The organism is Achromobacter insolitus (genome assembly GCF_002209555.1).
Classification (GTDB): domain Bacteria; phylum Pseudomonadota; class Gammaproteobacteria; order Burkholderiales; family Burkholderiaceae_B; genus Achromobacter; species Achromobacter insolitus.
In genome coordinates, this window is the sequence record NZ_NJIF01000016.1 from 55,539 (window position 1) to 98,215 (window position 42,677).

The window sequence follows — 42,677 nt, forward strand, 5'->3', positions numbered from 1 at the left end:
AAACCATCGATGACATCCGCATTACCTGGTCCACCCCGCATCCGGAATGCGGCGGCCAGTTCCTCAGCGATATCGCGGCGCGCTGGGGCTGCGACAAGACCACCGCGGCGCGGCGCCTGTGTCCGGCGGGGGCCATCTACTTCGCCATGGACGAGGCCGAGGTCCAGCGCATCTTCCAGCATGAATGCTGCATGGTGGGCTCGGACGGCCTGCCCAACGACGCGCATCCGCATCCCCGGCTATGGGGCAGCTTTACGCGGGTATTGGGCCGCTACGTGCGCGAGGCCGAGCTGATGACGCTGGAGACCGCCATTGCCAAGATGACGTCCTTGCCGGCCCGCGTGTTCGGCCTGGCGGGACGCGGCCAGTTGAGCGAGGGCGCCTGGGCCGACATCGTCGTGTTCGACGCGGACACGGTCGAGGATCGCGCCACCTGGGAAGCGCCGACGCTGGCGTCGGCAGGCGTGGAGCACGTGCTGGTCAATGGGCAGCAGGTCTTTCCGGCCGCTGCCGGCATGGCGCGCCCCGGCAAGATCCTGCGCCGCGAGGCGATGGCGCAAACCGTGGCCGGCGCGCGCCGATAAAACCCGACAAAAACACCAACCATCCTTGCAGGAGACATCCCCATGATGCGCAAAACCTGGGTCGCGCTGGCGCTGGCCGCCGTGTTGCCCGCCGCCCACGCGGCGTTCCCCGACCATCCCATCACGCTGATCGTGCCATTCCCGGCAGGGGGGCCGACCGATATCGTCGGCCGCCTCGCGGCGGCCAAGGCCGGCGAGATCCTGGGCCAGCAGATTGTGGTGGAAAACCGCACCGGCGCGTCCGGCACGATAGGCATGACGGCCACCGCGCGCGCCAAGCCGGACGGCTATACCGTTGGCCTGGCCACGGTCAGTACCCATGGCACCGCGCCGCACCTGTTCCCCAAGCTGGCCTACGATCCGGTCCAGGACTTCACGCCGGTCAGCAACCTGGTTACCAGCCCCAACATCCTCAGCGTGAATCCGCAGTTTCCGGCCAAGACGCTGGCCGAATTCGTCGAGCACGTGCGCGCCAATCCGAGCAAGGACGGCTATGCCAATGCCGGCGCGGGTGGCGTGAACGACCTGGGCATGATCTGGTTCCTGCAGATCATAGGCGGCAAGATGAACAGCATTTCCTATCGCGGCTCGGCGCCCGCGCTGACCGATACCGTGGGCGGCGTGGTGCCGGTCATTTTCGACAATTTCCCGTCATCGCTGCCCTACCTGAAGAGCAACCATCTGCGCGCCCTTGCCATCACCGGCACCCAGCGCAATCCGCGCCTGCCGGATGTGCCGACGTTTGCCGAGCAGGGCTACAAGGACTACGACGTAACAGCCTGGTACGGCGTGGTCGGCCCGGCCGGCATGCCGGACGATGTGCGGGACAAGCTGGCCGACGCTTTCGCGCGCGCAGTGCGCGATCCGGCGACCGCGGCCAAGATGGAAGAGACCGGCGCTTTTCCCCTGGGCAACACGCCCGCGGAGTTTGGTCAGCAGATCCGCGCCGAGCGCGACCGCTGGAAGGCCGTGATCGAAAAGGCCGACATCAAGCTGCAATAAGGGGGAGGCGGGCTGCCTGGATTTGCCGCGGCCCGGTATCAATACACGTCGCGGCGGTAATGGCCGTCGCGCTGCATGGCTTGCAGCCGCGCGGCGCCCAGGATGTCTTGCAGGGCGGCATCCACGCCGCCAGCCATGCCTTGCAGGCTGCCGCAGACGTAAATGGCCGCGCCCGCGTCGACCCAGGCGCGCACGCTCTCGGCATGATCGCGCAAATGGTGCTGCACGTAGCGCCGGTCGGCCTGGTCGCGCGAGAAAACCGCGTCCACGCGCTCCAGCGTGCCATCATTGCGCCAGGCTTCGATTTCCTCGCGGCAGAACCAATCATGCGCCGCGTTGCGTTCTCCGAACACCAGCCAGTTGCGCGGGTGGCCGGCCGCGCGGCGCGCCTTGATCAGCGCGCGCAGGCCGGCCAGGCCGGTGCCGTTGCCCACCAAAAGCAGCGGTCGGCCATCGGGCGGCGCGTGGAAATTGCGGTTGACGCGTACGCGCAGGTCTATCGCATCCCCAGGCTGGGCGATCTGGGTGAGCCAGCCGCTACCCAGGCCCAGCGCGCCGTCGGCGCCGCGCATCTGTCGTACCAGCAGCTGAATCGCGCCATCTTCCGGCAGCGAGGCGATCGAGTACTCGCGATGGGCCAGCAAAGGGCCTGCGGCCTCTCGGCGGGGGCCGATTTCAGCGATGTCCCCCGCCTGCCAGCTGCACGCGCCACCGGTGGGCGGCGTCAGCGTCAGCAGATAGCAGGGGCCGCCCTGGCTTTGGGGATTGAGTTGTTCGCGCGCGGCCAGGCGCCAGGATTCGTAGACTGGAACCTGCCAGTCGGGCAGGTCGCTGCGCCCGGCCAGAAGACCAAGATGATGCTGCCAATGCCGCAGGGCCGCCGGATCCCCGTTGTCGACCTCGACCAGATCGAACAGCGGCGTCGCGCCTTGCGCGTACAGCCAGTCGTCCAGGCGATGGCCGAAGCCGCAGAACTGGGCGTATTCGCTGTCGCCGAGCGCCAGCACCGCATAGTGCGCCCCAGCCAGCCCCGCCGCGGTTTCTTGCATCTGTTCGGCGAAGGCGGCGGCGGCGTCGGGCGGATCGCCTTCGCCATAAGTGCTGACCACGAACAGCATGCGGCGATAGGTCGCCAGGCGTTGCGCGTCCAATTGCTCCAGCGCCGCCACCCGTACCGCCAGGCCGCCGGCGCGCAGGGACTCGGCGGTTTGCGCCGCCAGCGATTCGGCATAGCCCGTTTGCGTGGCGTAGGCGACGAGCAAGGTGTCTTCGGGGACAGGCGCCTGCAGGGCTTGCAGGGCCAGCGCCTGCTGCATTTGATGGCGCCGGGCGCGGCGCCAGGCCCACAGGCACAGCAGCAGCCAGGCTCCCACCACGCATGCCGCCGCGATCAATCGGGTTGCTGCCATGGTGTCAGGGTATAGCGGCCAGTGCCTGGAATGCGGGGGTGGCGACGACACGCCAGGCGTCGCGTTCGCGCAGGATGAACAAGGCGGCGAGCTCATGGCGGCGGGCGTAGGCCAGGCCTTCTTCTTCGCCCAGCACCGTCAACGCGGTGGCGAGCGCGTCGGCTTGCATGCAGCCGGGGTGCAGCACGGTGACTGATGCCAGGCCATTGCGCACCGGCAGGCCGGTGCGCGGATCGATGGTGTGCGCGTAGCGCTCGTCCCCCCTACCCGCGTGGCGGCGGTAATCGCCCGAGGTGGCGATGCTGTGGTCGCGCAGGGGCAGAGCAAGGGCGTGATCGTCGCTCGCATCGGGCACTTCGATGGCCACGCGCCAGGGCTGGCCGTCGGGCCGCTTGCCGCGCGCGCGCAGTTCGCCGCCCACTTCGACGAGGTACTGGGTGATGCCCAGCGCATCGAGCGCCATGGCGGCGCGGTCCACGCCGTAACCCTTGGCGATGGAAGAAAGATCCAGGTAGGCGCCGCCGGGTTGCAACGCGGCCTGGCGCTGGGCATCGAGTTGCACCCGGCGCCAGCCGCAACGAGCGCGCGCGGCCTCGATCGCGGAAGGCGACGGCGGTTCGAACGCGCGTTGGTGCGGTCCGAAACCCCAAGCGTTTACCAGCGGTCCGACGGTCGGATCGTAGGCGCCGCCGCTATCCTCGGCCAAAGCCAGCGCATGGCTCAGCACGTGGAAGAACCCGGCCGGCAGCGTTTGCCAGCCGGTGGCCGTCCGGTTGTAGCGCGTGATGTCCGAATCGGGCTCCCAGGTGCTCATCTGGGCGACCACTTCGTCCAGCGCGGCCTGGATGGCGTGGCGCGCCGCGGCCTCCGTGCGCCCGCGCGGCAACGCCAGGCGGGCCGACCAGGTGGTGCCCATGGTGGCGCCGGCCAGCGCCGCGGACGCGGTCGGCATTGCCGGCATGGCGCCATAGGCAAGGCTGACCGCCGTGGCAGGCGCGCCGCGCGGAGCGTAGGAAGGGGAGCTGGCCATGCGCCTGCGGCCGCTCAGGGCTGCAGCACCTCGACCGTGCCCGCGTAGGACAGGCGGCGCTTTTTGGCTTGCGGCACGCTGACCTTGGCATCTTCCATGCCGGCTTCGATCCAGTACAGGCCCGGCTGCGGCCACTTCACGGAGAACTTGCCGTCCTTGTCCGTCTTCAGCTGGATTTCGCCGACCTTGTCGCGATAGCGGCTGCCGCCCGGCACCACATTGACTTCCAGCTCCGCGGCCGGCTTGCCGTCCAGCAGCATCTGGAAGGTGGCAGGCTCATCCGTGAACAGGTCGTTCGGATGCGTCACCGGCGCCAGCTCCAGGCCGCGGCCGACAGGCTTGACGGCCGAGGGTTTGCCGGCGGTCACGAAGGTCTCGACGCGGCCCAGGCTTTGCGAGACTTCCAGTTCCTCGGCCTTGGCGGGCACGGCTTGCGCCAGGCCCTCGGGCTTGCCGAAGTAGCGCTTGTTCTTGCCGTCTTCCTTCCAGCGGGCGAACACGCCGTCATTGACCACGGCGACGCGGTAGGTTCCGGCCTGCTTGAGTTGCAGGTCGAATGTGCTGCGCAGCTTGCCGCGATTCAGGTTCTCGGCTTCGGCGGCGCTGCCGTCCGGCGCGACGACGGCCAGGCCGTCCAGGCGCAGCGGAGCGTGGTTGAAATAGAACTTGTCGTTGCCCACGGCGGCGTCGACGGTGACCCAGCTGTCGGTGCCCGACAACACGGTCGACGACGGCACCATCCAGACGTCATGCGCCTGGGAGGCGAAAGGCAGGCACAGAGCCAGGGCGGCGGCCAGTTTGGCGGCGGATTTCATCGTTGCGCTCCTAGGAGAATCAGGGTTTCAGGTCGAGCGCGATGGCGCCCAGTTCGTGTTCGCCGCGCGCCGTCAACTGCTCGGCCTTTTGCGGCGGCCATTGGAAGGGGATACGCAGCAGCTCGCGGCCGCCGACTTCGCGCGCCGCTTCGACCACCACGGCGTACTGGCCGGGTTTCAGTCCGGACAGTGGCTTGCTAGCCGCGTCAAAACGCAGCGCATGCTTGCCCACCGGCTTGGTGGCGCCGCTGACGCCGTCCACCGGGAATTGCTGATTGCGGCCGCTGCGGCGCCACCACTGGCGCATGTCCTTGAGCCACTCCGTGCCTTCGTTGTTCTTCTTGGCCACGTCGTACCAGACGGCCAGGTCGGTCGCCACGCTCTGGTCGGGATTCTCGATCCAGATCGCGACGTAGGGACGGTGGTACTCCGCGACATCCAGGCGCGGAACCTCAATGGACAGGCCGATGTCGGCCGCTTGGGCCGTTCGGGCGATCAGGCCGGCCAGCAGGGCCGACAACAACAGCTTGCGCATGGAAGTCTCCAGGGGCGGATCGTTGGAATCAATGAATGAAAAGCAGGGCCAGCACGACGGGGATCACAACGCCCAGGCCAACCATGGGCCAGGTCGCGCTACGGTTGCCGGCGTGCATCTTCAGCAGCACCAGCCCGGTCAGCGAAAAGACCAGACAGGCGACGGCGAAGATGTCCAGGAACCAGCTCCATGCCAGGCCCGTGTTGCGACCCTTGTGCAGATCATTGAGGTACGAGATCCAGCCGCGATCGGTGCGCTCATACTCGACGTCGCCGCTGGCCAGGTCGATGGACAGCCAGGCATCGCCGCCAGCGCGTGGCAGGGACAGATAGACCTCGTCGGCGGACCACTCCGCCGGCTTGCCGGCGGCGGCGGTGTCCAGCGTATCGTCCAGCCACTGGGCGACGGGCGCGGGCAGCGGCGCCTTTTTCTGGGCGGGTGGGGGAGAGAGTTGCTGCAGGACCGCTACGGGCAAGCGCGCCTCGCGGCTGGTCACGACAGCCTTGGCCTCGATGTGCGAGGCATTGTTCAGGGTCAGGCCGGTCACCGCGAACAACAGCATGCCCAGCAGGCACAGCGCCGAGCTGATCCAATGCCATTGGTGCAGCGTCTTGAGCCAATAGGCCCGGCGGCGGGGAGTGGTTGGACTGTCCATGGGTTATCGGGTGAAAGCCCGCGGATTCTAACATTTAATGAGAATGACTCTTATAAATGCCGCTGTTTTTGCCGGAAGGGGATTTCAATCGATTTCGGGATTGGCGCCTCGGGGCGGGAAGGCGGGCCGTGGCGCCGGTCCGCCAGCGGGGATAAGATAGGCCACCCGTTACAAACACCGGAGGTCGTCATGCTTGAGCAGCAAGTCGTGGATCAGATCGGTCGTCATTGGGGGTGGGTGGCATTGCGCGGCGTCGTCGCCATCCTGTTCGGGCTCATGGCCTTGCTCATGCCTGCCATCACGCTGTCTGCGCTGGTGCTGGTATGGGGCGCATTCGCGCTGGTCGACGGGGTGCTGGCCCTGGTTGCCGGCGTGCGCATCCGCGATAACGGCAAGCCGCTGTGGGCGCTTATCGTCGTGGGCCTGCTGGGCATCGCGGCGGGCATCGTCACTTTCGTCTATCCCGGCCTGACGGCGCTGGTCCTGCTGTACATCATCGCGATCTGGGCGCTGGTGTCCGGCGTGTTCCAGATCGTCGCCGCGATCCGATTCCGCAAGGACATCCGCAACGAATGGCTGCTCGGCCTGTCTGGGCTGGTGTCCATCCTGTTCGGCGGCATGATGATCATGCAGCCGGGCGCGGGCGCGCTGGCGCTGGTCTGGGTCATCGGGCTCTACGCCGTCTTCTTTGGCATACTCCTGCTGGTTTTTTCCTTCCGCCTCAAACAGCACAAGACGTCCTGAAGACCGATGTCCGCTTATCAAACCCTAATTCCCCTGAATTTCCTTGCCGTGGGCGTGGGCGCCATGTTGGGCGCGTGGGTCCGGTGGCTGGTCGGCATGTGGCTGAACGTGGAGTCCTGGCCATGGGGAACGTTCGCGGTGAACCTGGCCGGCGGTTATCTGGTCGGCCTGGTGCTGGCACTGGTGGCAGGGCATCCCGAATGGCCGGCCTGGATCCGCCTGGGCGCTATCACGGGTTTCATGGGAGGGCTGACCACGTTCTCGACGTTTTCGGCCGAGACCGTGTCGATGCTGGAGCGGGGCGCCTACGCCAGCGCGCTGGGATATGCCGGCTTCAGCCTGGCAGGGTCGCTGTTGCTGACGGCGGCCGGCTTGGCGACCGCCAGTCTCTTGCGCTAGGGCTGGCGAGCACGCGCGGGCCTCAGGCCGCGCCGGGATTCAACACACGGGCGGCCTGCAGGCCGCTCTGCACGGCGCCTTCCAGCACGCCCGGGTAGCCCGTGTCGGTCCAGTCGCCGGCCAGCGCCAGCGTGGGCCAGGGAGTGGAATTCAGCGGGCGGGTCAGCCCCGGCACCGCCGCGAAAGTCGCCCGCTTTTCGATGAATAGTTCCGCCGCCGACACTTCGGGCATGGCTGGCAGGCGCGCGGGGTGGCGCGCGGCTTGCTCGGCCACCTGATCGATCAGCGCTTCGATCACCTGTTGGCGGTTGCGTTCCGCGATGCCGGTGGCTGCGCTGGTCACCACGGCCAGTTCGCCGGCCTTGGTGTCGCCGGCCAGTTGCGCGCGGTCGAACAGCCATTGGCCGTAGTGGTCGCGGGCGGATTCTTCGCGCAGCATCATCATGGGCTCGGGCAGGCGCCAGGGATCCTGCAGCCGCAGGTTCAGGGTGGCGATCGGCATGTACTCGAAAGCCTTGAGCGCGTTCAGCAGCCCGGTGGCTCCGGCCTCCCGCAGCGGGGTCTCCAGCAGGCGCGCGGCGAAGGCCGGCGGCACTGCCAGTACGGCTGCGTCGAATCGTTCCTGGTTGATGTCGATGCCCTCTTTGGAGGGGCGAAGCTGGCGCACGGTGCTGCCATAGCGCATGGTCACCTGGCGCGCCGCCGCATCGGGCCACAGCGCGGACAAGTCGGTGCAAGGCAGCAGCATGTCGCTGTTTTCGCGGCTGCCGGTCAGGCTGTCGCGCAGCACGCGCGCGAACAGCGCGGCGCTGGCCGTGGCAGCCGGCGTGTTCAGCGCGGCCAGGCAGAGCGGTTCCCAGATTTGGCGGATCAACGCGTCCGACTGCGCGTGGTAGTGCAGCAGGTGCAGCACGGTCCAGTCGCGCGGCGGTGTCCATGACATGGCTTTCAGGCCCCGCATCAGCCGCAGGGCCGCGACGCGGTCCTTCCAGGCCAGGCCGCGCGCGCGCAGGATCGCCACGGCCATGTGCAGCGGCGCGGGGAGCCGCGGCGCGGCCAGGCGGAAGCGGCCGTCCAGGGAGGCCAATTGCAGGGGGCGGCGCATCAGCAAGGCGTCCGGATTGCGGCCCACGCGGCGCATCAGCGCCAGCGTGTGCTTGTAGGCCCCGGAAAGCAGATGCTGGCCATTGTCCAGCGGGGCGTCGAAATCCGTGTGGAACACGCGTCGGGCGCGTCCGCCGGGGGTATGGCCGGCTTCGAACACGGTGACCTTGGCGCCCGCTTCGCGCAGGGCCACACTTGCTGCCAGACCGGCCCAGCCGGCGCCGATGACCGCGGCCTTCACCGGGCCAACCGGCGGACCAGTCCGCGTCCGCCGCCCACCCAGGTCTTCCAGGCGAGCCACAGCTTGCGCAAAGGGGTGAGCGAAATGCGCTGGTGCAACACCTGCCAGTTGTCGCGCTCGATCTCGTCGAGCAGCGCGTGATAGATCGCCGCCATCATCAGGCCCGGGCGCTGCGCCCGGCGGTCGGCCTCGGGCAGATTGCTCATGGCCTCGCGATAGAGCTCCCGGGCGCGTTCGGCCTGGAACTTCATCAAGGCGCTGAAGCGCTCGGAATATTCGCCGTTCAGGATGTCCGAGGCCTTGACTTCGAACTGCTGCATGTCGTTGACGGGCAGGTAGATGCGGCCTCGGCGCGCGTCGTCGCCCACGTCACGGATGATGTTGGTCATCTGGAACGCCAGCCCCAGCTTTTCAGCATAGACCAGGGTCTTGGGGTCGGAATAGCCGAAGACGCCGGCGGACAGCTCGCCCACCACGCCGGCGGCGTGCCAGCAGTACTTGCGCAAGCCCGGCCAGTCCAGGTAGCGGGTCTGGTCCAGATCCATTTCCATGCCGTCGATCACGGCCAGCAGGCGTTCGCGCGTGATCGCGCAGCTTTGCAGGTGCGGCTGCAGGGCACGGGTGACCGGATGGTCCGGATTGCCGTTGAACATCTGGTCGACCTGCGTGCGCCACCAGGCCAGCTTGACGCGGGCCAGCGAGGGATCGGTGCATTCGTCCACCACGTCGTCCACTTCGCGGCAGTACGCATACAGCGCCGTAATGGCGCGCCGCCGCTCGGGCGGCAGGAACAGGAACGAGTAGTAGAAGCTGGAACCGCTTTTGGCGGCTTTCTCCTGGCAGTATTCGTCAGGGGTCATATCAGGTAATTGCGCGCCACATCATGATGGCCCAATCTTTGGCGCCCAATTCGGGGCGATTCATGAATACATCGTAGCCGCCCGCCTCGATACGCTCCAGCACGCGCAGCCCGCCTTGCACCACCAGGCGCAGCTCCAGGCCCATGCGGCCCGGCAGGCGGCGCGCCAGCGGAGCGCCGAAGTGTAGCAGTGCGCGGGCGCGTTCGACTTCAAAGGCCATCAAGTCGCGCCAGGCTGGGGTGAGCCGGCAGGCGGCCAGGTCTTCGTCCGTCACGCCATGGCGCCGCAGGTCCTCCTGCGGCAGGTAGACGCGGTGTTTGTGCCAGTCTACCCGCACGTCCTGCCAGAAATTCACCAGCTGCAGGCCGGTGCAGATGGCGTCTGCCTCGCTTACGTTTTGCGGATTGGTGGCCTCGAACAGGTGCAGCATCAGCCTGCCCACTGGATTGGCGGAGCGGGTGCAATAGTCGGCCAGCGTGGTGTAGTCTTCGTAGCGTTTGACGCTGATGTCCTGCTCGAAGGCGGACAGCAGGTCGTAGAACGGCGTGATCGGCAACTGGTGGCGCGCGATCGTGGCTGCAAGCGGCATGAAGATGCCGGCCAGCTCGGGCGAGCCGGGTTCGGGCGTCGTGCCCGGTTCGGCGCCGATGCGGTGCAGTTCCGCCCGGAACGCGGCCAGCTGGGCCAGCCGTTCCTCGTCCGTGGCGCTGCCTTCATCGGCGATATCGTCCGCGGCGCGGGCGAACCGGTAGATATCGGTCACGGCGCCGCGCAGCCTGCGCGGCAGCAGCAGCGAGGCGACGGGGAAATTTTCGTAGTGATCGATGGGCATGGATGGTCTTGCGGATCTGGCCCCGGGGGCCTGGACCGATCCATTTTAGAGTAGTCACATTCCAGTGACACAACCCAATGCCGCCGGCGGTGCGGATCAGTTAGACTTAAGCGCCACAGGATTCCACACCATGCCGCGTCCAATCTCCGCCACTGTCTCCGTTTCCGCGCTTGCGCACAACCTAGCGGCCGTGCGTCGCCACCTGGACCAGACCGCAGCCGCGGCGGCCGGCCTGCCGCCCTCGATCTGGGCGGTCATCAAGGCCAATGCCTATGGCCACGGCATCGAGCAGGCCGTTGCCGGCTTCTCGAAGGCGCAAGGCCTGGCCATGCTGGACCTGGACGAGGCCGTGCGCTGCCGCGAGGCGGGTTGGGGTGGCCCCATCCTGCTGCTGGAAGGCTTTTTCGAGCCCTCCGATCTGGATATCGTCGACCGCTATCACCTGAGCACCACCGTGCACAACCGCGAGCAACTGGACATGCTGGCTCGCGCGCGCTTCTCGCGCCGCGTCGACATCATGCTCAAGCTGAACAGCGGCATGAACCGCCTGGGCTTCAGTCCCGCCGCCTACGGCGCCGCACACGAGCGCGCCATGCTGCTGCAACAACAGGGCGTGCTGGGCTCGGTCGGCAAAATGACCCATTTCGCATGTGCGGATGGCCCGCAGGGCGTGAACGAGCAACTGGCGGTGTTCAATTCGGTGACGCATAAGATGCCGGGCGCCATCAGCGTCTGCAATTCAGCCGCCACGCTGCGCTTTGCCGAGATCGCCGTCGCCTCGGAAACCCAGGCGCATTGGGTGCGCCCGGGCATATGCCTGTATGGCGCATCGCCGTTCGCGGACGCCGAAGCGGCTTCCTTTGGTCTGAAACCCGCGATGTCGCTGCGTTCGGAAATCATCGCCGTGCAGGACCTGAAGGCCGGTGATTCGGTCGGTTACGGCGCCATCTTCCGGGCCGACCGTTCCATGCGTATCGGCATCGTGGCTTGCGGCTATGCCGACGGCTATCCGCGTCACGCCACCACAGGCACGCCCGTGGTCGTGGTGGGCATCCGTACCCAGTTGGTGGGGCGTGTTTCCATGGACATGCTGATCGTCGACCTGGGGCCGGTTCCCGCGGCCGGCGTGGGTTCGCCCGTGTCGCTCTGGGGCGAGGAAGGCCCCTCCGTGGACGAAGTCGCCCAGGCTGCCGGCACCATCGGCTACGAGCTGCTGTGCGCCCTGGCGCCGCGCGTTCCCGTGACCCGGGACGTCTGAACGGGCAGGGCCTTCCCGCCGAGCGGGGCTGTCCGGCAGGCAAGAATTGCTACGCAATTTACAAGACAGGTGGCGCCGGATGGTGTCTACTTGGAAGACCGGGCGCTCAAGCGCCCGTTTTTGACCAAGAAAACAGACTGCGAGGTTTCAATCCATGAAGGACAAATGCGTGCTCGTCACGGGCGCCACCAAAGGCATAGGCTGGGCGCTTACTCAGCGGTTGTCCGACATGGGTTGTCATGTGGTTGGCATCGCGCGCAACACCACCGATGTGGATTTCCCGGGCTATCTCTACGCCTGTGACCTGGCGGATGCCGGCCGCACGGAGGAAGTGCTGCGTGAGATCCGCGAGAAATTTCCGGTCGATGCCGTGGTCAACAACGTGGGCATCGTATCGCCTCAGCCGCTGGGCGAAATCGACCTGGCCACGCTGTACAACGTGCTCGACTTGAACGTGCGCGTGGCGGTGCAAGTCACCCAGGCATTCATCGAATCCATGAAAGTGCGTCGCGCCGGGCGCATCGTCAACGTGGTCAGCCGAGCCATCCACGGCGGCCTGGAACGCACCGCCTATTCGGCAGCCAAGAGCGCGCTGGTGGGCTGCACGCGTACCTGGGCGCTGGAACTGGCTGAATACGGCGTTACCGCCAACGCGGTCGCGCCGGGTCCGATCGAAACCGAGATGTTCCGCGCCACGCGTCCGGCCGGCAGCGACGCCGAAAAGCGGGCGTTGGCCTCCGTGCCCATGAAGCGCCTGGGCACGCCCGCCGAAGTGGCGGCCGCGATCGCCTTCCTGTTGTCGGACGACGCCGGCTTCATTACCGGACAGGTGTTGGGCGTCGACGGCGGTGGCAGCCTGGGCGGACGTTCCTAGAACGCCCGAGCGGGGCGCAAAGCGCTCCCGACGATTGCCGCGAGCGCGCTTCGGCGCGCTTTTTGCTGCCCGCGTGTAGCCAGGCCTCAGGCTCCCAGTGCGCCGGCTTCCATGCGCAACGCATCCAGAAATCGCAACAGCGCCGGCGCCGCCTCGACTTGGGCGCGCTGCACCACCCCAACCGGCGGCAGGTTCCAATCGGGGCGGAATCTCAGGATCGCCAGCACTCCCAGCGCGGCATAGTGCTGCGCCACGGCGCGCGGCATGGCGGATAGCAGGTCGCTGCTGCGTAGCAACACTTCGTTGGCCAGCAATGAAACCGACTCCGCCATGGGTGCGCGCAGCGTCAGCCCTTGTTCGGCGAAGTAGGCGTCGATGCGCTGGCGCAGCGGGGCTTGCGGCGGCGGCAGAATCCAATCTTGCCGCGCCAGGGCGGCAGCCGTGATGCGGGTGGACTTGGCCAGCGGATGGCCTACGCGAGCCACGACGCATATGGGTTCTTCGTATAGCACTTCGGTCCGGAACACGGGTTGCGTCGCATCCAGCATCAGGCGCCCCAGCACGCAGTCGAGTTCGCCCCGTGTCAGGCCCGCCAGCAGCATGTCGTGCGCGCCTTCCTGCAGCATGACGGTGACGCCGGCATGATCGGCGCGCAGGCGCTGCAGAGCACGCGGCACCAGCACGGGCAAGGCTACCTGTTGCACGCCGACGCGGATCCGTCCGCTGGCACCCGCGGCCAAAGCCGCGATTTCGTTGCGGGCGCCGGACAGGTCGGACCAGAGCACGTCGGCCTTGCGGGCCAGCGCGTGGCCGAATCCCGTAGGCACGATGCCCCGGCGCGTGCGCTGGAACAGCGGCACGCCGAACATGTCTTCCAGTTCCAGCAACTGCTTGCTGGCGGCGGGCTGCGTCATGCCGAGCTCGGCGGCGGCCTTGTGCACGCTGCCCAGCGCGTACAGCGCCCGCAGCAAATCCAGATGGCGCATGCGCAGGCGCCCGCCGATATGGTGCAGCTCCGGAATCCTGGGGGTGGCCGCCATGGTTTTTTGCAATTCCTGTTGGTTATCACAGCATTCTAATAATTGATTAGATTGTATGCACCCCATACCTATACTGGACCGCAGTTCAACCGTCCTGCATAAAGGGGAAAACATGAAGATCACGATGCTGGGAACCGGCGCCGCGCTGCCCGATCCCGACCGGGGCCAGTCCGCCATCCTTCTGACGCTGGATGACGATACCCATTACCTGTTCGATTGCGGCGAAGGCGCCACCCGCCAGATGGTGCGCGCCAATGTCGATCCCGCCAAGGTCGGCTTCGTGTTCTTGACGCACCTGCACCACGACCACATTTGCGACTATCCCTACTTCGTTATCTCCAGCTGGATGCTCAACAAGACGGGCGCCCCGCTGGTGCTGGGGCCGAAGGGCACGCGCCATTTCGTCGATCACCTGTTCGAGAACGGCGCCTACCATACCGACTACCAGGCGCGCAGCGCCTATCCCGTGCGCCAGGCCAACCTGGAAGCCATGCGGCCCGAAGTGCGGGAAGTCAGTCCCGGCCCGGTATTCGACGACGGCAGGGTGCGCATTTCGGTCGACTGGGTGGAACACATTCCGCGCGATGTGTGTGAATGCTTCGGCGTGCGGGTGGAGGCGGAAGGCAAGGTCATTGCGTTCAGCGGCGATACCGCGCCCTGTGAAGCCATGGTGCGGCTGGCGCAAGACGCCGACTTGCTGATCCATGAGTGCACGTTCCCCGAATCGTTCATCGCGCATCGCGCCAAGACCGGCGTGGGCACGTATGCGCACACCAGTCCCACGGACCTGGGCATCATCGCCAGCCGGGCGGGCGTCAAAAGCCTGGTGGCGACGCACTTCGGCCATTTCGATTCGACCAGCCCGGTGATCAAGCGTGCCGCCGCCAAGCATCTGCCCGTGGAGCTGATGGGGCCGCACCTGATGGATGAGATCGTGGCCGACATCCGCAAGAACTATACGGGTCCGCTGCGGCTGGCTCACGACCTGATGCGCATCGACTTGTAGCATTCGCCAGAAAGCCGCCGGCCCCGAGGCCGGCGCATGCGCGGGCGCCGCCCGCGGGCCAGGGAGACCACTATGACGTACCGGACTTGCGCCGTATCCGTTTTGCTTGCCTTGGGCGCGGCGGCCTCGCCGCTGGCTGCTCGGGCGCAGTATCCCGATCATCCCATCCGCATCGTGCTGCCCTATGCGCCTGGAGCGGCGGGCGATGTGGCCATGCGCCAGATCCAGCCGCTCCTGGAAAAGCGCCTCGGCCAGCCTCTGATCGTCGATTACAAGACCGGCGCCGGCGGCAACATCGGCGCCTTGGAAGTGGCGCGCGCCAAGCCCGACGGCTACACCTTGGTGCTGGGCGCGACCAACAATTTCGTCATCAACCAGTTCCTGTACCGCAAGCTGGGCTTCGATCCATTGACCGATCTGGAGCCGGTGGGCAAGCTGGCAGACGTGCCCGCCTTTGTCTACGTCAGCGCGGAGGTGCCCGCGACGGACTACGCCCGGTTTGCGCAGTATGCGCGGGCCCACGCCGGCAAGCTGAACTATGGATCTCCTGGCATGGGCACCACGCCGCACTTGTCCGGCTACCGCCTCTCTCAGGCCATGGGGGCGGGCATGACGCACATCGCCTACCGTGGATCCTCCCCTGGCGTGCAGGCCCTCCTGGCCAACGAGATACAGATGTACATCGGCGGCTATAGCATTGCAGCCGCCTACATGCCGCAGGGCAGGGTGCGTGCCCTGGCCGTGGCGGCGCCTGAACGCTTTGCCGGTCTGCCCGATGTGCCCACCGCCGCCCAGGCCGGCATGCCGGACGTCGTGCAGGGCAATTGGTGGGGGTTTGCCGCACCCAAGGGCACGCCGCCCGAGCGCGTGGCGCGCTTTGCCGAAGTCTTGCATGAGGTGCTGGCCTTGCCGGAAGTCCGCCAGGCGTTCCTGGCCGGCGGCTTCGTGCCTGGGCAGGATACGCCCGCGGCGTTCGCCGCGAGCTGGCGCAACGAAGCGCCGCAATGGCAGGCGGTCGTGCGTGAATCAGGGGTGGTGCTGGATAACTGAGGAGTCGTCATGGAATTCAGACGCCGCGGCTCGGGCCGGCCGCTATTCCTGCTGCACGGCTTCTGCTCGTCGTCCGCGATCTGGGGGCCTCTGGCCGACGCGCTTGCGCCAGGGTGCGACGTGATTGCGCCCGATTGGCCCGGCTTCGGGCGCGACGCGATGACGCAGCCCTTGCACGGGTTGCCCGCCTATGCGGACGCGATCGTCATGCTGGCGGACGAGTTGGGTATCGACGGCTTTGACGTGCTGGGGCATTCATTCAGCGGCTTCGTTGCGCAGCAGTTGCTGTGCGCGGTTCCCGGTCGAGTGGGACGGGCGGTGCTGTATGGCGCCGGCCTGCGGGTGGATCCGGCCTTGCGCTTCGAACCCCTGGACCAGACGCTGGCGCGGCTGCGCGCGGACGGTCCGCGGGCCACGGCGCGCCGCGTGCTGGCATCCTGGTTCCGGGAAGGAGAGCAGGCGCCTGCTTACGCGGCCTGCCTCGAAGACGGCATGTCCATGAGCGCGGCCGGGGCCGCTTCGATGATGGCTGCGGTGCACGGCGTGGACTACACGCAGGCGCTGGCTGCCGTGCGTGCACCCGTGCTGGTCATATCCGGCGAATACGAACGCAGCCATCCACTCGCTTCGGCCATGGCCCTGCGCGCGGCGTTGTCCCATGGCAGCCTTTGCGTGCTGCCGGATTGCGGGCATGCCGCGCACCTGGAGCGTCCGTCATTGTTCAACGCCGCGGTGCGCGAGTTCCTGGCGCAGGGGTGAGACAGGCCGGGGCCTGCCCCGGCGTCTGCCTCAGTAAGGGCCTTTGGCTGCCGCAGGCGCGGCCGCGTTCTTGAACTGGCCCGCCAACTGCTCGGCCGCGCGCGCCAGCAGGGTGGCGTCGACGCCGACGGCCACGAAGGTGGCGCCCAGCGACAGGTAGTGCCTGGCCTGGTCCACGCCGCTGTGCAGGATGCCTGCGGCTTTGCCGCTGCGCACGATGCGCAGGATGGCATCGTCGATCGCCTTGGTCACTTCAGGATGTTCGGGTTGGCCCAGGTAGCCCATGCTGGCCGACAGGTCGGCCGGGCCGATGAAGGCGCCGTCCACGCCGTCCACCGCCAGGATTTCTTCCAGCGCCTCGACGCCGCGTGGCGTTTCGATCTGCACAAGCACGCACATCTGGTCGTTGGCGCGGCGCAGGTAGTCGGGAATGCGGTTCCAGCGCGACGAACGGGCCAGCGCGCTGCCCACGCCGCGCACGCCTTGCGGCGGATAACGCACGGCGGCGACGGCGGCGGCCGCTTCTTCGGCGGACTGCACCATGGGCACCAGCAGTGTTTGCGCGCCCGTGTCCAGGATCTGCTTGATGAGCACCGCGTCGTTCCAGGCTGGCCGCACCACCGGCGCAACTGGGTACGCGGCCATCGATTGCAGCTGCGCCAGAGTGGTCTGCAGCGTGTTGGGGGCATGCTCGCCGTCGATCAGCAGCCAGTCGAAACCGGCGCCGGCGATGATCTCGGTGGAGTAGGCGTTCGCCAGGCCTGCCCACAGGCCGATCTGGGGCTTGCCGCTGCGCAAGGCCTGTTTGAAAGTGTTGGTCAATATGTCCATGGATGGGGAGCGGTCAGATGAAATGGCAGTTGACGGAACCCAGCACGCCATAGTCGACGTTGAAGGTATCGCCAGGGCGGGCCAGCACCGGGCGGGTGAAGGAACCCGACAGGATGATCTCTCCCGCTTCCAGCGCCACGTCGTGGGCGGCCAGCTTGTTCGCCAGCCATACTACGCCATTGGCGGGATGGTTCAAGACGCCCGCGGCCACGCCGGTTTCCTCGATGACGGCGTTGCGCGACAGGATGGCGCCGATCCAGCGCAGGTCCAGTTCACCGATCTTGACCGGCCGCCCGCCCATCACGACGCCGGCGTTCGCCGCGTTGTCGGCAATGGTGTCGAACACTTTGCGGGGGCGCTTGCTGTCGGGATCGATGCTGTGCGATCGCGCGTCGATGATCTCCAGCGCCGGGATCACGTAGTCGACCGCGTCATAAACCTGGAACAGCGTGACGCCCGGACCTTGCAGGCGCTTGCCCAGCACGAAGGCCAGTTCGACTTCCAGGCGCGGCAGGATGAAGCGGCCGGCGGGGATATCAGCGCCGTCGTCGAAGAACATATCGTCCAGCAGCATGCCGAAATCGGGTTCGTCGATCTGCGACGCCTGCTGCATGGCGCGCGAGGTCAGGCCGATCTTGTGCCCGCGCTTGACGCGGCCCTCGGCCAGCTTGATGTCCATCCAGGCGCGCTGGATGGCGTAGGCGTCGGCGATGGCGATGTCGGGGTACTCGAGCGAAATCTGGCGGATCTGTTGACGGGTGCGTTCGGCTTCGTGCAGGCGCGCGGCGATGGCGCGCACGGTATTGTTGTCTAGCATCTGGGTTCCAGTAGTAGGGGGGATCGGGGTCAGTTGGGAAAGGGGACCAGCGTATTGACGAGCCGCCCTATGCCTTCGATTTCTGTCACGACTTCGTCGCCGGGCTGGACGTTGACGATGCCGTCAGGTGTGCCCGTGAGGATCAGGTCGCCCGGTGAAAGCGTCATGAAGCCGCTGAAATACTCGATCAATGCGGGCACGTCGAACACCATGTCGCGGGTATTGCCGCGCTGCGTCTCGACACCGTTGACCGTGGTGCGCAGATTCAAATTCATGGGATCGGGCACGTCGTCGCGGTCCACCAGCCAGGGGCCTAGCGGCGTGCAGGTGTCGCGGCTTTTCACGCGCAGATTCGGGCGGTACCAGTTTTCCAGGTAGTCGCGCAGTGCATAGTCGTTGGCTACGGTGTAGCCGGCCACGCAGTCATAGGCCTGCTCGCGGCTGACTTTGCTGGCGGTCTTGCCGATGACCACGGCCAACTCGCATTCGTAATGCATGAAGGCGACGTCGGCGGGGCGCAAGGTCTGGGCGCGGTGGCCGACAAACGTATTGGCCGCCTTGAGAAAGCCCAGCGGTTCGTCCGGGGCCTTGAAAGCGAGTTCCTTGGCGTGGTCGGCGTAGTTGATCGCCAGCGTGAAAGTGGTGCGCGGTTCGAAGGGCGGTAACCATTGCACGGCCTCTTCGGCGTAGACGCGCCCGTCGGCCAGGCGGAGCTGTCCCGGAGCGGCTTCGGTGGCGGCATGGATGACGCCGTCCAGGGAGATGCGAGCATGTTTCATGGCGGACTCCGTGGTTTATCGGGCAGCGCCGGCCGCGGCCAGCGGATTGCCCAGTGTGCCGACCCGCGAGATGCTGATGTCGTAGCGCTGGCCCGCGCGTGCGCGCGGCGCGCCGTGGGGAGCGCCCATCAGCAGGATGTCCCCGGCTTCCAGGGTCATGAACTGGGTGACGTCGGCGATCAGCCGTGCGACGGGACGGATCAGGTCGGCGGTGCTGGCGCGTTGCGCCACCTGGCCGTCGATGCGGACTTCGATGTCCAGCGCGTCGGGATCCGTGACGTCGGCGGCGGGTGCCAGGTCTTGTCCGATGGGGCAGAAGCCGTCGCGGCATTTCTGCTTGAGAGCCGGCCGGAAGTAGCTGGCGTGAGGAACGGACAGGTCGGCCACGACGCGGTAGCCCGCCACGTAGTCCAGCGCCTCGGCTTCGCTCACGCGGGTGGCGCGGCGGGCGAACACCACACCCAGGCAGGCGCCTATCTCGACTTCGTCCACGTCCGCCGGCAGGCTGATGACAGCGCCATGCCGGGCGTAGGTATTGGCGGGCTTGATGTAGAGCACCGGTGCCTTGGGAGCGGCCTTGTACGGGGGCGCGTCCACGGTGTCGCCCATTGCGGCCAGCGCCTGGCGCGTGTTCAGCGCGGCGCCCACCACGGTCCGCGGCCATGGCGCCGCGGCTGCCGCGGCCCGCGCGGCCAGATGTTCACGGTAGTTGTTGAGTTTGTAGTTCAGCACGGGATCGGCTTCTTCGATCTGCATCGAGATGCCCAAGGGGCGTGCCGCCATCTGTGGCGCGAGCACGGCGGTCAACGCCTGAAACACGCGTTCGCCCAGCGCGGCCTTCTGTTCAGCGTTGCGGCCATGGCCGATGCGCAGGACGACATGGACGAAGGCATTGTCGGGATGTCCGTCGACGATAAGGCAATCGTCCACACGCAGCGCGCGCGTACGCGCGCCGGCCAGGGGGAACAGGCTGCCATCGCCCACGGCGGCATCCTGCACCGTACGCATCAGCGTCTGCGTATCCAGGGCCAGGTTGCCCGAGTACTCAATCCAGATATGGGGCATGCCTCGCTCCACCGAATGTAATTATCATGTTAACTATATTAATGAAAAAGCCCGGCGGTAACAATCCGCGGGAGGGCTTGGACGGGCTGACCTGCTTGGGGGTTTCCCGACGTTGACAGCGGGATTCGGCAAGCATAACGTTAACGTGTTAATTATATTTGCGCCGGCCACCCCGGCGTCAGGAGCCGCATGTGAGCATCAAGCACTGGATCAACGGCAAGCAGGTCGACAGCAACGACCGCTTCATCACGAGCAACCCGGCCACTGGCGAAGCGATAGCGGAGGTGGCCGCGGGCGGTCAGGCCGAGATCGACGCGGCCGTCGCCGCTGCGGCCGAGGCCTTTCCAAAATGGGCCAATACGCCCGCCAAGGAGCGCGCGCGGCTGATGCGCAGGCTGGGCGAGTTGATAGACCAGAACGTACCGCAGCTGGCCGAGCTGGAAACCCGCGATACCGGGCTGCCCATCTCGCAGACGCGCAAGCAATTGATTCCGCGCGCCTCGGAGAACTTCAATTTCTTCGCCGAGGTCTGCACGCGCATGAATGGCCACACCTATCCGGTGGACGACCAGATGCTGAACTACACCTTGTATCAGCCGGTGGGCGTGTGCGCGCTGGTGTCGCCCTGGAACGTGCCGTTCATGACGGCCACCTGGAAGACGGCGCCATGTCTGGCACTGGGCAATACTGCCGTGCTGAAGATGTCCGAGCTTTCACCGCTGACGGCGGATCAGTTGGGCATGCTGGCGTTGGAGGCAGGCATACCCGCCGGCGTGCTGAACGTGGTGCAGGGATATGGCGCGACTGCCGGCGACGCGCTGGTGCGCCATCCTGGCGTGCGCGCGATTTCGTTTACGGGCGGCACCGTGACGGGCAAGAAGATTCTGGCCAGCGCAGGCGGCGTGAAGAAATACTCGATGGAACTCGGCGGCAAATCCCCCGTACTGATTTTTGACGACGCGGACGTGGAGCGGGCGCTGGACGCCGCGCTCTTCACCATTTTCTCGCTCAATGGCGAACGTTGCACGGCAGGTTCGCGCATCTTCATCCAGCAGACCGTCTACGATGACTTCGTGCGCCGGTTCGCGGAACGCGCGGAACGCCTGGCGGTGGGCGACCCGACCGACGACGGTACCCATGTGGGCGCGATGATCACGCGCCAGCACTGGGAAAAGGTCACGGGCTACATCCGCCTGGCCGAGCAGGAAGGCGCGCGGATATTGGCCGGTGGCGCGGACCGGCCCACAGGCTTGCCGGCCCATCTGGCGGGCGGCAATTTCGTCAGGCCCACCGTGCTGGCGGACGTGGACAACCGGATGCGTTGCGCGCAGGAAGAGATCTTCGGTCCGGTCGCCTGCCTGCTGCCGTTCAAAGACGAGGCCGAGGGCCTGGCGCTGGCCAACGACGTCAAATATGGCCTCGCGTCCTACATCTGGACCAGCGACATCGGCCGGGCGCACCGTCTGGCCCGGGGCATCGAAGCCGGCATGGTGTTCATCAACAGCCAGAACGTGCGCGATCTGCGCCAGCCCTTCGGCGGAACCAAGGAATCGGGCACGGGACGCGAGGGCGGCGAATACAGTTACGAGGTCTTTGCCGAAATCAAGAACGTCTGCGTGTCCATGGGCAGCCACCACATTCCCAGATGGGGCGTCTGACTCCGGCACCGAACCACAAGAACGAGGAGACTAGCATCATGGGCAAGCTCGCGCTGGCGGCCAAGGTAACGCATGTGCCGTCCATGTATCTTTCGGAACTGCCTGGCAAACACCAGGGGTGCAGGGAGGCCGCGATCCAGGGACATCGGATCATCGGCCAGCGCTGCCGCGACCTGGACGTGGACACGTTCGTGGTGCTGGACGTGCACTGGCTGGTGAACGGCGGCTATCACGTGAACTGCAACAGCGGTTTCAAGGGCCGCTACACCAGCAACGAACTGCCGCATTTCATCAAGGATATGGACTATGCCTACCGCGGCAATCCGCAGCTTGGGCGTCGGATCGCCGAATGCGCGAATGCGGCCGGCGTGGGCACGCGCTCGCATGAAATCGACAGCCTGGAACTGGAGTACGGGACGCTGGTGCCGATGCGCTACATGAACGGCGACGGGCACTTCAGCGTCGTGTCGGTTGCCGCGTGGTGCGCCTGGCACTCGTTGGACGATAGCCGACGTTTCGGCGCCGCCCTGCGCCAGGCTATCGAGGCCAGCGACAGCCGCGTGGCGGTGCTGGCCAGCGGCTCGCTGTCGCATCGTTTCAACGATAACGGCAGCCCCGAAGCCGCCATGCACCAGATTAGCCGCGAGTTCTTCCGGCAGGTGGATTTGCGGGTGGTGGACTTGTGGCGCCAGGGCGATTGGAAGAGCTTCTGCGCCATGCTGCCCGAATACGCCGACCTGTGCGTGGGCGAGGGCGGCATGCACGATACCGCGATGCTGCTGGGCCTGCTGGGTTGGGATGGCTACGATAAGCCGGTGGAGATCGTCACCGACTACTTCGCCAGTTCAGGCACGGGGCAGATCAACGCGATCTTCCCGGTGCCGGCCTGATCAGGTTTCTTCGGAGGCGCGCGAGTCGGACGGTTCGCGTTTGAACAGCTCGACCATGCTGTCGACGTCGCGGTACAGGCGGTCCAGCAATTCCTTGCCGATCCGGGCCTCGATTTCCTGGTACTTCGCATCCACCTGCGGACGCATGCGGTCGATGAGCTTGTTGCTCTTGGGGGTCAGCGAGATTTCCTGGCGGCGCTGATCGGCGCTGGACCGCGTGCGCTTGATCAGGCCTTGTTCCTGCATGCCCGCCAGCATGCGCGTCAGGCTGGGACTGAGAATCTGGCAGGTGCGGGCAATCTGGTTGGGTTCCATGGAGCCCACCTCGCTCAGGGTGCGCAGCACCCGCCATTGTTGCTCGGTGACGCCCGCGGCATGCAGGATGGGCCGGAAGTGCGCCATCAGCGTCTCGCGCGCGTAGAGCAGCAGATGGGGAAGATTGCGGTGGTGGAAGCTCGGACTCATGGCGGCTATGTTAGCAAGAAGCCGAGCCGCGCCGGGAGCGATATCGCGCGCCGCCTCCCATCGGCCTTGTTGAATCAATGGGAGGCGGCTGGCGGCGTTCAGGAGGGGATCTGTTGAGCCAGTTCCTGCAGGTCGTCGGGCAGCGCCTGGTCGGGCGCGGCCTGCTGCAATTCGCGCAGGGCCTGGATGGCTTCTTCCTGCTGTTCCTCGCGTACCAGGGCCCGGATATGGGTCACGCGGGCCTCGATGTCCCGTTCGCTGAGGGCGGGCTCTTCCGGCTGGGCGGGTTCGGCGGCCGGCTGTTCGGTGGCGCTGGCTTCCTGGGCCGGAGCGGCTTCTTGCGCCGCGGCTTCTTGCGGCGCGGCCACGCGCGCGGTGACGGGCGCAGCTTGTTCAGCGGATGCTTCCGGCGGCGCGGAGAGGAGTGCGGCAGGGCGGTCCGGGCTTGTCCCCGTTTCGTGGGGGACGATAACCGGTGTGTTCTGCTCGGTCAGGTCCTGGGCTTCGCGCATTTCGGTCCAGGCGAACAGGCCGAAGACCATGGCGGCGCAGGCGGCGGCGCCCCAGGCCGGGTGCCAACTATGGCCGGGATGCCAGCTGCGGCGCACCGCTGCGTCCAGTTCGGGACTGGCTCCGGGCCCGGGCCTACGGTACAAGGCGCGCAGATCCCGTTCATCGTCTTCATCGAAAGGGGGGCGATAGGTAATGCTCATGCGCGTACTCCTCGCGCATACGCCTGGTGGCAAGGCGTATCCGCGTCTGACCTCTGCGCGCGCCGCGCCGGTGGTCCGGCGGTCTCGTCGTAGCTCGGGTCCTGTTCCGGTTTAGGCGGCTTCCTGGAAAGCCGCGGGTGATTGCGCCGCGATTCCCGCTGCCGCACCCGAGGGCGCGTGGCGGCGGGTATGCCGTCCTGGGCCGGACGGTTCGTCAATGCGCTGCACTTGATGATTATGCGCGATTTGGAGAAATCCGCCAGAGAATTTCTTGAATTTGCATCATGTAACTTTGGCGCGTCCCTGTTTTTGAAAGCAGAATGACAGATTGGCGCACCGCCTTGGGGCATGCCTGGATAAAAGCGCGCGTTTTGTGCGGGCACGCCGCGCGCCGGCGCCCTGGCTTGCCGGTACACTTTCGCGCATGGCCAAATCCCGAACCGTATACGTGTGCGCCGAATGTGGCGGCACCACCCCGAAGTGGCAGGGCAAATGCCCGCATTGCAACGCCTGGAACACGCTGGAAGAAACCGTGGAGTCATCGGCGCCCGCCGCTGCCTCCCATCGCTACGCGCCGCTGGCGGCCGCCAGCCCGGTGCGCAGCCTGTCCGAAATCGAAGCCCGCGAAACACCGCGCCAGCCTACGGGGCTGGAAGAGTTCGACCGCGTCTTGGGCGGCGGCCTGGTGGCCGGCGCCGTCGTGTTGATCGGCGGCGATCCCGGCATCGGTAAATCCACCTTGCTGTTGCAGGCGCTGGCCTCGTTGTCCGAAGTCACCAACGTTCTGTATGTCACCGGCGAGGAATCCGCCGAGCAGGTCGCCCTGCGCGCGCGGCGGCTGGGCCTGCAAACCGGCAACGTGAACCTGTTGGCCGAGATCAGGCTGGAGTCGATCCAGGCTGCGGTGTCGGAGCAGAAGCCCACCGTGGCCGTCATCGACTCGATCCAGACCCTGTACAGCGGCGAGCTGACCGCCGCTCCGGGCTCGGTCTCGCAGGTGCGCGAATGCGCGGCGCAGCTCACGCGCCTGGCCAAGCAGACGGGCATCGCCATCGTCATGATCGGCCACGTCACCAAGGACGGCGCGCTGGCCGGGCCGCGGGTGCTGGAGCACATCGTCGATACCGTGTTGTATTTCGAGGGCGACACGCACTCGTCGTTCCGCCTGGTGCGCGCCTTCAAGAACCGTTTCGGAGCGGTCAACGAGCTGGGCGTCTTCGCCATGACGGATCGCGGACTGCGGGGCGTGGCCAATCCGTCCGCGCTGTTCCTGTCGCAGCATGAACAACAGGTCGCGGGTTCCTGCGTGATGGCCACGCAGGAAGGCACGCGACCGCTGCTGGTGGAAATCCAGGCATTGGTCGACAGCTCGCACGCGCCCAATCCGCGCCGCCTGACCGTGGGCCTGGAAGGCAACCGCCTGGCGATGCTGCTGGCGGTGCTGCACCGGCACGCCGGCGTCTCCACCTTTGACCAGGACGTCTTCGTCAACGCGGTGGGCGGCGTGCGCATCACCGAGCCCGCGGCCGATTTGCCGGTACTGCTGGCCATCATGTCTTCGCTGCGGGACAAGCCATTGCCGCGCGGGCTGATTGCCTTCGGCGAAGTCGGCCTGGCAGGCGAAATCCGGCCGGCGCCACGCGGGCAGGAACGCTTGCGCGAAGCGGCCAAGCTGGGGTTTTCAATCGCCCTGATTCCCAAGGCCAATGCGCCGCGCCAGCCCATCGAAGGGCTGGAGATCTGGGCCGTGGACCGGCTGGATGCCGCGCTCGATAAATTGCGCTGACGCGGGCGCCGGCTGATGCCGGCGGCCTGCGCAGGTTTGAAACCGTACATTGATTGCCCTGCCGGGTAGCGGCAGGGTCTGCTGGAGCAAGACGTGAGTCTGTTAGTTATCGCCGCGTGCCTGGCCGCGGGCGGCCTGATCGGTTTCATGGGCGGCGTGCTGGGCATTGGCGGCGGCCTGATCGCGATACCGGCGCTGGTGCTGTTGATGGGGATGTCGCAGCAACTGGCGCAAGGCACGGCGCTCATCATGGTTTTGCCCACCATCATGATGGCGGTGCGCAAGTACAACCAGCAGACCCGTATCGACAAGCGCGTGGCGCTGGCGGGAGCCGCCGGAGCGGTCGTGTTTACGTGGGTCGGCGCGCAGATGGCACTGGGCATAGATTCCGGCCTCCTGCGCCGCAGCTTCGCCGTCTTCCTGTTCTTCATCGCGCTGTTCTATGTATGGCAGACCTGGCGCGCCTCGCGTCCCACCGCCGCGCGCAAGCCGGCGGCCAAGGGCGTCGCGCCGGTCTTCACGCCGCGCCGCGCCAGCGTGCTGGGCATACTGTGCGGCACCTTGGGCGGATTCTTCGGCGTAGGCGGCGCGGTATTGGCGGTACCCATCATCACCACCGTGTTCCGGCTGCCGCAGACCACCGCTCAGGCGTTGGCGCTGAGCATGGTGATTCCCGGCTCGACCATCGCCTTGATCACCTATTCGTGGGCGGGGCAGGCGAACTGGCTGGTAGGCGTGCCGCTGGCCCTGGGCAGCCTGCTCTTCGTGCCTGTCGGCGTGAAGCTTGCCTATCGCCTGCCTGAACGCAAGCTGAGAGCCTGCTTCGCGCTCATGTTGTTTGCGACGGTGGCGTTGCTGGCGTTCGAGAGTTGAACGTCCGCGCGCAGATTATTTCGAAGCGTTAGCGGCCGAAATTTTCTGGTTCCGTGCTGAACCTTCCGAAGCGGCCCGGTTCAAACGGGAACGGGTTAGGGTGAAGTAACCCTAGAGGCGATGTTGCCGCCCCGTGTCGGAAAAAGGGCTTTGCCCTTTACATTCAGGAGTTCATGAAATGACGACTCACTCCCGTATCGCTGCGTTCCTATCCACCTCGGCCTTGTGCCTCGGTCTTGCTGCTGCGCCTTCTGCGTTCGCGGCGGGCGCCGATGCCACGTCCAAGACGGGTGAAACCAAGACCCACGCGCAGCACAAGCATCACAAGTCCGACAAGACCTCTGCCAAGCCGGCGGCGGGCAAGTCGGGAGGAGCCGCGAAGCCGGATGGTTCCGGCGCAGCGACACCGGCGAAGTAAGCACTGAGGGCCATCTGGCCCGGTAGTTCCTTTGCGCAAACGACTTCCGATTCCCGCGGGGGCCGGAAAGTCGAAAGCCTCTCGGTATGGGCGCCGAGAGGCTTTTTCATTTGAGCGCCGCGGCCGTTGGCGGGTTATTCCGCCGGCGTGATGACGCGGCCGGTCTCGAAGAACGCCCGCAGGTTGTCCAGCATCAGGTTCTCCATTGCCACACGGGTTTCCAGCGTGGCGCTGCCGATGTGCGGCAACAGCACGGCGCGGTCGCTCTTGATGAGGGCTTCGGGCACCTTGGGTTCGTGCTCGAACACGTCGAGCGCTGCGCAGCCCAGCTTGCCGTTCTCCAGCGCTGCGACCAGCGCGGTCTCGTCGATGACGGGGCCGCGCGCGATGTTGACGATGATGCCGGTGGGGCCCAGCGCCTCCAGCACTTCGCGGTTCACCAGATGGCGCGTGCTGGGGCCGCCGACGGTCGCCACGATGAGGAAATCGGCCCACTTGGCGAGGTCGGTGAGCGAGGCTTCGTAGCCGTACTCGACATCATCGCGCTTGCGGCGGTTGTGATAGCGCACGTCCATGTCGAAGCCCATGCCGCGGCGCGCAATGGCTTCGCCGATGCGGCCCAGGCCGACGATACCCAGCTTTTTGCCGCTGACGCGCAATCCCAGCGGGATGCCGCCGTGCACCTGGCCCCATTGGCCCGCGCGCACGAAGCGTTCACCCTGGCCCATGTGGCGCGCGCCGGCGATCAGCAGGCCCCAGGCGAGGTCCGCGACGCAGTCGGTCAGCACGTCAGGCGTATTGCTGACCTGCACGCCGCGCTGCTTGGCGGCCTGGATGTCGATGGTCTCGTAGCCCACGCCCCAGCTGCAGATGGCCTTGAGGTCGGGCAGGGCGTTGATGAGTTCGGCGTTGGCGCCATAGGTGGCCGACGTGACGACCGCGGTCACGCCCTTGCCATGCTCGGCCAGCGCGGCTTTGCGGTCCGGGTATTTCCACAGTTCGACCACGTCGTAGTTGTCTGCGAGGCTCTTGTTGGCGTAGGGGGAACCGGCCAGCGAGCCGACCTGGATGATGCGATGCTTGGTGGTCATGTTGTCGTACAGGTGGGTGGCAAAACATTGATGCTACTTGATCCGGGCTTGATCCAGGCAGACAGGATGTCCCCAGGGACACCCCGCAGCCCGATTCCGGTCTTATTCAAGCTGGATATTGGCTTTCTGGATGACGTCCTTCCAGCGTTTGACCTCTGCCTGCTGGAACGCCGTGAACTGCTGAGGCGTATTGGCCACCACCTCGAAGCCCAGGCCTTGTAGCGTCTTCTCCGTCTGGGGATCGCGCAGGGCGGTTTGCAAAGCCTTGGACAATTGCTGGACGATGGCTGCGGGTGTCCCCTTGGGCACGGCAAACCCTTGCCAGGAGTACACCACCATGTCTTTGATGCCGGCTTCCGCCAGCGTGGGAACGTCGGGGAGGTCGGCTGCGCGGGCGTCGCCCGTGATGGCCAGCGCCTTGAGCTTGCCGGCCTTGATGTGGGTCTGGACCGCGCCCAGGTTCTGGAACGACACGTTGACCTGTCCGCCGATCAGGTCGGCGATCGCTGCGCCGCCACCGCGGTAAGGCACGTCCACCCCCGTGCTTTGCGTGCGCTGGCGGAACAGCACGGCGGACAGGTGGTCCGATGAGCCCGTGCCCGAGGATGCATACGACACCTTGCCCGGATTCTTCTTCGCGTAATCGACCAGCTCGGCAACGGTGCTGGCGGGAAACGTGGGCGCGGCCACCAGCACATTGGGATTGCGCACGGCCTGCGTCAGGTATTCGAAATCCTTGCTGGGGTTGTACGACAGGTTCTTGTACAGGGCTTCATTGATGGCGAACGTGCCGATCGAGCCCACCATCATCGTGTAGCCATCGGGGGTGGAGCGGGCCAGCGCCTGGGCGCCGATGGCGCTGTTGGCGCCGGGCTTGTTCTCGACCACGAAGGTCTGCCCCAGGATTTTGGACAGCCCCGGCGTAACCGAGCGCGCAGTGATATCGGAGGAGCCGCCCGGCACGAAGGGCACGATCATCGTGACGGGTTTGTCGGGATAGCCTGCAGCCTGCGCGGCGGGCGTGCCGAGTAGAACGGCGCCCGCGGCGGCAGCGGCTGCTACGGCCGCGGCGCTCATCAGTTTGTTCATGGTGTCTCCTGGTTCGCGTGCTGATGAAGGGCCCGCCGCCCACGCGTTGCGGCCGGGCCGTAGAGATCAGTCGACCTTGGCGCCGGATTTCTTCACTACCTCCGCCCACTTGGTGGATTCCTGCGCCATGAACTGTTTGAATTGAGCCGGCGTGTTGCCGGACGGCGTGGCGCCCTGCGCTTGCAGTTGCGCGCGCACGGATTCCAATTGCAAGGCGGCGGCCACGTCGCGCTGGATCTTGTCGACCACCGCCTGCGGCGTGCCCGCCGGCGCCAGCAAGCCGAACCAGCTGGATGCCTCATAGCCTTGTACGCCGGCCTCCGCCATCGTGGGAACGTCGGGCAGGGCGGGCGAGCGCTGGGTGGTGGTGACGGCCAGCGGTCGCAGTTTGCCGCTCTTCAGGAAGCCCATGGAGGACGGCAGATTGTCGAAGATCAGGTCGGCGGAGCCGGCCATCACGTCGGTCAGCGCGGGACTGCTGCCCTTGTAAGGGACGTGCGTCATGCGCGTGCCCGTCATGTTCTGGAACAGCTCCCCGGACAGATGCGTGGATGTGCCATTGCCGGTCGAGGCCATGTTGACGGTGCCTGGGTTGGCCTTCAGGTACTTGATCAGATCGGCCACCGTGCGGATGCCGTGCTTGTCGGCAAACGCGGGATTGAGTTCCAGGATGTTGGGCACCGGAATCACCAGCGTCACCGGCACGAAGTCCTTGACCGGGTCATAGGGCAGCTTGGCATACACGGACTGGTTGATGGCATGCGTGCTGACGGTGCCCATCAGCAAGGTGTAGCCGTCGGGCGCGGCGCGCGCGGCCTCGGCCGTGCCGACATTGCCGCCGGCGCCTGCCTTGTTGTCCACCACCACGGCCTTGTTCCAGGTCTTGCCCAGTTCGGCCGCGACGATGCGCGCCGCAATGTCGGTGGTGCCGCCGGCGGGGAAGGGCACGATGATCCTGACGTCGCGTTCGGGGTAGTCGGCTTGCGCCGGCGCGGCCGGCAACAGGAGGGCGGCCGCCGCCAGGGTGGCGGTGTAGAGGGCGGCCAGGACGGACCGGCCTCGCGCAGGGGCTGCATGCATGGAATTCGTCTCCTCGGTGTGCGCGTGGCCGCGCATCGTTTCTGGGGGTATTCCGCCCCTGGCATGGCCCGAGGCTTTGACGCCGCACGACGCCTGCGGCGCCCTGCGTTTTGCTGCCGGACTACTTGTAAAACAAATATATGTATTGAGCTTATGGTTGTCAACCAAGTATACTTTTTTGAACTTGTACACCCGATAGCTCGATCAGCCAGGAGCCCCGCCCATGAAAACATCCCCGGTCACCGCGCAGGACTTGCAGCGTTCGGTCATTGCCGTGCCACCGCTGGCGCGCCACGCCGATCTTTCCCTGAATGAGGCGGCCAACAAGGCCTTGCTCGGCCACCTGGAAGCGGGCGGCGTGCGCAACGTGATGTATGGCGGCAACGCCAATTTCTATAACGTGGGCGTGAGCGAGTACGCGCGCATCGTCGATATGCTGGCCGGGCTCGCGGGAGCGGACACCTGGATCCTGCCTTCGGTGGGGCCCGACTACGGCAAGATGATGGACCAGGCGGCAATATTGCGTTCGCGGCCGTTTCCCACGGCCATGCTGCTGCCCATGTCTTTTCCCTATACGGACGCAGGCCTGGCCGAGGGCGTGCGCCGCTTCACGGACGCGTTGGGCAAGCCCGCGGTGATCTACATCAAATCGTCGGGCTATCTGGCGCCCGAAAGCGCCGCGCGCCTCATAGAAGAGGGGCGCATCGTGGCATTCAAATATGCGGTCGTGCGCGACGACCCGTCCCAGGACGCCTATCTGTCGTCCTTGCTGCAGGCGGTGGATTCGCGCTGGATCGTCAGCGGCATCGGCGAACGTCCCGCTATCGTGCACTACCGCGATTTCGGCCTGAAGAGCTTTACCTCGGGCTCGGTCTGCGTGGCGCCACGGGGGTCGATGCGCCTGCTGCATCTGCTGCGCGATGGCCGCTACGATGAAGCCGAGGCCGTGCGCCAACAGTACCTGGACCTGGAAGACTGCCGCGACAGCATCAGTCCCATCCGGGTGCTGCATGATGCGGTAACTCTGTCCGGCGTGGCGGACATGGGGCCGATGCTGCCTCTGCTCAGCGGCATTTCAGCCGCGGAGCGCGAGCGCGTGGCGCCGGTTGCGCGGGCCCTGGCGGCTTGGGACCGGGAGACGCCGGCCGCGTGAGCCTGCAAGCGGACCGGGGCGCGCGCCTTGGGCCGTGCATTGACGGTACGATGAGTGCTGTTCCGCCATCGCGGACCGCGCCATAGCATCGAGGAGGTTTCGTGGCCCGACCCAAAGCAACATCCGCGCCCGCGCCGCAGGCGCCCGCCGAATCCGACACCGCGGGCGCGCTGGTGCTCGAGCGCGGGCACCGGGTCCGGCTGGCGGACCAGCTCTATGGCCAGATCTTCGAACAGATCGTGTCCGGGGGGCTGAACGTGGGCGACAAACTGCCCTCCGAAAACGAAATCTCCGAACGCTTCGGCGTGTCGCGTCCGGTGGTGCGCGAGGCGCTTTTGCGGTTGCGCGCCGACGGCCTGATCACCGCGCATCAAGGGTTGGGCACCTTCGTCAGCCATGCGCCCGCGCCGCGCCTGAAAACCTTCAACGATGTGCAGAATGTCAGCGCGTATCTGCGGGCCCAGGAGGTCCGCGTGGCGCTGGAGGGCGACGCCGCGCGGCTGGCGGCCCTGCGCCGCACTGACGAGCAGCTCAGGAAGATCGCAGAAGCGCACGCGGCGTTCGCCGACAGCCTCGCGCGCGGCCAGGTGTCCGCCGAGGCGGATCTGGCCTTCCATGCCAGCATTGCCGAAGCCAGCGGCAACGACTTCTATCTGGGGGTGCTCGAAAGCATCCACGAATCCATCAGCGGCTTCATGCGGTTGACGCTGAATCTCACTCGCACGGGTTCGCGCCAGCGCGCGCAACGCGTGGTGGACGAGCATGCCGCGATCCTGGACGCCATCCGCGAACAGGACAGCGAACGCGCCCGCGTCGCCATGCAGTTCCACCTGGGCCAGGCCCGTCACCGGCTCGTCGACCGGGAGCGCGACTGATCCTTTCCGCCACCCGCCGCGTATGAATCAAAACCACAGGAGACCAGAGTGCGAGGGAACGGAGCGATAGCGGCGGAGGTGCCGGTGGAGCAGGTCCGCGAGCAGATACTGCAGGTTCTAATGGCATGGGGCATGGCACAGGACCTGGCGCACATTACCGCGGGCCTGATGGCGCGAACCGATCTGTTGGGCATCGATTCGCATGGGATCTCCATGCTGCCGGCCTACGAAGAAAAGCTGCGGGCCGGCACCCTGCGCCTGGACGCGCGCCCGCGCGTTCTGCGCGATGGCGGCGCCAGCGCGCTGATCGACGGCATGGGCGGCCTGGGCTATCCGGTCGCGGCCCAGGCAATGAACCTGGCCGTGGACAAAGCGCTGCAGCATGGCGTGGGCGCCGTATCGGTCTGCAATTCCCATCATTTCGGCGCGGCGGGCGTCTATGCGCGGATCGCGGTCGAGCGGGGCGTGGTGGGGCTGGTGACCAGCAGCGCCAATGGCGTCATCATGGTGCCCACGCGCGGCGCCATGCCCATGCTGGGCACCAACCCCATCGCCTTCGGCGCGCCGGCAGCCTACAACGAACCCTTTCTGCTGGACATGGCGACAACCACCGTGGCCGCCAACAAGGTCAAGGTCTACGACTTCCTGGACAAGCCGCTGCCGCCGGGATGGGCGGTGGACGGACAGGGTGGGGCGGTCACGGATGCCGCGGCCGCCATGCAGTACATCTTCAAGCATCCCGAGGGCGGCCTGACACCCCTGGGCGGCACGGCCGACATGAGCAGCCACAAGGGCTACGGCCTGGCGATGATGGCGCAGATCCTGGGCGGTACGCTCAGCGGCAGCGCGTTCGCCGCGCGCCGCGCCCCGACTCGCCGGCCGGGCGAGCCCGACGACGTGGGCCATTTCTTCCTGGCCTTGAACCCCGACGCCTTTCGCGCAGCGGGCTCGTTCGAGTCCGATATGGACGACATGATCGATGCCATGCACGATACGCCGCCCGCCAATCCGGACGAGCCGGTCCTGGTGGCGGGTGAGCCCGAAGCGGCCGAGCGCGCGCGCCGGCTGCATGCGGGCATACCCATCCCCACCGCGCTGGCCGAACGCCTGCGCGCCATCTGCGAGCGCGCCGGCACACCTTATCTGCTGGACGCGGCGTGAATCCGTTTTTCCTGAAAACCCTTGCCCAAGAGCACTGGAACTGAGACATGAGCAATTCAGACAAGCGCAAGAAACCCGAAGAGCTGCGCAGCCACCGATGGTATGGCGTGCGCGACCTGCGCTCGTTCGGCCACCGATCGCGCACCGCGCAGATGGGCTATCACCGCTCGGACTACGCCGGCAAGCCGGTTATTGCCATCATCAACACCTGGAGCGACATCAATCCTTGCCACAGCCACTTCAAACAACGGGTGGAAGAGGTCAAGCGCGGCATCTGGCAGGCGGGCGGCTTCCCGGTGGAAATGCCTGCCATGAGCCTGTCCGAGCCCTTCCAGAAGCCGACTACCATGCTCTACCGCAACCTGCTGGCGATGGAGACCGAAGAGCTGCTGCGCTCCTATCCGGCGGATGGCTGTGTGCTGATGGGCGGTTGCGACAAGACCACGCCCGCGCTCCTGATGGGCGCGGTGTCCATGGACCTGCCCACCATTTTCATGCCGGCCGGCCCGATGCTGCGCGGCAACTGGAACGGCAACACCCTGGGCTCGGGCTCGGACACCTGGAAGTACTGGGCGGAGCTGCGAGCCGGCAATATCACGGAGGAGGACTGGCAGGGCGTGGAGGATGGCATCGCCCGTTCACCGGGCCATTGCATGACCATGGGTACGGCATCCACCATGACGGGCGCGGTCGAGGCGCTGGGCCTTTGCCTGTCGGGAGCCTCGTCGATTCCCGCGCCGGATTCGCGCCACGCGCAGATGGCCAGCCTGACCGGCAAGCGCATCGTTGAAATGGTGTGGGAAGACCTGAAGCCCTCCGACATCTTGACGGCCGCGTCCTTCGACAATGCGGTGCGCACGGTGCTGGCGCTGTCCGGTTCGACCAATTCGGTCGTGCACCTGATCGCCATGGCCCGCCGCAGCGGCTTCGGGCTGGATCTTGACCGCTTCGACCATCTGGCCCGCACTACGCCGGTGCTGGCCAATCTGAGGCCGGCCGGCAAGTACCTGATGGAAGACTTTTATTACGCGGGCGGCCTGCGCGCGATGCTGGTGCAATTGGGTGACCTGCTGGATACGTCGCAGCGCACGGTGGATGGCCGCACGCTGGGCGAGAACATCGCGGGCGCGCGCATCTTCAACGAAGACGTGATCCGGCCGCGCGCACAGGCTCTCATCGAGCGCGACGGACTGGCGGTGCTGCGCGGCAACCTCGCGCCCGACGGCGCGGTGATCAAGCCGCCTGCGATGGAGGCGCACCTGCAGGTGCACACGGGCCCTGCGGTGGTCTTCAAGGACTACAACGACATGGCGGCCCGCATCGACGACCCAGACCTGGAAGTGAACGCCGACAGCGTGATCGTCCTGCAGAACGCCGGGCCGCAGGGCGCGCCCGGCATGCCGGAGTGGGGCCAGTTGCCGATTCCGCAAAAGCTGCTGAAGCAGGGCGTGCGCGACATGGTGCGCATTTCCGATGCGCGCATGAGCGGCACCAGCTATGGCGCCTGTGTGCTGCACGTGGCGCCCGAGGCCTATGTGGGCGGCCCCCTGGCGCTGGTGCGCGATGGCGATCGCATTGCCCTGGACGTGCCGGCGCGGCGGCTGGAACTTTTGGTGTCCGAGGAAGAACTGGCTGCGCGCCGCGCGGCCTGGCAGGCGCCGCCACCGCGCTTCGAACGCGGTTACGGCGTGCTCTACCTCAAGCATATCGGCCAGGCCGACACCGGCTGCGATTTCGATTTTCTTCAGACCGAAACGCGCGCTCCGGCCGCGGGCGAGCCTGAAATCCACTGACCCGGATACCGGGCAGACATACTAAAAAAGCCTATAGAGGAGACAACCATGCAACAGAACAAACCGGCGCGCATACGGCTGGCCATCCTGGCAGCGGCGGGAGCGATGACGCTGCTGCCAGGCATGCTGATGGCGCAGGGCGCGGACTGGCCCGCGCGGCAGCTCAAGCTGGTCGTGCCATTTCCGGCGGGCGGCAGCACCGATTCGGTGGGCCGCCTGCTGGCGGCCGAGCTGTCCAAGGAATTGGGCCAGACCGTGGTGGTCGAGAACAAGGGCGGCGCCAACGGCAATATTGGCTCCGACCTGGTGGCCAAGGCGGAGCCCGACGGCTACACGCTGCTGCTGTCGGGCGTCGGCTCCAACGCCATCAGCTATGCGATCTACCAGAACATGCCGTACCGCAATAGCGACTTCGCGCACATCTCCCTGTTGGCGACCGGCCCCAACGTGCTCGTGGCGAACAACGACTTCCCGGGCAAGACCTTCGCGGATTTCATCAAGCTGGTCCGCGAGAACCCCGGCAAGTACACGCATGCGAGTTCGGGTAGCGGCTCCTCCGGCCATCTGGCCATGGAAATGCTGGAGCAGGACGCCAAGATCGACCTGGTGCACGTGCCCTACAAGGGCGGCGCGGCGGCTATCACCGACATGATAGGAGGCCGTGTGTCGGTCATGTTCCTGAACCAGGACACGCTGTTGCCGCAAGTCACCTCTGGCAAGCTGCGCGCCCTGGCCGTGGCCAGCGCCAAGCGCAACCCCGCTTATCCCGACACGCCCACCGTGGCGGAATCGGGCTATCCGGGGTTTTCGGCCGAGTCCTGGTTTGGCCTGTCCGCGCCCGCGAAGACACCGCCTGCCGTCATCCAGCGCCTGAACCAGGCGACCGTGAAAGCCCTGTCTTCTCCTGACATCCGGCAGAAGCTGGAGAGCGTGGGTTTCGTGGTGGTGGCGGACGACCCGAAGTCGTTCTCGGCCTTTGTGGACAATGAAATCGCGAAGTGGGGCAAGGCGGCCAAGGCTTCCGGCGCCAAGATGGACTGAATGCGTCGATTGAATGCGCGGGCGGGCTTGGCGGCCCGGCCCAACCTGTTTTTCTCATGAATTGAAGGCGGCAATGAACTCACCCTTACCCAACCGTTTCCGGCAACGCATCCTGGCGCGCGAACGGCTCATAGGATTCTGGATGTGCATGTCCAGCCACATTACGGCAGAACTCGTGGGACTGGCCAATTTCGACTGGCTGCTCCTGGACGGCGAGCATTCGCCCAACGAGGTGCCGATGTTCCTGCAGCAGCTGCAGGCCCTGCAGGGCAGTGCCAGCGCCGCCGTGGGCCGGCCGTCCTGGAATGATCCGGTGGAGATCAAGCGCCTGCTGGATATCGGCTTCTACAACCTGTTGATTCCGTTCATCGAGTCCGAGGAAGATGCGCGCCGGGCCGTGGCGGCCACGAGGTATCCCCCACAGGGCATGCGGGGCGTGGCGGGCGCCCAGCGCAGCAACCGCTATGGCACGGTGCCGGATTACCTGCACACCATCAACGACAACATCTGCGTTCTGCTGCAAATCGAAAGCCGTCCGGGAATAGATGCAGTGGACGAGATCGCATCGGTGGAAGGGGTGGATGGCGTGTTCATCGGGCCGTCCGACCTGGCCGCAGCGCTTGGGCATATCGGCAACCCCGGCCACCCCGAAGTCCAGGAGGCCATCCGCCACCTGTACCAGCGGGTGTCGGCCCAGGGCAAGGCCGTGGGCATCCTGGCCCCGGTGCATGCGGATGCGCGGCGCTACCTGGACATGGGCATGCACTTCGTGGCGGTGGGCACGGACCTGGGCGTGTTCAAGCAGGCGACCTTCGCCTTGCGCGAAGCCTTTCCCACCTGAATGCCACGCTGGGTTCCCGTCGTCCGTCGCTCCACGTATCAGGCGCCGGACGCCGTCTCTTCCAGCGCCAGCAGTTCGCCGATCGTCTGGCGGCGGCGGATCAATCGGGCGCCGCCGTTGTCCAACAGCACTTCGGGCGCCAGCGGACGGCTGTTGTAGTTCGAGGACATGGACGATCCGTAGGCGCCCGCATCATGGAACACCAGGAAATCGCCGATGCGCGGCTTGGGCAGCAACTGGTCGGATACGACGCCGCCGGCGTCCTGCGTGAACACGTCGCCCGATTCGCATAGCGGGCCGGCCACGGCGATGCGGGTATCGGCCGCGCCCTGTGGGCGGCTGCCGTCCGGAGCGTGCACCGAAATGCGGTGATAGCTGCCGTACATGGCCGGGCGCATCAGATCGTTGAAGCCCGCGTCTACCAGCGCGAAATCGCGTTCCGGGCGGCGATTGATCGAGTGCACCTCGGAAACCAGCGCACCGGCTTCGGCAACCAGGAAGCGTCCTGGCTCGATCTCCAGCCGGATGTCGTGGCCCAGGCGCTCGGCGATGCGCTTGCGCGCCGCATCCCATTGTTCAAAGTAGTGATCGCAGTCGATGCGGGCATCGCCCTCACGGTAGGGGATGGACAGGCCGCCGCCAGCGGAAATGGCTTCGATGTCATGGTCCAGCGACGCGACCACGTCGACCATGGCGTCGCACACGCTGGACAGGTGGCCGTAGTCCACGCCCGAGCCGATATGCATGTGGATGCCGACCAGCTTCAAGCCATGGCGGCGCACGATGGACATGGCTTCGGCCACGTCGCCGATCCAGATGCCGTGCTTGCTCTGCGGGCCGCCCGTGTTGGTCTTGTTGCTATGGCCGTGGCCAAAGCCCGGATTGATCCGCAGCCATACGCGGTGGCCTGGCGAGGCCTGGCCCACGCGCGCCAGCATATCCAGGGATCCAGCGTTCACGGTGATGCCGTGCTTGAGCACAACGGCCAACGTGGCGTGATCGATCAGGTCGGCCGTGAAAACGATGCCCTCCGGTTCGCCCTGCGGCTGGAAGCCGGCGGCCAGGCTGCGTTCGATTTCGCCCAGCGAGACGGCGTCCACCATGGCGCCTTCAGCGCGCATCAGGCGCAGGATGTGGAGGTTGGAGCAAGCCTTCTGCGCGTAGCGGATGGTGTCAAAGCGGCGCAGCTGCGAGATGCGTTCACGGATGACGGCGGCATCGTAGACCCACAGGGGCGTGCCGTGTTCGGCGGCGAGTTGGGTGAGTTGGCGCGGATCGAAGGCCATGGCGGGCGATACCTTGAGGGAATTGAAAACAAAGGCGGCATGATGCCCGGCTTCGGTCATCCAGTAAAATGCTTATATTTCCTTGATCAATTCATTCCTGATATGGGGCGGGCGATGCTGACGCACCGGCATATCGAAGTTTTCCGGGCGGTCATGATCGCCGGCAGCGTGACCAAGGCGGCGGAGTTGCTGGGATCGTCCCAGCCGACGGTAAGCCGGGAACTGGCGCGCCTGGAGCAAGGCATCGGTTTCGCGCTGTTCGATCGGGTGGCGGGGCGGCTGCGGCCCACCATGCCAGGCTTGGCCCTGTTCGATGAGGTCCGCCAGTCGTACGCCGGCCTGGAGCGGGTCTCTTCGGCCGCTGCGCGCCTGAGGGCGTACAAGGGCGGCCAGTTGTCGGTAATCGCCTTGCCGGTCTTTTCCCATTCGATCCTGCCGGAGGCTTTCCGGCGCTTTCATGAGCGCCATCCTGGGGTGAGCCTGGCGCTGGAGACGCAGGAATCTCCTTTCCTGGAAGAGTGGCTGAGCGCGCAGCGTTACGACCTGGGCCTGACCGAGCACGACGCGGCGCCCGCCGGAACCCGCGTGGAACTGCTGCTGGAAGTGGATGAGGTATGCGTGCTGCCCGACGGCCATGCGCTACTGGCCAAGCGGCGTATCGAACTGGCCGATTTCGAAGGGCATGCGTTCGTCAGCCTGTCGTCCAGCGACCCCTACCGTATCCAGATCGACGAGGCGTTTGCCGAAAGCGGCGTGCTGCGCAGGTCCATTGTCGAGACGCCGAGCGCTGTGTCCGTGTGCACCTTCGTGCGCCAGGGACTGGGTCTGGCTATCGTGAACCCGTTGACCGCCCTGGATTTCCTCGGCCGCGGGCTGCACATCCGTCCCTTGGCGCGCGCGTTCCCGTTTCGGATCAGCGTGGTGTTCCCCGAGCATCGTCCGGGCAATCCGCTGGTCGGGGCGCTGATGGCGTCGCTGCGCGAGGCGGCGCAAGCCGCACACGGCCGCCTCGCGTCACGCTTGGACTAGGACGGGAAGGGTGCGCAGCCGCGGGCAGGCGGAACGCAAAAAAGGATGCCCATGGGCATCCTTTTTTATTTGCCGTATTCGTGACGCCCTGAAAACAGGGCGGCAGAATGGCTTAGGCCAGCGCCTTGATGGCGGCAGCCAGGCGGCTCTTGTGGCGAGCGGCCTTGTTCTTGTGGATGATGTTCTTGTCGGCCACGCGATCGATCACGCTGGAGGCCTTCTGGAACACTTCGCCAGCCGCAGCCTTGTCGCCAGCGGCGATGGATTGGCGAACGCGCTTGATGGCGGTGCGCAGCATCGAGCGCAGGCTGGAATTGTGCTTGTTGCGCTCAACGGATTGGCGAGCGCGCTTGCGGGCTTGGGCGGTATTGGCCATGTTGCTATATAAGTTGAATTCGGCAAAGTCGAACATTGTAGCAAGTCCCCGGGGGATTGCAAGCTTTTAATGTCGGATCAGCCGATGGAGCGCCCGTCAACCGGGCGGGGGGCGCTGCGGGAAAATGTCCCCGGGCTGGAGAGCCCTTGCGGATGATCCTCGTGCAAAGCCTTGAGGAAAACCCGTGGCGCCTACTGGATAAAAACACCGTGCGAAGTATACAACGAAGCAGCTCCGGAGAGCAGGGCGTCGACGCTGCCGTTGTCAGGTGGCGACGCTGATGGAGACGAACCAGGGCGTGAAGCGGCGGACATGGATGGGCATCATGTCCCTCAAGGTGTCCAGCGCCGCGTCGGTGTCGTCCAGCGGGAAGTGGCCGGATACCGGCAGGCCCCCCGCAGCCATCGAGACGCGCAAGGTGCCGCTGCGGTAGGGGCGCAGGGCCGCGATCACTTCGGCCAGGGGGCGGCCGCGTGCTTCGACCCAGCCCGCCTCCCAGGCGGCCTCGGCCATCAGCTCGGCACGCGGCGTATCCATGCGGGCCGCGTCGAACCGGGCGCCGGTGCCGGCGCGGACGGTGCCGTGGGCGCCGGACATGGTCTCGACCTCGACTTCATGTTCATGTACTACCACCAGTGTGCGCTGGGCCTGTTGACGGACCATGTAACGCGTGCCCAGGGCGCGGACCGTGCCTTCGGCGGTTTGGACGAGGAAGGGCCGCCGCGCGTCGGGCGCTACCGAGACCGTGACGGCGCCGTCCAGCAGCCGGACTTGGCGGTAAGCGGGGGTGAAATCGAGGTTGACCCGGCTGCGGGCGTCCAGCAGTAACTGGCTGCCGTCGGACAGCAGGTAGCGGCGGCGTTCGCCGGTAGCCGTGGCGGCATCCGCCGCGACGTTGCCCAGGGGGTAGAAGGCGTTGCCCACATACGCCGCGCAGGCGCCCGCGCCGGCGAGCGTCAGCGCGCCAGCCAGAAAGCGGCGGCGAGGGGGCGCGATGCCGGCCCCGGCAGGGACGGCTACAGGCGGGACGGCGGGGCCGGCCGCGGCGTATCCTGCGGGATAGGCGTCGCCAAGCCGGCCGAATGTCGATCCTTCCAGCGAACCGGTCAGTTGCTGCCAGGCATTTTCATGGGCCGGGTCGGCAGCGCGCCACGCCAGGAAATCGTTATAGTCCTGTGCGGTCGCCTTGCCAGAGCGCAATAACAGCAGCCAATTGATTACCTGGTCCGCCATGGGTTGTCCTTGGGCGTACTTCACTTCATGTCCCCGCAGTGCATCCAGGGGGATCCTTTCGATGGCAATTTGTAAATAATAAAGGTTTTTTACCAAAGATTACCGGCTGATTGTCAATTCTTGACGAATCTAATGCAAAAAAGCCGGCACAAGACCGGCTTTTGAAGTGTATATAGGCAGATTGTCCGAACTTAACGCGTCGGACGTCGGCCGAAGTCCCTAGGACGGAAGCCAAACAGTAACAACATTCCGAAGTAGACCGCCGCACTGGCTGCCAACACGCCGCTCAGCCAGGCTGCCCGGAGTCCCGCGTGGGCCTGCAGGGCGATCCAGTCGATTCGTCCGTCCGCATACCAGAGCAGAGCCGCCAGCGCGGCCAGGGCCGGCAGCAGTCGCAGCGCGAACGAAGTCCAGCCAGGGCCGGGTTGGTAGACGCCGCGGCGGCGCAGTCCGATAAGCAGCGCCAGCGCGTTCAGGCAGGCGCCCAACCCGATGGCCAATGCCAGCCCGGCATGCGCCATGACTGGCACCAGCGCCAGGTTCAACAACTGCGTCACGATCAGCACGCCGATGGCGATCTTCACGGGTGTGCGGATGTCCTGCTTGGCGTAGAAGCCCGGTGCCAGGATCTTCACGGCCAGCAGGCCGATCAGTCCGGCGGAATAGGAAATGACGGCAAGGCGGGTCTGGGTGACATCCTGGGCGTCGAAGGCGCCGTAATGGAACAGGGTGGCGACCAGCCCATCGGACAGCAGCGCCATGCCCACCGCAGCCGGCAAACCCAGCAGCAGCACCAGGCGCAGGCCCCAGTCCAGCAGTCCGCTATAACCGCCGTGGTCCTCGCGGGCATGGGCCGCGGACAGGCTGGGCAGCAGTACGGTGCCCAGCGCCACTCCCAGCAGCGCCGTGGGGAACTCCATCAGGCGGTCGGCAAAGGACAGCCAGGTCACGCTGCCCGGCTTCAGCCAGGTGGCGATGTTGGTGTTGATCAGCAGAGAGATCTGCGCGACGGAAACGCCAAGGGTGGCGGGCGCCATCTGCTTGAGGATGCGCTGCACCGTGGGATCGCCCCAAGCCTCGCGGAACCGCAGCGTAAAGCGCGGCGTGAGGCCCAGCCGCGATAGCGCCGTCCATTGCACGGCCAATTGGGCCACTCCGCCGATCATGACGCCGATGGCGAGCGCATAGATCGGCACTTCCAGGCGCGGTGCGAGCCAGATGCAGGCGGCGATCATGGCCAGGTTCAGCAGGACCGGGGTGAACGCCGGCACGGCGAAGCGGCGCCAGGTATTGAGCACGCCCGAGGCGAAGGCGATCAGCGACATGCAGAAGATGTAGGGGAACATCACGCGCGTCATCCAGACCGCCGCGCCGAACTCGGTGTCGCGGTCTGCCCCACGCAGGCCGCTGGCCATGGCGGACACTACCCAGGGAGCGGCGAAGATGCCGATGAGCGTGATCAGCATCAGCGCCGCAGTCAGCAGCAGCGCGACGCGGTCCAGCAACGTGCGGACTTCGGCTTCGGATCTGTTGTTGCGCGCCGCGCCCAGGATGGGCACGAAGGCCTGGGCGAATGCCCCTTCGGCGAACAAGCGGCGCAGCAGGTTGGGGATGCGGAAAGCGACCCAGAAGGCGTCGGTGAGGGGGCCGGCGCCAAAGGCGCGGGCCACCAGAATGTCACGGATCAGGCCGGAAATGCGGGACAGCAGGGTGAAACTGCTGACCGTGGCCGCCGAGCGAAACAGGCTCATGGGAAGGCTATGTAAAAAAAGGGGCCGGCTGGCCCCGCAAGACGGAATAGTCGCCCGAAAGGCGCCACGCCCGCAACAATGCCCGCAGCAAGCGAGCGGAGCGAGCGCATTTCGGGACGGGATTGTTTACCGCGCGCAAGAATGGCCGCGCCGCCGCCGGGCCGCCCCAAGGCGGCGCAGCCCCCTCGGGGGGCAGCAAGCGAGCGGAGCGAGCGCCGCGTGGGGGCACTTTCATAGCCGCGCCGCCGCCGGGCCGCCCCAAGGCGGCGCAGCCCCCTCGGGGGGCAGCAAGCGAGCGGGGCGAGCGCCGCGTGGGGGCACTTTCATAGCCGCGCCGCCGCCGGGCCGCCCCAAGGCGGCGCAGCCCCCCTCGGGGGGCAGCAAGC

43 protein-coding genes (1 of these 43 only partly in view) are annotated in these 42,677 nt (G+C 66.4%); 21 read left to right on the forward strand and 22 right to left on the reverse strand.

All coding sequences use genetic code 11. From position 1 onward, the window contains the following. Window positions 1–584: the final stretch of an N-acyl-D-amino-acid deacylase family protein gene (locus tag CEY08_RS29135; protein ID WP_076814434.1), read on the forward strand. It extends 886 nt beyond the left edge of the window; only the last 584 of its 1,470 coding nucleotides appear in the window; the start codon falls outside the window, past its left edge; it ends in the stop codon at window positions 582–584. Window positions 585–626: 42 nt separating this feature from the next. Next, window positions 627–1,586 carry a tripartite tricarboxylate transporter substrate binding protein BugE gene (locus tag CEY08_RS29140; RefSeq protein ID WP_063640374.1) on the forward strand — a complete coding sequence of 320 codons (960 nt, stop codon included), beginning with the start codon at window positions 627–629 and terminating at the stop codon, window positions 1,584–1,586. A gap of 38 nt (window positions 1,587–1,624) precedes the next feature. On the opposite strand, the gene CEY08_RS29145 is transcribed toward CEY08_RS29140, so the two are convergent. From CEY08_RS29145 to CEY08_RS29165, 5 genes are read right to left on the reverse strand one after another with little or no spacing between them, the layout of a single operon-like run. After that, a complete protein-coding gene (locus tag CEY08_RS29145; RefSeq protein WP_076814432.1) occupies window positions 1,625–2,995 on the reverse strand; it encodes a sulfite reductase subunit alpha in 1,371 nt (456 codons plus the stop codon). Between the two features lie 4 nt (window positions 2,996–2,999). Next, window positions 3,000–4,025 carry an FAD:protein FMN transferase gene (locus CEY08_RS29150; RefSeq protein ID WP_088607866.1) on the reverse strand — a complete coding sequence of 342 codons (1,026 nt, stop codon included), beginning with the start codon at window positions 4,023–4,025 and terminating at the stop codon, window positions 3,000–3,002. 14 nt (window positions 4,026–4,039) lie between these two features. Then, complete coding sequence (locus CEY08_RS29155) at window positions 4,040–4,840, reverse strand: DUF4198 domain-containing protein (RefSeq protein WP_042794230.1); 801 nt, start codon at window positions 4,838–4,840, stop codon at window positions 4,040–4,042. 19 nt (window positions 4,841–4,859) lie between these two features. Further along, the gene (locus CEY08_RS29160; RefSeq protein ID WP_063640372.1) at window positions 4,860–5,375 is read right to left on the reverse strand and encodes a DUF2271 domain-containing protein; all 516 of its coding nucleotides are present in this window, start codon (window positions 5,373–5,375) and stop codon (window positions 4,860–4,862) included. Between the two features lie 28 nt (window positions 5,376–5,403). Next, window positions 5,404–6,030, reverse strand: coding sequence for a PepSY-associated TM helix domain-containing protein (locus CEY08_RS29165; RefSeq protein WP_042794228.1), 627 nt, complete (start codon window positions 6,028–6,030; stop codon window positions 5,404–5,406). A gap of 189 nt (window positions 6,031–6,219) precedes the next feature. Between CEY08_RS29165 and CEY08_RS29170 the strand changes: the two genes are divergently transcribed. Next, window positions 6,220–6,774: an HdeD family acid-resistance protein gene (locus CEY08_RS29170; protein ID WP_042794227.1), complete on the forward strand. Its 555-nt coding sequence runs from the start codon at window positions 6,220–6,222 to the stop codon at window positions 6,772–6,774. Between the two features lie 6 nt (window positions 6,775–6,780). Continuing rightward, entirely contained in the window at window positions 6,781–7,173 is a 393-nt protein-coding gene (crcB, locus tag CEY08_RS29175; protein WP_063640370.1) for a fluoride efflux transporter CrcB, read from the forward strand. A 22-nt stretch (window positions 7,174–7,195) separates the two neighbouring features. Here crcB and hpnE read toward each other — a convergent pair whose 3' ends face one another. From hpnE to hpnC, 3 genes are read right to left on the reverse strand one after another with little or no spacing between them, the layout of a single operon-like run. After that, window positions 7,196–8,518 carry a hydroxysqualene dehydroxylase HpnE gene (hpnE, locus tag CEY08_RS29180; RefSeq protein WP_076814429.1) on the reverse strand — a complete coding sequence of 441 codons (1,323 nt, stop codon included), beginning with the start codon at window positions 8,516–8,518 and terminating at the stop codon, window positions 7,196–7,198. Continuing rightward, entirely contained in the window at window positions 8,515–9,378 is an 864-nt protein-coding gene (gene hpnD, locus CEY08_RS29185; RefSeq protein ID WP_063961960.1) for a presqualene diphosphate synthase HpnD, read from the reverse strand. The genes hpnE and hpnD overlap by 4 nt, the downstream gene beginning before the upstream one ends. Before the next feature lies 1 nt (window position 9,379). Next, a complete protein-coding gene (hpnC, locus tag CEY08_RS29190) occupies window positions 9,380–10,210 on the reverse strand; it encodes a squalene synthase HpnC (protein WP_076814427.1) in 831 nt (276 codons plus the stop codon). A gap of 130 nt (window positions 10,211–10,340) precedes the next feature. Here hpnC and alr point away from each other — a divergent pair, with 130 nt between their 5' ends. Together alr and CEY08_RS29200 are read left to right on the forward strand one after the other, a co-directional pair. Next, a complete protein-coding gene (alr, locus tag CEY08_RS29195; RefSeq protein ID WP_076814425.1) occupies window positions 10,341–11,468 on the forward strand; it encodes an alanine racemase in 1,128 nt (375 codons plus the stop codon). Window positions 11,469–11,622: 154 nt separating this feature from the next. Further along, a complete protein-coding gene (locus tag CEY08_RS29200) occupies window positions 11,623–12,342 on the forward strand; it encodes an SDR family oxidoreductase (protein WP_042794220.1) in 720 nt (239 codons plus the stop codon). A gap of 86 nt (window positions 12,343–12,428) precedes the next feature. Here CEY08_RS29200 and CEY08_RS29205 read toward each other — a convergent pair whose 3' ends face one another. Beyond that, window positions 12,429–13,382 carry a LysR substrate-binding domain-containing protein gene (locus CEY08_RS29205; RefSeq protein WP_063640368.1) on the reverse strand — a complete coding sequence of 318 codons (954 nt, stop codon included), beginning with the start codon at window positions 13,380–13,382 and terminating at the stop codon, window positions 12,429–12,431. Between the two features lie 112 nt (window positions 13,383–13,494). Here CEY08_RS29205 and CEY08_RS29210 point away from each other — a divergent pair, with 112 nt between their 5' ends. The 3 genes from CEY08_RS29210 (at window position 13,495) to CEY08_RS29220 (ending at window position 16,197) form a co-directional block, all read left to right on the forward strand. Continuing rightward, window positions 13,495–14,388 (forward strand): MBL fold metallo-hydrolase, encoded by an 894-nt coding sequence (locus CEY08_RS29210; protein ID WP_042794219.1) that lies wholly within the window; start codon window positions 13,495–13,497, stop codon window positions 14,386–14,388. A 72-nt stretch (window positions 14,389–14,460) separates the two neighbouring features. Further along, complete coding sequence (locus CEY08_RS29215; RefSeq protein ID WP_042794218.1) at window positions 14,461–15,438, forward strand: Bug family tripartite tricarboxylate transporter substrate binding protein; 978 nt, start codon at window positions 14,461–14,463, stop codon at window positions 15,436–15,438. Window positions 15,439–15,447: 9 nt separating this feature from the next. Beyond that, window positions 15,448–16,197, forward strand: coding sequence for an alpha/beta fold hydrolase (locus CEY08_RS29220; RefSeq protein WP_076814422.1), 750 nt, complete (start codon window positions 15,448–15,450; stop codon window positions 16,195–16,197). A 30-nt stretch (window positions 16,198–16,227) separates the two neighbouring features. On the opposite strand, the gene hpaI is transcribed toward CEY08_RS29220, so the two are convergent. From hpaI to CEY08_RS29240, 4 genes are read right to left on the reverse strand one after another with little or no spacing between them, the layout of a single operon-like run. Further along, a complete protein-coding gene (hpaI, locus tag CEY08_RS29225; RefSeq protein WP_076814420.1) occupies window positions 16,228–17,028 on the reverse strand; it encodes a 4-hydroxy-2-oxoheptanedioate aldolase in 801 nt (266 codons plus the stop codon). A 13-nt stretch (window positions 17,029–17,041) separates the two neighbouring features. Further along, entirely contained in the window at window positions 17,042–17,845 is an 804-nt protein-coding gene (gene hpaH, locus CEY08_RS29230) for a 2-oxo-hept-4-ene-1,7-dioate hydratase (protein WP_042794215.1), read from the reverse strand. A gap of 29 nt (window positions 17,846–17,874) precedes the next feature. After that, entirely contained in the window at window positions 17,875–18,624 is a 750-nt protein-coding gene (locus CEY08_RS29235) for a fumarylacetoacetate hydrolase family protein (protein ID WP_076814418.1), read from the reverse strand. 15 nt (window positions 18,625–18,639) lie between these two features. Beyond that, window positions 18,640–19,689 (reverse strand): fumarylacetoacetate hydrolase family protein, encoded by a 1,050-nt coding sequence (locus tag CEY08_RS29240; RefSeq protein ID WP_076814415.1) that lies wholly within the window; start codon window positions 19,687–19,689, stop codon window positions 18,640–18,642. 191 nt (window positions 19,690–19,880) lie between these two features. On the opposite strand from CEY08_RS29240, the gene hpaE reads away from it, so the two are divergent. Together hpaE and hpaD are read left to right on the forward strand one after the other, a co-directional pair. Beyond that, window positions 19,881–21,347: a 5-carboxymethyl-2-hydroxymuconate semialdehyde dehydrogenase gene (gene hpaE / locus CEY08_RS29245; RefSeq protein WP_076814413.1), complete on the forward strand. Its 1,467-nt coding sequence runs from the start codon at window positions 19,881–19,883 to the stop codon at window positions 21,345–21,347. A gap of 38 nt (window positions 21,348–21,385) precedes the next feature. Further along, window positions 21,386–22,237, forward strand: coding sequence for a 3,4-dihydroxyphenylacetate 2,3-dioxygenase (hpaD, locus tag CEY08_RS29250; RefSeq protein WP_042794211.1), 852 nt, complete (start codon window positions 21,386–21,388; stop codon window positions 22,235–22,237). Here hpaD and hpaR read toward each other — a convergent pair whose 3' ends face one another. Continuing rightward, entirely contained in the window at window positions 22,238–22,702 is a 465-nt protein-coding gene (hpaR, locus tag CEY08_RS29255; RefSeq protein WP_063640362.1) for a homoprotocatechuate degradation operon regulator HpaR, read from the reverse strand. 98 nt (window positions 22,703–22,800) lie between these two features. Further along, entirely contained in the window at window positions 22,801–23,415 is a 615-nt protein-coding gene (locus CEY08_RS29260; protein ID WP_076814411.1) for a hypothetical protein, read from the reverse strand. Window positions 23,416–23,839: 424 nt separating this feature from the next. On the opposite strand from CEY08_RS29260, the gene radA reads away from it, so the two are divergent. From radA to CEY08_RS29275, 3 genes are all read left to right on the forward strand, one after another. Next, window positions 23,840–25,201, forward strand: coding sequence for a DNA repair protein RadA (gene radA, locus CEY08_RS29265; RefSeq protein ID WP_042797182.1), 1,362 nt, complete (start codon window positions 23,840–23,842; stop codon window positions 25,199–25,201). Window positions 25,202–25,294: 93 nt separating this feature from the next. Then, window positions 25,295–26,074: a sulfite exporter TauE/SafE family protein gene (locus tag CEY08_RS29270; protein WP_076814408.1), complete on the forward strand. Its 780-nt coding sequence runs from the start codon at window positions 25,295–25,297 to the stop codon at window positions 26,072–26,074. 178 nt (window positions 26,075–26,252) lie between these two features. Continuing rightward, window positions 26,253–26,492, forward strand: a complete 240-nt coding sequence (locus CEY08_RS29275; RefSeq protein WP_042794207.1) for a hypothetical protein — start codon at window positions 26,253–26,255, stop codon at window positions 26,490–26,492. Between the two features lie 134 nt (window positions 26,493–26,626). On the opposite strand, the gene CEY08_RS29280 is transcribed toward CEY08_RS29275, so the two are convergent. From CEY08_RS29280 to CEY08_RS29290, 3 genes are all read right to left on the reverse strand, one after another. After that, the gene (locus CEY08_RS29280; protein WP_063640361.1) at window positions 26,627–27,583 is read right to left on the reverse strand and encodes a 2-hydroxyacid dehydrogenase; all 957 of its coding nucleotides are present in this window, start codon (window positions 27,581–27,583) and stop codon (window positions 26,627–26,629) included. Window positions 27,584–27,685: 102 nt separating this feature from the next. Then, the gene (locus CEY08_RS29285; RefSeq protein WP_063640360.1) at window positions 27,686–28,672 is read right to left on the reverse strand and encodes a Bug family tripartite tricarboxylate transporter substrate binding protein; all 987 of its coding nucleotides are present in this window, start codon (window positions 28,670–28,672) and stop codon (window positions 27,686–27,688) included. A 66-nt stretch (window positions 28,673–28,738) separates the two neighbouring features. Continuing rightward, window positions 28,739–29,752, reverse strand: a complete 1,014-nt coding sequence (locus CEY08_RS29290) for a tripartite tricarboxylate transporter substrate binding protein (protein ID WP_042797180.1) — start codon at window positions 29,750–29,752, stop codon at window positions 28,739–28,741. A 223-nt stretch (window positions 29,753–29,975) separates the two neighbouring features. Between CEY08_RS29290 and CEY08_RS29295 the strand changes: the two genes are divergently transcribed. From CEY08_RS29295 to garL, 6 genes are all read left to right on the forward strand, one after another. Beyond that, window positions 29,976–30,905, forward strand: a complete 930-nt coding sequence (locus tag CEY08_RS29295) for a dihydrodipicolinate synthase family protein (protein WP_063640359.1) — start codon at window positions 29,976–29,978, stop codon at window positions 30,903–30,905. A gap of 101 nt (window positions 30,906–31,006) precedes the next feature. Continuing rightward, entirely contained in the window at window positions 31,007–31,780 is a 774-nt protein-coding gene (locus tag CEY08_RS29300; protein ID WP_088607867.1) for a FadR/GntR family transcriptional regulator, read from the forward strand. Between the two features lie 48 nt (window positions 31,781–31,828). Then, window positions 31,829–32,941, forward strand: a complete 1,113-nt coding sequence (locus CEY08_RS29305) for an Ldh family oxidoreductase (protein WP_076814403.1) — start codon at window positions 31,829–31,831, stop codon at window positions 32,939–32,941. Window positions 32,942–32,988: 47 nt separating this feature from the next. Next, window positions 32,989–34,734, forward strand: coding sequence for an L-arabinonate dehydratase (gene araD / locus CEY08_RS29310; protein WP_063640357.1), 1,746 nt, complete (start codon window positions 32,989–32,991; stop codon window positions 34,732–34,734). 48 nt (window positions 34,735–34,782) lie between these two features. Beyond that, window positions 34,783–35,775, forward strand: coding sequence for a Bug family tripartite tricarboxylate transporter substrate binding protein (locus tag CEY08_RS29315; protein WP_063640356.1), 993 nt, complete (start codon window positions 34,783–34,785; stop codon window positions 35,773–35,775). A gap of 73 nt (window positions 35,776–35,848) precedes the next feature. Further along, window positions 35,849–36,616: a 2-dehydro-3-deoxyglucarate aldolase gene (gene garL / locus CEY08_RS29320; protein ID WP_041655817.1), complete on the forward strand. Its 768-nt coding sequence runs from the start codon at window positions 35,849–35,851 to the stop codon at window positions 36,614–36,616. A 38-nt stretch (window positions 36,617–36,654) separates the two neighbouring features. Here the strand turns inward: garL and lysA are convergent, their stop codons facing one another. Continuing rightward, complete coding sequence (gene lysA, locus CEY08_RS29325) at window positions 36,655–37,902, reverse strand: diaminopimelate decarboxylase (RefSeq protein WP_076817782.1); 1,248 nt, start codon at window positions 37,900–37,902, stop codon at window positions 36,655–36,657. Between the two features lie 114 nt (window positions 37,903–38,016). Here lysA and CEY08_RS29330 point away from each other — a divergent pair, with 114 nt between their 5' ends. Beyond that, window positions 38,017–38,931, forward strand: a complete 915-nt coding sequence (locus tag CEY08_RS29330; RefSeq protein ID WP_076814401.1) for a LysR family transcriptional regulator — start codon at window positions 38,017–38,019, stop codon at window positions 38,929–38,931. Between the two features lie 112 nt (window positions 38,932–39,043). Here CEY08_RS29330 and rpsT read toward each other — a convergent pair whose 3' ends face one another. The 3 genes from rpsT to murJ all read right to left on the reverse strand — a co-directional run bounded on the left by rpsT (window position 39,044) and on the right by murJ (window position 42,291). After that, window positions 39,044–39,307, reverse strand: coding sequence for a 30S ribosomal protein S20 (gene rpsT / locus CEY08_RS29335; protein WP_006396042.1), 264 nt, complete (start codon window positions 39,305–39,307; stop codon window positions 39,044–39,046). A gap of 264 nt (window positions 39,308–39,571) precedes the next feature. Further along, the gene (locus CEY08_RS29340; RefSeq protein WP_063640354.1) at window positions 39,572–40,540 is read right to left on the reverse strand and encodes a FecR domain-containing protein; all 969 of its coding nucleotides are present in this window, start codon (window positions 40,538–40,540) and stop codon (window positions 39,572–39,574) included. 191 nt (window positions 40,541–40,731) lie between these two features. Continuing rightward, on the reverse strand, window positions 40,732–42,291 hold the full coding sequence (gene murJ, locus CEY08_RS29345) for a murein biosynthesis integral membrane protein MurJ (RefSeq protein ID WP_076814399.1): 1,560 nt from the start codon (window positions 42,289–42,291) through the stop codon (window positions 40,732–40,734). Window positions 42,292–42,677 lie beyond the last annotated feature (386 nt).

Bases quoted from the DNA above. Each gene is read 5' to 3' on its own strand.
- CEY08_RS29140 (WP_063640374.1), top strand. From the start codon at position 627: ATGATGCGCAAAACCTGGGTCGCGCTGGCGCTGGCCGCCGTGTTGCCC.
- CEY08_RS29145 (WP_076814432.1), bottom strand. From the start codon at position 2,995: ATGGCAGCAACCCGATTGATCGCGGCGGCATGCGTGGTGGGAGCCTGG.
- CEY08_RS29150 (WP_088607866.1), bottom strand. From the start codon at position 4,025: ATGGCCAGCTCCCCTTCCTACGCTCCGCGCGGCGCGCCTGCCACGGCG.
- CEY08_RS29155 (WP_042794230.1), bottom strand. From the start codon at position 4,840: ATGAAATCCGCCGCCAAACTGGCCGCCGCCCTGGCTCTGTGCCTGCCT.
- CEY08_RS29160 (WP_063640372.1), bottom strand. From the start codon at position 5,375: ATGCGCAAGCTGTTGTTGTCGGCCCTGCTGGCCGGCCTGATCGCCCGA.
- CEY08_RS29165 (WP_042794228.1), bottom strand. From the start codon at position 6,030: ATGGACAGTCCAACCACTCCCCGCCGCCGGGCCTATTGGCTCAAGACG.
- CEY08_RS29170 (WP_042794227.1), top strand. From the start codon at position 6,220: ATGCTTGAGCAGCAAGTCGTGGATCAGATCGGTCGTCATTGGGGGTGG.
- crcB (WP_063640370.1), top strand. From the start codon at position 6,781: ATGTCCGCTTATCAAACCCTAATTCCCCTGAATTTCCTTGCCGTGGGC.
- hpnD (WP_063961960.1), bottom strand. From the start codon at position 9,378: ATGACCCCTGACGAATACTGCCAGGAGAAAGCCGCCAAAAGCGGTTCC.
- hpnC (WP_076814427.1), bottom strand. From the start codon at position 10,210: ATGCCCATCGATCACTACGAAAATTTCCCCGTCGCCTCGCTGCTGCTG.
- alr (WP_076814425.1), top strand. From the start codon at position 10,341: ATGCCGCGTCCAATCTCCGCCACTGTCTCCGTTTCCGCGCTTGCGCAC.
- CEY08_RS29200 (WP_042794220.1), top strand. From the start codon at position 11,623: ATGAAGGACAAATGCGTGCTCGTCACGGGCGCCACCAAAGGCATAGGC.
- CEY08_RS29205 (WP_063640368.1), bottom strand. From the start codon at position 13,382: ATGGCGGCCACCCCCAGGATTCCGGAGCTGCACCATATCGGCGGGCGC.
- CEY08_RS29210 (WP_042794219.1), top strand. From the start codon at position 13,495: ATGAAGATCACGATGCTGGGAACCGGCGCCGCGCTGCCCGATCCCGAC.
- CEY08_RS29215 (WP_042794218.1), top strand. From the start codon at position 14,461: ATGACGTACCGGACTTGCGCCGTATCCGTTTTGCTTGCCTTGGGCGCG.
- CEY08_RS29220 (WP_076814422.1), top strand. From the start codon at position 15,448: ATGGAATTCAGACGCCGCGGCTCGGGCCGGCCGCTATTCCTGCTGCAC.
- hpaI (WP_076814420.1), bottom strand. From the start codon at position 17,028: ATGGACATATTGACCAACACTTTCAAACAGGCCTTGCGCAGCGGCAAG.
- hpaH (WP_042794215.1), bottom strand. From the start codon at position 17,845: ATGCTAGACAACAATACCGTGCGCGCCATCGCCGCGCGCCTGCACGAA.
- CEY08_RS29235 (WP_076814418.1), bottom strand. From the start codon at position 18,624: ATGAAACATGCTCGCATCTCCCTGGACGGCGTCATCCATGCCGCCACC.
- CEY08_RS29240 (WP_076814415.1), bottom strand. From the start codon at position 19,689: ATGCCCCATATCTGGATTGAGTACTCGGGCAACCTGGCCCTGGATACG.
- hpaD (WP_042794211.1), top strand. From the start codon at position 21,386: ATGGGCAAGCTCGCGCTGGCGGCCAAGGTAACGCATGTGCCGTCCATG.
- hpaR (WP_063640362.1), bottom strand. From the start codon at position 22,702: ATGAGTCCGAGCTTCCACCACCGCAATCTTCCCCATCTGCTGCTCTAC.
- CEY08_RS29260 (WP_076814411.1), bottom strand. From the start codon at position 23,415: ATGAGCATTACCTATCGCCCCCCTTTCGATGAAGACGATGAACGGGAT.
- radA (WP_042797182.1), top strand. From the start codon at position 23,840: ATGGCCAAATCCCGAACCGTATACGTGTGCGCCGAATGTGGCGGCACC.
- CEY08_RS29275 (WP_042794207.1), top strand. From the start codon at position 26,253: ATGACGACTCACTCCCGTATCGCTGCGTTCCTATCCACCTCGGCCTTG.
- CEY08_RS29280 (WP_063640361.1), bottom strand. From the start codon at position 27,583: ATGACCACCAAGCATCGCATCATCCAGGTCGGCTCGCTGGCCGGTTCC.
- CEY08_RS29285 (WP_063640360.1), bottom strand. From the start codon at position 28,672: ATGAACAAACTGATGAGCGCCGCGGCCGTAGCAGCCGCTGCCGCCGCG.
- CEY08_RS29290 (WP_042797180.1), bottom strand. From the start codon at position 29,752: ATGCATGCAGCCCCTGCGCGAGGCCGGTCCGTCCTGGCCGCCCTCTAC.
- CEY08_RS29295 (WP_063640359.1), top strand. From the start codon at position 29,976: ATGAAAACATCCCCGGTCACCGCGCAGGACTTGCAGCGTTCGGTCATT.
- araD (WP_063640357.1), top strand. From the start codon at position 32,989: ATGAGCAATTCAGACAAGCGCAAGAAACCCGAAGAGCTGCGCAGCCAC.
- CEY08_RS29315 (WP_063640356.1), top strand. From the start codon at position 34,783: ATGCAACAGAACAAACCGGCGCGCATACGGCTGGCCATCCTGGCAGCG.
- garL (WP_041655817.1), top strand. From the start codon at position 35,849: ATGAACTCACCCTTACCCAACCGTTTCCGGCAACGCATCCTGGCGCGC.
- lysA (WP_076817782.1), bottom strand. From the start codon at position 37,902: ATGGCCTTCGATCCGCGCCAACTCACCCAACTCGCCGCCGAACACGGC.
- CEY08_RS29330 (WP_076814401.1), top strand. From the start codon at position 38,017: ATGCTGACGCACCGGCATATCGAAGTTTTCCGGGCGGTCATGATCGCC.
- rpsT (WP_006396042.1), bottom strand. From the start codon at position 39,307: ATGGCCAATACCGCCCAAGCCCGCAAGCGCGCTCGCCAATCCGTTGAG.
- CEY08_RS29340 (WP_063640354.1), bottom strand. From the start codon at position 40,540: ATGGCGGACCAGGTAATCAATTGGCTGCTGTTATTGCGCTCTGGCAAG.
- murJ (WP_076814399.1), bottom strand. From the start codon at position 42,291: ATGAGCCTGTTTCGCTCGGCGGCCACGGTCAGCAGTTTCACCCTGCTG.